At 63.3% G+C, this 57,671-nt stretch carries 49 protein-coding genes and 1 tRNA gene (2 of these 50 cut by a window edge); 23 read left to right on the top strand and 27 right to left on the bottom strand.

Annotation, left to right across the window (positions count from 1 at the left end; genetic code table 11):
• The 3 genes from moaC to OES25_07980 all read left to right on the top strand — a co-directional run.
• A protein-coding gene (gene moaC / locus OES25_07990; protein MDH3627582.1) for a cyclic pyranopterin monophosphate synthase MoaC crosses the window boundary here: on the top strand, positions 1 to 354 show its 3' portion. The gene continues 132 nt to the left of window position 1, outside the view; only the last 354 of its 486 coding nucleotides appear in the window; its start codon lies off the left edge, out of view; its stop codon occupies positions 352 to 354.
• Positions 355 to 363: 9 nt separating this feature from the next.
• The gene (locus OES25_07985; protein MDH3627581.1) at positions 364 to 801 is read left to right on the top strand and encodes a hypothetical protein; all 438 of its coding nucleotides are present in this window, start codon (positions 364 to 366) and stop codon (positions 799 to 801) included.
• A 69-nt stretch (positions 802 to 870) separates the two neighbouring features.
• The gene (locus OES25_07980) at positions 871 to 2,058 is read left to right on the top strand and encodes a PLP-dependent aspartate aminotransferase family protein (GenBank protein ID MDH3627580.1); all 1,188 of its coding nucleotides are present in this window, start codon (positions 871 to 873) and stop codon (positions 2,056 to 2,058) included.
• Here OES25_07980 and OES25_07975 read toward each other — a convergent pair.
• Positions 2,055 to 2,399 carry a divalent-cation tolerance protein CutA gene (locus OES25_07975; GenBank protein MDH3627579.1) on the bottom strand — a complete coding sequence of 115 codons (345 nt, stop codon included), beginning with the start codon at positions 2,397 to 2,399 and terminating at the stop codon, positions 2,055 to 2,057. The genes OES25_07980 and OES25_07975 overlap by 4 nt on opposite strands.
• A 156-nt stretch (positions 2,400 to 2,555) precedes the next feature.
• On the opposite strand from OES25_07975, the gene eno reads away from it, so the two are divergent.
• From eno to OES25_07955, 4 genes are all read left to right on the top strand, one after another.
• A complete protein-coding gene (gene eno / locus OES25_07970; protein ID MDH3627578.1) occupies positions 2,556 to 3,866 on the top strand; it encodes a phosphopyruvate hydratase in 1,311 nt (436 codons plus the stop codon).
• Positions 3,867 to 3,878: 12 nt separating this feature from the next.
• Positions 3,879 to 4,274, top strand: coding sequence for a septum formation initiator family protein (locus tag OES25_07965; GenBank protein ID MDH3627577.1), 396 nt, complete (start codon positions 3,879 to 3,881; stop codon positions 4,272 to 4,274).
• Positions 4,275 to 4,343: 69 nt separating this feature from the next.
• A tRNA-Met gene (locus OES25_07960) sits at positions 4,344 to 4,420 on the top strand.
• An 86-nt stretch (positions 4,421 to 4,506) separates the two neighbouring features.
• Entirely contained in the window at positions 4,507 to 6,663 is a 2,157-nt protein-coding gene (locus OES25_07955) for a S9 family peptidase (protein MDH3627576.1), read from the top strand.
• 3 nt (positions 6,664 to 6,666) lie between these two features.
• On the opposite strand, the gene OES25_07950 is transcribed toward OES25_07955, so the two are convergent.
• Positions 6,667 to 7,830, bottom strand: a complete 1,164-nt coding sequence (locus tag OES25_07950; protein MDH3627575.1) for a TraB/GumN family protein — start codon at positions 7,828 to 7,830, stop codon at positions 6,667 to 6,669.
• A gap of 126 nt (positions 7,831 to 7,956) precedes the next feature.
• Between OES25_07950 and msrB the strand changes: the two genes are divergently transcribed.
• Positions 7,957 to 8,382: a peptide-methionine (R)-S-oxide reductase MsrB gene (gene msrB / locus OES25_07945; GenBank protein MDH3627574.1), complete on the top strand. Its 426-nt coding sequence runs from the start codon at positions 7,957 to 7,959 to the stop codon at positions 8,380 to 8,382.
• Positions 8,383 to 8,606: 224 nt separating this feature from the next.
• On the opposite strand, the gene OES25_07940 is transcribed toward msrB, so the two are convergent.
• The 9 genes from OES25_07940 to OES25_07900 are packed head-to-tail and all read right to left on the bottom strand — an operon-like array spanning position 8,607 to position 17,791.
• A complete protein-coding gene (locus tag OES25_07940; protein ID MDH3627573.1) occupies positions 8,607 to 9,242 on the bottom strand; it encodes a hypothetical protein in 636 nt (211 codons plus the stop codon).
• Positions 9,243 to 9,245: 3 nt separating this feature from the next.
• Positions 9,246 to 10,436 carry an ATP-binding protein gene (locus OES25_07935; protein MDH3627572.1) on the bottom strand — a complete coding sequence of 397 codons (1,191 nt, stop codon included), beginning with the start codon at positions 10,434 to 10,436 and terminating at the stop codon, positions 9,246 to 9,248.
• Entirely contained in the window at positions 10,433 to 11,125 is a 693-nt protein-coding gene (locus OES25_07930) for a response regulator transcription factor (GenBank protein ID MDH3627571.1), read from the bottom strand. The genes OES25_07935 and OES25_07930 overlap by 4 nt, the downstream gene beginning before the upstream one ends.
• A complete protein-coding gene (gene phoU / locus OES25_07925) occupies positions 11,122 to 11,790 on the bottom strand; it encodes a phosphate signaling complex protein PhoU (protein ID MDH3627570.1) in 669 nt (222 codons plus the stop codon). Before phoU ends, OES25_07930 begins: the two co-directional genes overlap by 4 nt.
• Before the next feature lie 21 nt (positions 11,791 to 11,811).
• Positions 11,812 to 12,603 (bottom strand): phosphate ABC transporter ATP-binding protein PstB, encoded by a 792-nt coding sequence (gene pstB / locus OES25_07920; GenBank protein MDH3627569.1) that lies wholly within the window; start codon positions 12,601 to 12,603, stop codon positions 11,812 to 11,814.
• A gap of 20 nt (positions 12,604 to 12,623) precedes the next feature.
• Complete coding sequence (gene pstA / locus OES25_07915) at positions 12,624 to 14,225, bottom strand: phosphate ABC transporter permease PstA (GenBank protein MDH3627568.1); 1,602 nt, start codon at positions 14,223 to 14,225, stop codon at positions 12,624 to 12,626.
• Positions 14,226 to 16,439 carry an ABC transporter permease subunit gene (locus OES25_07910; GenBank protein MDH3627567.1) on the bottom strand — a complete coding sequence of 738 codons (2,214 nt, stop codon included), beginning with the start codon at positions 16,437 to 16,439 and terminating at the stop codon, positions 14,226 to 14,228.
• 23 nt (positions 16,440 to 16,462) lie between these two features.
• The gene (locus OES25_07905) at positions 16,463 to 17,413 is read right to left on the bottom strand and encodes a phosphate ABC transporter substrate-binding protein (protein ID MDH3627566.1); all 951 of its coding nucleotides are present in this window, start codon (positions 17,411 to 17,413) and stop codon (positions 16,463 to 16,465) included.
• A 45-nt stretch (positions 17,414 to 17,458) separates the two neighbouring features.
• The gene (locus tag OES25_07900) at positions 17,459 to 17,791 is read right to left on the bottom strand and encodes a hypothetical protein (protein MDH3627565.1); all 333 of its coding nucleotides are present in this window, start codon (positions 17,789 to 17,791) and stop codon (positions 17,459 to 17,461) included.
• A gap of 116 nt (positions 17,792 to 17,907) precedes the next feature.
• Here OES25_07900 and OES25_07895 point away from each other — a divergent pair, with 116 nt between their 5' ends.
• Both OES25_07895 and OES25_07890 read left to right on the top strand, forming a co-directional pair.
• Entirely contained in the window at positions 17,908 to 20,187 is a 2,280-nt protein-coding gene (locus OES25_07895; protein ID MDH3627564.1) for a thioredoxin domain-containing protein, read from the top strand.
• A 111-nt stretch (positions 20,188 to 20,298) separates the two neighbouring features.
• Entirely contained in the window at positions 20,299 to 20,631 is a 333-nt protein-coding gene (locus OES25_07890; protein ID MDH3627563.1) for an HU family DNA-binding protein, read from the top strand.
• 117 nt (positions 20,632 to 20,748) lie between these two features.
• Here OES25_07890 and OES25_07885 read toward each other — a convergent pair whose 3' ends face one another.
• From OES25_07885 to OES25_07865, 5 genes are read right to left on the bottom strand one after another with little or no spacing between them, the layout of a single operon-like run.
• Positions 20,749 to 21,177 (bottom strand): hypothetical protein, encoded by a 429-nt coding sequence (locus OES25_07885; GenBank protein ID MDH3627562.1) that lies wholly within the window; start codon positions 21,175 to 21,177, stop codon positions 20,749 to 20,751.
• Between the two features lie 11 nt (positions 21,178 to 21,188).
• On the bottom strand, positions 21,189 to 22,169 hold the full coding sequence (locus OES25_07880) for a cysteine synthase family protein (protein MDH3627561.1): 981 nt from the start codon (positions 22,167 to 22,169) through the stop codon (positions 21,189 to 21,191).
• Positions 22,170 to 22,209: 40 nt separating this feature from the next.
• Positions 22,210 to 22,782, bottom strand: a complete 573-nt coding sequence (locus tag OES25_07875; protein ID MDH3627560.1) for a cysteine dioxygenase family protein — start codon at positions 22,780 to 22,782, stop codon at positions 22,210 to 22,212.
• Positions 22,739 to 23,281 carry a hypothetical protein gene (locus OES25_07870; GenBank protein ID MDH3627559.1) on the bottom strand — a complete coding sequence of 181 codons (543 nt, stop codon included), beginning with the start codon at positions 23,279 to 23,281 and terminating at the stop codon, positions 22,739 to 22,741. Before OES25_07870 ends, OES25_07875 begins: the two co-directional genes overlap by 44 nt.
• A gap of 59 nt (positions 23,282 to 23,340) precedes the next feature.
• A complete protein-coding gene (locus tag OES25_07865) occupies positions 23,341 to 24,753 on the bottom strand; it encodes an FAD-dependent oxidoreductase (GenBank protein ID MDH3627558.1) in 1,413 nt (470 codons plus the stop codon).
• A gap of 262 nt (positions 24,754 to 25,015) precedes the next feature.
• Between OES25_07865 and OES25_07860 the strand changes: the two genes are divergently transcribed.
• The 5 genes from OES25_07860 to OES25_07840 all read left to right on the top strand — a co-directional run bounded on the left by OES25_07860 (position 25,016) and on the right by OES25_07840 (position 31,025).
• Positions 25,016 to 25,930 carry an RNA polymerase sigma factor RpoD/SigA gene (locus tag OES25_07860; GenBank protein ID MDH3627557.1) on the top strand — a complete coding sequence of 305 codons (915 nt, stop codon included), beginning with the start codon at positions 25,016 to 25,018 and terminating at the stop codon, positions 25,928 to 25,930.
• Between the two features lie 81 nt (positions 25,931 to 26,011).
• Positions 26,012 to 27,595: a 3,4-dehydroadipyl-CoA semialdehyde dehydrogenase gene (locus OES25_07855; GenBank protein ID MDH3627556.1), complete on the top strand. Its 1,584-nt coding sequence runs from the start codon at positions 26,012 to 26,014 to the stop codon at positions 27,593 to 27,595.
• Positions 27,592 to 28,938, top strand: a complete 1,347-nt coding sequence (locus tag OES25_07850; GenBank protein MDH3627555.1) for an insulinase family protein — start codon at positions 27,592 to 27,594, stop codon at positions 28,936 to 28,938. The genes OES25_07855 and OES25_07850 overlap by 4 nt, the downstream gene beginning before the upstream one ends.
• Positions 28,938 to 30,491, top strand: a complete 1,554-nt coding sequence (locus OES25_07845; GenBank protein ID MDH3627554.1) for an insulinase family protein — start codon at positions 28,938 to 28,940, stop codon at positions 30,489 to 30,491. The genes OES25_07850 and OES25_07845 overlap by 1 nt, the downstream gene beginning before the upstream one ends.
• 84 nt (positions 30,492 to 30,575) lie before the next feature.
• Positions 30,576 to 31,025: a hypothetical protein gene (locus tag OES25_07840; protein MDH3627553.1), complete on the top strand. Its 450-nt coding sequence runs from the start codon at positions 30,576 to 30,578 to the stop codon at positions 31,023 to 31,025.
• Between the two features lies 1 nt (position 31,026).
• Here the strand turns inward: OES25_07840 and OES25_07835 are convergent, their stop codons facing one another.
• From OES25_07835 to metH, 3 genes are read right to left on the bottom strand one after another with little or no spacing between them, the layout of a single operon-like run.
• On the bottom strand, positions 31,027 to 32,391 hold the full coding sequence (locus tag OES25_07835) for an MATE family efflux transporter (GenBank protein ID MDH3627552.1): 1,365 nt from the start codon (positions 32,389 to 32,391) through the stop codon (positions 31,027 to 31,029).
• A gap of 20 nt (positions 32,392 to 32,411) precedes the next feature.
• Positions 32,412 to 33,803, bottom strand: coding sequence for a carboxypeptidase-like regulatory domain-containing protein (locus OES25_07830; protein MDH3627551.1), 1,392 nt, complete (start codon positions 33,801 to 33,803; stop codon positions 32,412 to 32,414).
• A 42-nt stretch (positions 33,804 to 33,845) separates the two neighbouring features.
• Entirely contained in the window at positions 33,846 to 37,505 is a 3,660-nt protein-coding gene (gene metH / locus OES25_07825; protein MDH3627550.1) for a methionine synthase, read from the bottom strand.
• A 129-nt stretch (positions 37,506 to 37,634) separates the two neighbouring features.
• Between metH and OES25_07820 the strand changes: the two genes are divergently transcribed.
• Positions 37,635 to 39,407: an SLC13 family permease gene (locus OES25_07820; GenBank protein MDH3627549.1), complete on the top strand. Its 1,773-nt coding sequence runs from the start codon at positions 37,635 to 37,637 to the stop codon at positions 39,405 to 39,407.
• On the opposite strand, the gene OES25_07815 is transcribed toward OES25_07820, so the two are convergent.
• On the bottom strand, positions 39,404 to 40,627 hold the full coding sequence (locus tag OES25_07815) for an ATP-grasp domain-containing protein (GenBank protein MDH3627548.1): 1,224 nt from the start codon (positions 40,625 to 40,627) through the stop codon (positions 39,404 to 39,406). The genes OES25_07820 and OES25_07815 overlap by 4 nt on opposite strands.
• Before the next feature lie 10 nt (positions 40,628 to 40,637).
• Entirely contained in the window at positions 40,638 to 42,113 is a 1,476-nt protein-coding gene (locus OES25_07810) for a glycogen synthase (GenBank protein MDH3627547.1), read from the bottom strand.
• A 65-nt stretch (positions 42,114 to 42,178) separates the two neighbouring features.
• Here OES25_07810 and OES25_07805 point away from each other — a divergent pair, with 65 nt between their 5' ends.
• A complete protein-coding gene (locus tag OES25_07805) occupies positions 42,179 to 43,399 on the top strand; it encodes an ATP-grasp domain-containing protein (protein ID MDH3627546.1) in 1,221 nt (406 codons plus the stop codon).
• A 4-nt stretch (positions 43,400 to 43,403) separates the two neighbouring features.
• The gene (locus OES25_07800; protein ID MDH3627545.1) at positions 43,404 to 44,621 is read left to right on the top strand and encodes an ATP-grasp domain-containing protein; all 1,218 of its coding nucleotides are present in this window, start codon (positions 43,404 to 43,406) and stop codon (positions 44,619 to 44,621) included.
• A gap of 3 nt (positions 44,622 to 44,624) precedes the next feature.
• On the opposite strand, the gene OES25_07795 is transcribed toward OES25_07800, so the two are convergent.
• The 5 genes from OES25_07795 to pckA all read right to left on the bottom strand — a co-directional run bounded on the left by OES25_07795 (position 44,625) and on the right by pckA (position 50,512).
• Positions 44,625 to 45,896 (bottom strand): arginine deiminase family protein, encoded by a 1,272-nt coding sequence (locus OES25_07795; GenBank protein MDH3627544.1) that lies wholly within the window; start codon positions 45,894 to 45,896, stop codon positions 44,625 to 44,627.
• Between the two features lie 11 nt (positions 45,897 to 45,907).
• Positions 45,908 to 46,450, bottom strand: a complete 543-nt coding sequence (locus tag OES25_07790; GenBank protein ID MDH3627543.1) for a phage holin family protein — start codon at positions 46,448 to 46,450, stop codon at positions 45,908 to 45,910.
• On the bottom strand, positions 46,447 to 48,195 hold the full coding sequence (locus tag OES25_07785) for an OPT/YSL family transporter (GenBank protein MDH3627542.1): 1,749 nt from the start codon (positions 48,193 to 48,195) through the stop codon (positions 46,447 to 46,449). The genes OES25_07790 and OES25_07785 overlap by 4 nt, the downstream gene beginning before the upstream one ends.
• A 62-nt stretch (positions 48,196 to 48,257) precedes the next feature.
• Positions 48,258 to 48,908, bottom strand: a complete 651-nt coding sequence (locus OES25_07780; protein ID MDH3627541.1) for a tRNA 2-methylthio-N6-isopentenyl adenosine(37) hydroxylase MiaE — start codon at positions 48,906 to 48,908, stop codon at positions 48,258 to 48,260.
• A gap of 8 nt (positions 48,909 to 48,916) precedes the next feature.
• Complete coding sequence (gene pckA / locus OES25_07775; protein ID MDH3627540.1) at positions 48,917 to 50,512, bottom strand: phosphoenolpyruvate carboxykinase (ATP); 1,596 nt, start codon at positions 50,510 to 50,512, stop codon at positions 48,917 to 48,919.
• A gap of 108 nt (positions 50,513 to 50,620) precedes the next feature.
• On the opposite strand from pckA, the gene OES25_07770 reads away from it, so the two are divergent.
• From OES25_07770 to OES25_07760, 3 genes are read left to right on the top strand one after another with little or no spacing between them, the layout of a single operon-like run.
• A complete protein-coding gene (locus OES25_07770; GenBank protein MDH3627539.1) occupies positions 50,621 to 51,745 on the top strand; it encodes an HRDC domain-containing protein in 1,125 nt (374 codons plus the stop codon).
• 37 nt (positions 51,746 to 51,782) lie between these two features.
• Positions 51,783 to 52,655 carry a PDZ domain-containing protein gene (locus OES25_07765; GenBank protein ID MDH3627538.1) on the top strand — a complete coding sequence of 291 codons (873 nt, stop codon included), beginning with the start codon at positions 51,783 to 51,785 and terminating at the stop codon, positions 52,653 to 52,655.
• A 17-nt stretch (positions 52,656 to 52,672) separates the two neighbouring features.
• Entirely contained in the window at positions 52,673 to 54,304 is a 1,632-nt protein-coding gene (locus OES25_07760; protein MDH3627537.1) for a hypothetical protein, read from the top strand.
• Here OES25_07760 and OES25_07755 read toward each other — a convergent pair.
• A complete protein-coding gene (locus tag OES25_07755) occupies positions 54,272 to 54,910 on the bottom strand; it encodes an HAD family hydrolase (protein ID MDH3627536.1) in 639 nt (212 codons plus the stop codon). The genes OES25_07760 and OES25_07755 overlap by 33 nt on opposite strands.
• A gap of 410 nt (positions 54,911 to 55,320) precedes the next feature.
• Here OES25_07755 and asd point away from each other — a divergent pair, with 410 nt between their 5' ends.
• Both asd and OES25_07745 read left to right on the top strand, forming a co-directional pair.
• Positions 55,321 to 56,355 carry an aspartate-semialdehyde dehydrogenase gene (gene asd, locus OES25_07750; GenBank protein ID MDH3627535.1) on the top strand — a complete coding sequence of 345 codons (1,035 nt, stop codon included), beginning with the start codon at positions 55,321 to 55,323 and terminating at the stop codon, positions 56,353 to 56,355.
• A 9-nt stretch (positions 56,356 to 56,364) separates the two neighbouring features.
• Positions 56,365 to 57,671 carry the 5' portion of an aspartate kinase gene (locus OES25_07745; GenBank protein MDH3627534.1) on the top strand. The gene runs 88 nt beyond the window's last position, so 1,307 of the gene's 1,395 nt are visible here — the first part of the coding sequence; the start codon lies at positions 56,365 to 56,367; the stop codon falls past the right edge of the window.

Here is a 57,671-nt window from a genome sequence, read left to right as displayed (position 1 = left end):
CTCGAGGAGAATCGGCTGGCCAAGGGGGACGCCCTGGCCGTGGCCCGACTTGCGGGGATCCAGGCGGCCAAGCGAACGTCCGACTGGGTGCCGTTGTGCCACAGCATCCCGCTGAACGAGGTCGTCGTCGACTTCGTTCTGGATGCCGACACCTCTGCCGTGGTCGTGACCGGCCGTGCCAGCGCGGACTGGACGACCGGTGTGGAGATGGAGGCCCTTGTCGCGGTGAGTGCGGCCTGTCTTGCGATCTACGACATGACGAAGGCGGTGGATCGCGGGGTCGAGATCGGCGGCGTGCACCTACTAGAGAAGAGCGGCGGCCGAAGCGGCCACTGGACACGGTCGCCGCTGTAAGGAGTCTCGATGTGTCGCTTCCTTTCGGTTCTGATCGCGACATCGCTGGTTGTGCTTTGCACGGCCGCGGCCGACCCACTCCATCTCACAGGCCCGTTCGATCATCGTGATCCCATCGAGATCCGCGAGACCGATGGCAACGGAATCCGAATCGATCAGCTGCGCTTCCGGCTTCCGGCCACCGTCGGTGGCTCCCATTCCCGGGTCGGTGGCGAGATCGCGGTGGACATCCTTGTCTCCAACACCTCCGACGCCACGACACGGATCGGTCTGGTGGTGGCCCTGTTCGACGGGGAACAGCATCTCCTGGGCGCGGCGACGGGTGGCAGCCGCCTACGGGGGCTGAAGCCGGGGAGGGCCCGCACCTACCGACTGGTCTTCGACGACGTCAATGACCGCGCCTATCAGGCTGCGCAGTTTCGATTGACGCTCGAGTCTCATCGATAGATTTCGGACCCTTGCGGAGGTGCCGGGAGACCGGTATCTCTAGTGGACACCCCCAAGGAGATTGAAGTCATGGCAAGGTCGAAGGGACGCGGCAACAAGAAGAACGACCAGCGACCGTCGACCCAGGTGGTCCACGGCGGACAGGAGCCCGATCCGCTGACCGGCGCGGTCATGCAACCGGTCTACCTGACGTCCACCTATCGGCAGCCCGGATTCAACGAGGGGTGGCCGTTCGACTACGCGCGGACGATCAACCCGACCCGTAGCGCGCTCGAGCGAAACCTGGCCGTCCTCGAGGGCGGTCTCGAGGCCCGCTGCTTCGCGTCGGGCATGTCCGCGATCCACGCCGTCCTGCAACTCCTGGAGTCCGGCGATCATGTCATCGTCTCGCGGAATGTCTACGGCGGAACGTATCGACTGTTCGAGGGGCTGCTGCGGCAGTTCGGTCTGGACTTCACGTGGGTCGATACGCGGGACCTGAAGGCCATCGAGGGTGCGCTGCAGCCCAACACCAAGATGCTGTACGTCGAGACACCCACCAACCCGACCCTGGAGTTGACGGACCTCAGGCGGGCCGCCGCGATCTCGCGCAAGCATCGCCTGCGCTTCGTCGTGGACAACACGTTCATGAGCCCGATGTTGCAGCGGCCGTTGGACCTCGGCGCGGACATCGTGGTCCATTCCACGACCAAGTTTCTCAACGGCCACAGCGACAGCATCGGCGGTGCCGTCATCAGCACCGACAAGAAGGACGCCGAACGGCTGAGCTGGCTGCAGAACAGCATCGGCGCCATCCTCTCACCAATGGACAGCTTCCTGATCCTTCGCGGGATCAAGACCCTCTCGCTGCGGATGGAGCGACACGAGGCCAGCGCACGCAAGATCTCCGCGTGGATGGATGCCGACCCGCGGATCGAGCATGTGGTCTATCCCGGCCTGAAGCATCATCCCCAGCATCGCCTGGCCCGTCGGCAGATGAAGGGCTTCGGCGGCATGATCTCGTTCGACCTGAAGACCCAGGCCCGCGCCAAGAAGTTCCTCGATCGACTGCAACTCTGCGCGTTGGCCGAGAGTCTCGGTGGCGTCGAGTCCCTGGTCTCTCATCCGGCTTCGATGACCCACGGAGCGGTTCCCGCCGCCGATCGCAAGCGGATAGGTGTGACGGACGGGCTCTGCCGGATCTCCGTCGGCGTCGAGGATGTGGACGATCTGCTGGACGATCTGGATCGGGCGCTCGGCTCCAAGCGCCGACGCTAGCTCGCCGGCCCGCTGGAGCACTGCTCCGCAAGCCATGACAGGTAACGAGGCTCGCCGTCGTCGATGTGGACCACCAGAAACTCCGGCAGGTCGTAGGTGTGGTGCTCGGTCAGCAGCCGCTGAACCTCGTCCACGTTGTCCGCGGTCGTCTTGATCAACAGCAGCACCTCGGCCTCTTCCTGAAGTTCACCCTGCCAGTGGTAGTGGGAGCACATTCCCGGGAGCACGTTGACACACGCCGCGACCTTCGCGGTGACGAGGGTCCGCGCGAGATCTCGGGCCTGCGTGGCCGTTCCGGCCGTCGTGAGGATCAATCGGAAGGCGGATGGGTTTGTCGTCACGGTGTCTCCTTCGGGGTCGTCAGTTTAGCAAGAGACGAACGTAGGGCGAACAGTCTCTATCTGACTGAAAACACGGATGTTCCTTGTTGAGGGCCGACGACGTGTGCGTTATCATCGCAGGGGACTTTGTCGACTTAATAGAGCCGGATTCCAGCCATGCAAAGAGAGAGCGGAAGGATCCACGACATTGTCGCCCGGGAGGTCCTGGACTCCCGCGGTAACCCCACCGTAGAGGTCGATGTCGTCCTCGATAGTGGCGTTGTCGGACGCGCGATGGTCCCCTCGGGCGCATCGACGGGTGTCAGAGAAGCCCTCGAACTTCGTGACCGCACGAAGAAACGTTACGGAGGCAAGGGCGTCCAGAAAGCCATCCGTCACATCCACGACACGATCGCGCCGGCCCTCGTCGGTCTCGAGGTTCACCATCAGGTGTTCATCGATTCCACGATGCTCGAGTTGGACGGCACGGAGAACAAGTCGAAGCTGGGTGCCAACGCGACACTCGGCGTGTCGATGGCCGTGGCTCACGCCGCAGCGGATTCTACGGGTACGCCGCTCTATCGCTACCTGGGTGGCTGTCACGCGCGGGACCTTCCGGTTCCGATGATGAACGTGCTGAACGGCGGCGCTCATGCCGACAACAACGTCGATGTGCAGGAGTTCATGGTCGTTCCCGTGGGCGCTTCCACATTCTGCGAGGCGTTGCGTTGCGGTGTGGAGATCTACCACGCGCTCAAGGCGGTGTTGAAGAAGGCCGGTCTCAGCACGGCCGTCGGCGACGAGGGCGGTTTCGCGCCCAACCTGAAGAGTAACGAGCAGGCACTGGAGGTGCTCTGTCAGGCCATTCAGAAGGCCGGCTACAAGACCGGTAAGGATGTCGTGCTGGCGCTGGACGTTGCGGCGTCCGAACTCTACGCACGGGGGCGGTACACGCTGGCCGCCGAGAAGAAGCCGAACAAGAGTCGCGAGGAGCTGGTCAAGATCTACGAGTCGTGGGCCCGACGTTACCCGATCGCCTCCATCGAAGATGGGATGGCGGAGGGGGACTGGAAGGGCTGGAAGCTGCTGACCGACGCGATCGGTGATCACGTTCAGATCGTCGGCGACGACCTCTTCGTCACCAACGAGACCATTCTCGCCGAGGGGATTCGCAAGGGCGTCGCCAACAGCATCCTGATCAAGCTGAATCAGATCGGTACGGTCACGGAGACGTTGAACACGATTCATCGCGCGTTGCGGGCTAGTTATACCTGCGTCGTCTCCCACCGTAGCGGCGAGACCGAGGACAGCACGATCGCCGACCTGGCGGTCGCTCTCAATCTCGGACAGATCAAGACCGGCGCGCCGGCCCGCGGCGAGCGGACCGCCAAGTACAACCAACTCATTCGCATCGAGGAGGAGTTGGGGGACGACGCACGTTATCCGGCGGCCTCGGTGTTCCCGAATTTCAACTGGAAGCGACGTTAGAACCGTGATCGCATGAGTACAAGAGACGACGAACAAAAGAACGCCCCACCGGCGCGATTCAATCGCCGCCTGATTCCGATGGCGCTCGTCGGGCTGTTCCTTGCGGGGTCGTTGTCCGCGATCTTCGGGGACGACGGTTACCTCGAGCTGGGTCGCCTCCGACGTGCCTGTCGAAACGTTCAGGGCGAACTGGATCGGCAGGAGGTGCGGAACGCGACCCTCGCCCGGGATATCCAGAGGCTGCAGAACGAGCCCTCGGCCCGCGAGCGGATCGCCCGCGAACGGCTGGGTTACGGGCGCGACGGCGAGGTCCAGTTTCTGCTACCGCGGGCCGCGCGTAGTGGGACGGATCATGCCCCTACCGCAGCACGCCCGCTGGGTCCGTCAGCACTCCGTGGGAACCCTTGATGGCCGTTGGGGATCTGCTATACTCCCGCTTCCCGTACGCCAGTCGCACGGGAACCAGCAACAACTTGACGCGGGGTGGAGCAGTCCGGTAGCTCGTTGGGCTCATAACCCAAAGGTCGCAGGTTCAAATCCTGCCCCCGCTACCAACCTTTCGTTCGCCCCGTCCGGGGAAGCGACAATCAATTAACAATCTAGAGACGTGACACCTTGGGAAATCCGGGAGGAACGAGCCATGAATAGAGTCCGCCAACCCATCGGTCTTATCTTGACCTTCATCATGTTGGGAGTTTTAGCCGTGTCGTGTGAGCAAAAGGACAAGGGAGTTTCGTGGGGCGCGCCGCCCGAGGGGCTGGAGCCGCCGGTGGCGACGGAGATCGCGAAAGAGCTCGAGATCCACGGGGACGTCCGCCAGGACGAGTACTACTGGATGAACGACCGCGAGGACCCGGAAGTCATCTCCTACCTCGAAGCCGAGAACGCCTACACGGAATCGATGACGGCCCACACCGAGTCGCTCCGCGAGACGCTGTTCGATGAGATCAAGGGTCGCATCAAGCAGGACGACAGCTCCGTGCCGGTCCTCGAGAACGGCTACTTCTCTTATCGTCGCTACGAAGACGGCAAGGACTACCCGATCTACTGTCGTAAGCAGGGCTCTCTGGAAGCGGACGAAGAGATCGTCCTCGACGTGAACGAGTTCGTCGTGGCCCAGGACGACTACCTGGGCGTCAGTGGGGTCCAGGTGACGTCCGACGGAAAGCTGCTGGCTTACGCGATCGATCGCGTGGGGCGGCGAATCTATGACATTCATTTCCGAAACCTCGAGACGGGCGAGGAGTTCAGCGACGTCATCGAGGACGCCAGTTCGAACGTGTCCTGGGCCGAGGATGGCAAGACGCTGTTCTACGGCCGCAAGGACCTGCAGACGCTTCGTTCGTTCCAGATCTACCGTCATACGCTTGGAACACCCGCCGCTGACGATGTTCTGGTCTATCAGGAAGACGATGACACGTTCGGTAGCTACGTCTTCAAGACGAAGTCCAAACGCTACATGATGATCGTGTCGCAGCAGACCCTGTCGTCGGAGTACCGATTCGTCGATGCGACCAACCCGACTGGAGAGTTCTCCGTCTTCCTTCCGCGTGAGCGAAACCACGAGTACGGTATCGATCACTACGGCGACTCGTTCTACATCCGGACCAATCACGGGGCAAAAAACTTCCGCCTGATGAAGACCTCAACCGATGCGACCGCCCTCAAGAACTGGACCGAGGTCCTGCCGCATCGTGATGACGTCCTCCTCGAGGACTTCGAGATCTTCTCCGACTTCCTGGTCGTCGCCGAGAGGCAAGAGGGTTTGGTGCAGTTGCGCATCCGTCCGTGGGACGGCAGCGACGAGCACTACCTGGATTTCGGTCAGGAGGCCTACCTGGCCTACACGACGGGCAACCGCTCCTTCGAGACGTCCACGCTTCGCTACGGCTATACGTCGATGACGGTGCCGAACTCGGTCTACGACTATGACATGGTCAGCCGAGAGAAGACGCTGTTGAAACAGGACGAGGTCCTCGGTGGCTACGACTCCGATGACTACGTGACGCAACGACGCTGGGCGACCGCGCAGGATGGTGTCAAAGTCCCGGTGTCGATCGTCTTCCACAAGGACACCAAGCTCGACGGCAGCTCGGCGCTGCTGCTCTACGGGTACGGCTCGTACGGCAACACGATCGACGCGACGTTCAGTGCCTCGCGACTCAGCCTGTTGGAGCGTGGGTTCATCTACGCGATCGCTCACGTCCGTGGTGGCGAGGAGCTGGGTCGCCAGTGGTACGAGAACGGCAAGCTGTTCCACAAGAAGAACACCTTCACCGACTTCATCGATGTAGCCGAATACCTGAAGACCGAGAAGTATGCGGACCCGGCACACATCTACGCCTACGGCGGTAGCGCCGGTGGACTGCTGATGGGAGCCGTGGTCAACATGCGAGGGGACCTGTTCGACGGTGTCATCGCGGCGGTGCCCTTCGTCGATGTCGTCACGACCATGCTCGACGATTCGATTCCGCTGACCACGAGCGAGTACGACGAGTGGGGGAACCCCAACGACAAGGCGTACTACGACTACATCCTTTCCTACTCGCCGTATGACAACGTCGCCGAGAGTGCCTACCCCCACATGCTCGTGACCACCGGTCTGCACGACTCGCAGGTCCAGTACTGGGAGCCGGCCAAGTGGGTCGCGCGACTCCGTAAACTGAAATCCGACGACAACCGACTGATGATGAAGACCAACATGGAAGCCGGTCACGGTGGCGCGTCGGCCCGCGACGAGCGTTACAAAGAGATCGCGTTCCGTTGGGCGTTCCTGCTGGATCTGGCCAGGAGCTAGGTCTCAGGAACCACCGAAGAGGTTCTGGAAGATATGCCAGCCACCGACGAAGGTGCCGAGGACACTTCCGAACATCGGCAGGATGGTCGCCAGGATGACGCGTAACACGCGGTTCTTCCACCACATGGAGAACCGCGACGCGTCGTCCACGACCGTCTGAAAGTCCTTCACCTGTGGGGGCGAGACCCACGTCTGTACCAGACCCGTCACATAGCCGGCACCGATGGCCGGGTTGAGACTGGTCAGCGGTGCGGCGAGAAACGCCGCGATGATGGTGAACGGGTGGGCCAGCGCCAGAAGAGCCCCTAGCGCCGAAGGAATGCCGTTGGCCAGCACCCAGTAACCCAGGTTCTGGCCCGCGACGCTCGAGCCCTTCGTGACACCGATCGTGATGATCGCCGCGACGATCAGCGTGGGGATGCCCCACGCGATGACGCGACCCCACGGACTGGGAGCGGGGATCTTCGAGATCTCTTCCAGATCGACGTCCGGTTTGTCGTGGAGCGTCTGGACGATCCCTTCCAGATGACCCGCGCCGACGATGGCGACGACGGTCTGTCCCTCGGAGTCCCGGATTCGATCGGCCAGATAGAGGTCGCGCTCGTCGATCAGGACCCGCTTGAGAGTCGGTAGCTGACCCGCCATCTCGGACATCAATTCGTTCAGCATGTCGCGGCTCTTGAGACGCCGCAGATCCTCTTCCGACAACTCCGCGTCCGAAAAGACCGACGCCAGGAGCTCGGCCGAGAGACGGGTGCGTTGCCAGAATCCCATCGAGCGCCAGGCGCGTAGCAACGTAATGCGGACGGGGCGATCGGCCAGGGTGACGGGGATCTCCTGCTCGTCCGCCGCGACGGTCGCCTCGAGCAACTCGGTTCCCGGCGGGACACCCAGCTCGTCGCCGAGCTTCTTTTGAAACGACGCCAGGAGCAGGTTGACCAGTAGCGTCGACATCTGCTTCTGACGGATCAGCTGCTTGAGGTCGAGGCTCTCCCACTTCTTCCGTTTGGAGAGGGCCTGATACCGCTGCTCGTCCAACTCGACACAGACTCGATCCGGCCGCTCGGCATCGATCACCTTGCGAACCAGCTCGGTGGACTCCCGGGAAACATGGGCCGTCCCGACCAGGACGATCCGTCGCCCATCCAGATCGAGGACGCGTACCATTTCATCGGAATATGTGGGCGGTATCTGCTGGTTCTCTTCGATGACGCCAATCCTCCTGCCGCGACGCGACGCGGCAGGTTACCCTAACTTCCCAACCCGGGCCACGGACCTCCCAGGGAGCGACCCATGAGCAACAAGACCCCACCCACCGACGTCGATCTCCGCGGCAAACTGACCGACGACCAGTACCGCATCACCCGCCAGTCCGGAACCGAGCCGGCCTTCAGCGGTTGCTTCTGGGACCACAAGGGCGACGGCCACTACCACTGCGTCTGCTGTGGCGAGCGTCTCTTCGACTCCCGCACCAAGTACGACTCCGGCAGCGGATGGCCAAGCTTCTACGAGTCCGTGACAAACTCTCCCGTCGAGACCCACAGCGACGCCAGCCACGGCATGCTGCGCACCGAGGCCCGTTGCAACCACTGCGACGCCCATCTCGGTCATGTCTTCGACGACGGCCCAGCCCCTACCGGCAAGCGCTTCTGCATCAACTCCGCCTCGCTCGAGTTTCGGGAGCGGGAAGACCCGGACTCGGAAACCGGCACTTCGTAACGGTGTATCGGGGGGACGCCCCCTGGGGGGCTCCGCGTCCTCCTCGCGCAGACGCTCGGACTCCGATGTCGCTCCCCCAGGGGGCGTCCCCCCTCCGCATCGATTACCGGTGTTGGTTTCCGGGCGGCGTTACGCGCTACCGCAACCGTGAGCGTTGACGGGAACAGAACCCCGCAGGAGGCCTCGCGGCCGCCGCGCCAGCCGACGGAGGGGTTCTGTTCCCGTCAACGCGACTCGACAAGCGGTGCCTTGAAGGCGTCGGTGGGATACCAGAAGGGATCGATGATCGAGGCCTGCCAATGGCTGGGGCGAAAGCCGACCGGTTCGGAGTGGAGGCCGACGCTGTGGGTGGATTGCCAACTGGGATCGAGGACGCCGTTGGCCCAGGTGCTGACCCGATCGGCGGGGTCGAAGATGCTGCCTTGCCACCAGCCGGAGGTCGGCGCCCAGGCGGGGTCGATGGGGGGCGTGGGAAAGTCGAGGCCGCGGCGGGGGATCGCGGCCAGGGCCTCCTCGGTGGTGACGAAGTCGATGGGTTCCTGCGAACCCGCCAGTTGTTGCGGGGCGCGGACGGTGAAGCCCCGTGCGTCGGGCTTCGGTGGGTCCTCTTCGGGGATTGGTGGGGCGGGGATTCCGGATAACGACAAACCGATCCGTTGGACGAGGGGGTCCGGGAGGAGGACGACGGTTCCGTCGCTCAGTTTCAGGAGCAGACGGTCGTTGGCGCGGATCAGGTCGACGCCGGCCAGGGTGGAGCCGTCGACGAGCCAGACGGTGATGGGGGCAGGGGCAGTCGGTTCAGGCTCGGCGCCTGTAACGGAGACGAACAGGGCGAGAAGAATGACGCAAGACAGGCGCATGGGTCATTGTCCCGCATCCGGCTTTCGAGTGCCAGCGCGGGGGAAACGTAAGGTAAAAGTCGTGCCTTCGCCGACGACCGATGTGAGCTGGACCTGGCCGTTGTGGAGTCGCATCAGGTGCTTGACGATGGCGAGGCCCAGTCCGGTACCACGCACGGTGCGTGACCGTTCCTTACGGACCTGAAAGAAACGGTGGAAGATCTGTTCCTGCGAGTCGAACGGGATGCCCTCGCCGGTGTCCGTGATCGAGAAGACACCCTCGTCGCCTTCAATGAAACACTGGAGTGTCACACGTCCACCGCCTGGCGTGAACTTGAGTGCGTTGTCCAGGAGATTGGTCAGGATCTGCTCAAGACGTCGGCGGTCGGCGTCGATCGGAACCGGACCGCCGCTCTCGACGCGCACGTCGATCTGGGCATCGCGGGCTACGGTTCCTAGCCGCTCGGCGACCGCCGACGCGACGGTGAAGAGGTCAAGAGACTGGATTTCAAGCGAGACGGCTCCGGTCTCGATGACCGAGAGGTCGGTCAGATCCGAGACGAGGAGCCCCATGTGGGCGCTGTTGCGTGCGGCGATGTCCAGGAACGGCCGTTGCTCCGCCGTCGTTGATTCCATCTCCTCGAGAGACTCGACCGACGCCTGAACCGCCGTGAGCGGTGTGCGCAACTCATGGGAGACGTTGGCGACGAACTCTCTGCGCACGGATTCCAATCGCTCCAGTTGCGAGATGTCGAACAGGAGCAACAGCACCTCTCCCCGGGACAACCGATAGCTCCGTACATCGAAGGCTCCGCCGGTCGGGTAGAGCCGAAGGGCAACATTCTGCGATGCCTCGTCACCGGCGAGCATTCTGTCAACGGCCGTATTCAGCTCGGGGTAGCGGGCGATCTCGGACAGCAGGCAATTGGCGGGATCGAAATCGATGCCGAGGATCTCGCGACAGCGGCGATTGACCAGCCGCACCCGACGATCGGCATCCACCAGGATCACACCCTCGTTCATCCCGCGGATGATGGAGGCGAAGAGGTCGTTGTCACGAAGAAGCTGCTGCTGACGCTCGTCGGAAACTTCCTGCGACAGCTCGAGCGCCGTGACCAAACGCTGTCGCAGTCGTCGATGTCGTGACACGCCGAACCCGTAGGCCAACCCCGCCACGACGAGGAGGGCCAGCGCGAAGGTCCAGCCCGAGATCAATCGTCCATCTCGACAAAGCGATATCCCACACCCACGACAGTATCGATTCCTCCGGCGGCCTCGTCGCCGAGTTTGCGGCGGAGTTGTCGGATGTGAACATCGACCGTTCGTGTCGTTCCGACGTTGTCGTAGCCCCAGACTTTCTCCAGGAGTCGCTCGCGGGTCAAGACACGCCCACGAGTCCTGAGGAGTTCTGCCAGAAGGTCGAACTCCTTGCGGGTCAGCGTGACTTCGTCGCCGCCGGCGTGAACCTCCCGACGGGCGAGATCGAGAACGAGCCCACGCGCGGTCAGTTGCTCCTCGGTGGGTTGGCGTCCGCCGGCACGACGCAGGAGGGCCTGGGACCGGGCGACGACCTCGCGGACCGAGAACGGCTTCGTGATGTAGTCGTCGGCACCGTCATCCAGCCCGCGGATCACATCGCTCTCGGCGGTTCGTGCGGTCAGCATGATGATCGGAGTATCTCGCGTCTGATCGTTGGTACGCAGGGACTTGCAGACATCGATCCCGTCCATGCCTGGCAGGTTCAGGTCCAGAAAGACCAGGTCCGGCGGATCCAACGTCGCTCGTTCCAGTCCCGTCTCGCCATTGGCGACATGCTCGACGCTGAATTCGGCGCTCCTCTCGAGGGCGTGCCGGACAATCAACGCGATGTCCGGATCATCCTCGATCAGGAGGACCCGTGTCATGAGCCGTGCCCGTGCTTGATGACCCGCGCGTCCGCCATGAACACGACCTGTTCGCAGATATTGGTGGCCTGATCGCCGATGCGCTCGAAGTACTTGGCGACGAAGGTCAGCCGCAGCGCTCGCGAGATGGTCCGTGGGTTCTCGATCATGTGGGATAGCAGGATACGAAACGTCTGCTCCATCTGTCGATCGAGGACGTCATCGGTATGGATGATCGCCTGAGCGGCCTCCGAGTCGGATCGAACGAAGGCATCGAGCGCGCCTCGCACCATGTGCTGCGCGTGATGTGCCATTGCCGACAGATCGACGGCCGCCTGGAGCGGTGGTTCACCGTTCAACTCCAGAGCTCTCTCGCTGATGTTGACGGCGTGGTCCGCGATTCGCTCGAGGTCGGGGGCAATCTTCATGGCGGTCGTGACGAATCGCAGGTCCTTGGCCATCGGCTGATTCAGGGCGAGGAGTTCCATCACAAGCCGATCGATCTCCAGTTCGACCGAGTCAATCTCGTTATCACTCTCGATCACCTCCCGCGCCAGGTCGGAGTCTCTCTGCACCAACGCGCGGACGGACTTTCCGATGGCATCCTCGGTGAGTCCGCCGAGGCGAAGCAAGAGCTCGCGAAGCGAATCGAGAAGCTCGTGGAAGTTGCCGTGTGCCGGTTCCATCGTGTCGTCTCCGTCCGTCGGTTAGCCGAAGCGACCGGTGATGTAGTCCTCGGTCTGCTTCTCGAGGGGGTCGATGAACAGTTTGTCCGTGGACTGGTATTCGATCAACTTGCCCATGTACATGAATGCGGTCAGGTCCGATATCCTCGACGCCTGCTGCATGTTGTGCGTGACGATCACCAGCGTGTAGCGCTCCTTCAGCTCGACCATCAGCTGCTCGATCTTGGCGGTGGCGATGGGGTCAAGTGCGGAACAGGGTTCGTCCAGAAGCACGACGTCCGGCTCGATGGCGATGGTCCGTGCGATGCAGAGGCGTTGTTGCTGGCCGCCGGAGAGTCCCAGCGCAGAGTCGTTCAGTCGATCCTTGACCTCGTCCCAGAGGGCCGCGCCGACCAGTGAGTTCTCGACGATCTCGTCCAGACGACTGCGATCGCGGACGCCGTGGATCCGGGCTCCGTAGGCGACATTCTCGTAGATCGTCTTCGGGAACGGATTGGACTTCTGGAACACCATCCCGACCCGTTTGCGGAGCGCGTTGACATCCTGGTTTGCGTCGAAGATCGATTCCTTCTCGAAACGGATATCCCCGTCGACGCGAACACTGTCGACAAGATCGTTCAACCGGTTGAAGCAACGCAGGAGCGTCGACTTACCGCAGCCCGAGGGTCCGATAAACGCCGTGATCTGATTCTCGGGGATCTCGATGGAGACGTCGAACAGCGCCTGATTGTCGCCGTACCACAGCGACAGATCGGAGACCTCGATCAGGGGGTTCTCTATCTCGGGCCGGATGGGAGAGGACTCGCGGATCATCTGGACTGCCTCGCTCATGGTTACACGGCACTCGTTGCATACTTGCGGCGCAGGCGGTTTCGTACCGCGATCGCTCCGAGATTCATGAAGGTTACCACCACAATAAGAAGAAGAGCCGTTGCGAAGACCAGGGGCTTCGCTGCCTCGACATTGGGGCTCTGGAAGCCGACGTCGTAGATATGGAAGCCGAGATGCATGAATTTCCGTTCGAGATGGACGAACGGGTAATTCCCGTCGATCGGTAGGCTCGGCGCCAGCTTCACCATGCCGACGATCATTAGCGGTGCGACCTCGCCGGCAGCTCGCGACATCGCGAGAATCATTCCGGTCAGAATCCCCGGCGCGGATGCGGGCAAGACCACACGCCACGTCGTCTCGAACTTCGTTGCGCCCAGGGCCAGCGACCCTTCGCGGACGATCCGTGGGACGGCGGCCAGTCCCTCCTCCGTCGCGACAATGACGACGGGAACGGTGAGGAGCGCCAGCGTCAGGCTGCCCCAGAGGATGCCGCCGGTACCCCAGGTCGGCGTCGGGAGAACCTCCGAGAAGAACATCCGGTCAATCCCGTCGCCGATGAAGTAGACGAAGAAGCCCAGACCGAAGACTCCGTAGACGATGGACGGGACACCGGCGAGGTTGTTGACCGCCACGCGGACGATGCGTACGAGGAGGCCCTGTTTCGCATACTCCCGCAGGTAGAGCGCGGCGAGCACTCCCAGCGGCGCGACCGCGAAGGACATGATGAAGACCATCATCACGGTGCCGAAAAGGGCAGGGAAGATTCCGCCCTCGGTGTTGGACTCCCGCGGATCGTCGACAACAAACTCGACCACACGCGAGACGTACAGGCCAGCCTTGTCCAGGACCGACTGACGGTTTGCGGGAATCGCCCGGACAATGTCCCCGACGGGTACGCGGTGGTCGATGCCGTCGCCGGTCTTCATGACCAGGTACTCGGCGGCGTACGTGTCACGCAGCGAGAAGAGCTGTTGCGAGAGTTCTTCGAATTCGGCCTCGAGGACACGCTTCTGCTCCCGCAGACCGGGGTCGTCGGAGCGCAGAATCCCGATCCGAAGCCTCTCGATTCGATGGTTGAGCTTACCCATCTCGCGCTTCTCGAGTCGATGGATTGATTTCTTTTCGCCCCGCTTCTGTTTGAGCATCCGCTGCAGCGCGGGCCAGGCCTGGTCGCCATGAACCAACGTCTCGTCCTCACGGTGCAGCGAGTCGATCGTGCCGTAGAAGTTGCCGTACTCCATGCGCTCGAAGACCATGGCCGACTCCGGCCGCGACTTGCTCTCGATGTCCCGTTCGTCGATCCAGCGGAAGTCGCTTCCCGTCACGTCGCGATTACCCGTCTTGATTCGGACGCGATGGGCCTCCGCGTCGACGGTCGGCTTGCGTTCGTGGATCTCGCCGAGGACGACCTCGCTGCCGGCAAGATGCATCTCGACCAGCGGCCGCTGCCAGAAATAGGACAATCCGTTGTAGCCGAGGACCGCCAGCAGCGCGATGACCATCAAGAGGTTCATCGCGAGGGCCGCGCTGCACAGGGAGGTCGCCGCATCGGACAAACGGTCTTGCGCCGACCGTCGTTTCGGTTTGTTTGCTTTGAGTACCATCTAGAGCTGCGCGTAGCGTTTTCGTAGCCGCTGACGAATCAGCTCGGCTCCGGTGTTGGCGACGAAGGTGAAGACGAACAACAGCGCGGCCGCCAGGAACAGCACGCGATAGAGGGTGCCGCTGTGCGGTGCCTCGGGGATTTCGACCGCGATGTTCGCCGACAGCGTCCGGAAGCCATTGAAGGGGCTCCAGTCCATCAGGGGCGTATTGCCGGTGGCCATCAGGACGATCATCGTCTCTCCGATGGCCCGACCGAAGCCGATCATGATCGCCGAGAAGATGCCGGGGCTGGCGGTCGGGAGCACGACCCGCGTGACGGTCTGCCAGCGATTGGCTCCCAGCGCCAACGATCCGGAGACCAGGTTCTGCGGGACGTTGCTGAACGCGTCCTCGGCGATCGAGAAGATGATGGGGATCACCGCGAAGCCCATCGCCAGGCCGACGACGATCGCGTTTCGTTGGTCATACCGTAGCCCGGTGGTATCGAACAGCCATTGGCGGACATCGCCGGCGAAGACCTGTGCCTCGAAGACGCCGTTCAGTCGAAACGCGACGAACATCGCTATTGCGATGACGAACAGTTGAAGCAGAGCCTCGAAACCGTCGGGAAACCGATGCCGGTAGCCATTCGGCAGGCTGCGCCAGCCGACGCCGGCGAGGAGAACGAACGCGGGCACGATGACGAGCATCGCCACCAGAGCCGGGAGAACCATCTCGAGTCGGGGCGCGAGCCACAGGCCCGCCAGAAATCCAAGAACCACACTCGGCAGGGCCGCCATCAGTTCCACGGTCGGCTTGACGGTCCTCCTCAGGCGGGGATGCATGAATTGCGAGGTGTACATGGCGCCAAGGACGGCCAGCGGGATCGCAAGGATCAGGGAGTAGAACGTTCCCTTGAACGTTCCGACGATCAACGGTGTCAGGCTAAGCTTCGGTTCGAAGACGTCGGTGCCGCCGGTGGACTGCCAGACCCGCTCGGGTTGGTCGTACCCCTCGTACCAGACGCGACCGAAGAGTGCGTTCCAGCCGATCTCAGGATGGGGATTGTCGATGTCGAGGAGTGCCAACTCATCGGCACCCGCCACGATCGCGCCGTTGGCCTTCGGCGCGTAGTACAACACCGAGCTGGCCCCGACCGGGGAGTTGCCACTCCACAGCAATCGATTCGACGTCGAGTAGTAGAGGGCCATGCCGCCGGAGGCGTCCACCGACAACACACCCTTGTCCCGCGGTGACGGGCTCAGGCCGACAATAGGGGCCTTCTGTTGGGTAGAACCACGGATCCGCCCCAGCCGGTCGCCACCGCCCTCCGAAGGAACGGGAAACCAGACACCGAGGCGCCCGGTGACGTCCCCGGTGATCAGCGACTGATCGCCGATGAGAAACGTCATGGCGGTGATCGGCGCCTCGTTCTCGGCGGTTCGTGGCTCCTGGGGCTCACCGTCGTCGATGACCCACCAGATCACAGCTCCGCTCTCGGTTCCGGCGAAGATGTTCGTGTGCTGTCGATCCAGCAGAAGAGAGGAGACATCGCCGGGTGCCTCCCGCCAGGTCCGCTCCCAGACGGTCGTCTCCTCGCCGGACATGAAGTCCTCTTCGATCGACTGCCGGGCGAAGAGCAACCGACCGTCTTCGGTGATGGCGGCACCGGCGATGGCGCCGTCGTCGTCGAAGGCCAGGCTGAATTGTTGAAGGGGGATTCGAGCCGTCTCCTCATCGAAGAAATCGAAGGGGACGGCCCGGGAAAGATCGGGCGTGATGACGCGGGTCGCTTCGTCGAACTCGATCGTCCAGTCCATCGTCAACGCGAACAGGTCGCCGCCGGCGGTTTCGATGGCGACCCGCGGCTCACCGGGGATCTGCTGGATCCGTTTCCAGGGCCCCAGGGTGGGGTCGATACCGGAGTCCAGGCGATGGGTCACGTCGCCGGTCGCAAGCGAGCGAACGACGATCTGCCCGTCGGCCGCGAAGGTCGCGGCGTGCGTGCGATGCTCGTCCACGACAACCGCGCCCGGCTCTTCGCCATCCAGGGGAAAGCGTGCCGTGAGCGCTACGTCGGCAGAGCCGAAGAGCGGGAGGATCTCTATGAAGATGAAAAACAGGATCCCGAGGATTCCGGCGATCGTGGCCATTCCGCCCCCCGAGACAAGCCCACGGGCGATGCGATCGCTCAGGAGTCGTCGACGGGGGGTACGAAAGGATTCCGGTTTCATGGGTTCTCGAGTTCGTCGCTGAGCTACTTGAGCTGCCCGAGTTCTGAATCGGCGATCTTTGCCGAGATCGGAAGGTAGCCATCCTTGACGACGATCTGCTGGCCCTCAGCCGACAGCACGAACGTGAGGAACTCGCGGATCATGGGATCCAGGGGCTTGTTGGGCGCCTTGTTGACGTAAAGGTAGAGGTAGCGCGAGAGGGCGTAGTTGCCTGAGAGAACCGTGTCCGGATCCGTGCCGTAGTAGGGCTCGCCCTTCTTCTTTGCCAATGCCAGCGTCTTGACTCCCGAGGTCTTGTAGCCGATGCCGCTGTAGCCGATGCCGTAGAGGTCTTCCGTGACACCCTGAACCACCGAGGCCGAGCCCGGCTGTTCCTTGACCGTGTCCTGGAAGTCCCCCTTACAGAGGGCGACCTTCTTGAAGTAGCCGTAGGTTCCGGAGGCCGAGTTGCGGCCGTAGAGGCTGATCGGCCGTCGGCTCCAGTCGTTGGCCGCCAGTCCGGTCGCGCCCCACGAGTCGATGCCGGTATCCTCGCCGCACTTGCGGTTCTTGGAGAAGATCGCGTCGACCTCTGCCATCGTTAGCTGCTCCAGCGGGTTGTCCTTGTGGACGTAGACCGCCAGGGCGTCGATCGCCACACGAATCCTGGTCGGCGCGTAGCCGAAGCTCTCCTCGAATTCGTCGATCTCGGTCTTCTTCATGCCACGGCTCATCGGTCCGACCTGGGCGGTGCCCTTGATCAGTGCGGGAGGAGCCGTCGAGGAGCCCTTGCCCTCGATCTGGATGCGGATGTTGGGGTACGCCTTGCTGAAGCCCTCCGCCCAGAGGGTCATCAGGTTGTTCAGCGTGTCGGAGCCGATGGAGCTGAGACTGCCGGAGACGCCGGTTGTTCGCTCGTAGGCCGCGATCCCTTCATCGACCGTGACGGTCTGAGCCGTCACCGGCACGATCGCGAACAGCAATAGCGCGAGCATCATTCGTTGGATCATCTTTGACCTCCTCTTTCGTTGAACTGAGATCTAGAACGCCACCTGAAGTTGGACGCGGAACTCGTTGGTGTCCTGGGTCGGGTCGGCGTCGTACTCGAGTTGGCGGTAGTCCGCCTGAATCTTGTGGTTGTGCTTGGCCAGGTAGTAGCTGTAGGCGATGCCGGTTTCGGTCTCGTCCATCGACGCGCCGCTGATGTCGGGGCTGATCGTCGCGAGCCGGACGGCGATCTCGGACTTCTTGTTGGGGAACAGGTAGCCGCCCTCGCCCCAGCCGCCCACGTGGTCGTCGGCGAGAACCATGGTGCTCGGAGACAGGGTGAGGATCAGCGCGGCGATCGCGATGAGTGTCCAATGCCGTTTCATCGTATTCTCCTTGGTGGCAGGTCATGAGGTGGCCTGCTCCTTGCCATCAGAGCGCCCCGGGATTAGCGACAGGTAAGCTCCGTGTTAACTCGACGTAAAATCTGAAGAGAGAACCCATGAACTGGATAAAGACGGGGATCCCCCTGCTACTCGCCATCTCCTGCGGACCGGCCGCCGCCCACCCCGGTGCCGATCCGTACGACGCCGCCACCGCCACCGCCATCGCCAAGGCGATGAAGGCTGCAGGCAAGGACTATCGGCCCCGGACACGTCACCTGAAGGACGACGGAACCGCGACGTTCACCAATCGGCTGATCCTCGAGGCCAGCCCCTACCTCCGTCAGCACGCCCACAACCCGGTGGATTGGTATCCGTGGGGTGACGAGGCGCTGGAGCGTGCTCGCGAGTTGGGTCGACCGATCCTGCTCAGCATCGGCTACTCGACCTGCCACTGGTGTCACGTGATGGAAGAGGAGTCCTTCGAGGACCTGGAGATCGCCGAGTTTCTGAATCGCAACTACGTGGCGATCAAGGTCGATCGCGAAGAGCGTCCCGACCTGGACGCCATTTACATGACCGCGGTGCAGGCCCTCACCGGACGCGGCGGCTGGCCGATGACCACCTGGCTGACCCCTGCAGGCGAGCCGTTCTACGGGGGGACCTACTTCCCGGCGCGGGACGGCGATCGTGGGGCACCCACCGGCTTCCTGACACTTCTGCAACGGCTCCATACCGTCTATCAGGAACGTCCGGACGAGATCGCCGGTCAGGCCAAGACCCTGGTGGCTCGCATACGCAATTCGATGCAAGTGCCGAAAGGGGAAGCGCTCCCGGCGGCGGATCTACCCCGCCAGACGGCGCTCCGCTACAAGAACCTGTTCGACGAAACCTGGGGTGGGCTGAAGCGGGCCCCCAAGTTCCCCAGCAGCTTTCCGCTACGACTCCTGATGCGGATCGGTCGTAGCCCGGACGACCGACGTCTGACGGAGATGGCGATGGTCACGTTGGATGCCATGGCGCAAGGGGGGATCCACGACCAGGTCGGGGGCGGGTTCCATCGTTACTCGGTCGATGGGCAGTGGCTGGTTCCCCATTTCGAGAAGATGCTCTATGACAACGCGCTCCTGGCGGTGGCCTATCTCGAGGCCTACCAGATCGACGGCGAACCCCGTCGCGCGGAGGTCGTCCGTCGCACGCTGGATTATGTCCTTCGCGAGATGAGCACCCCGGCAGGCAGCTTCTATTCCGCAACCGACGCCGATAGCGTGGGCCCCGACGGGCATTCCGAGGAGGGCTACTTCTTTACCTGGACACCCGCCGAACTCGCCGCCGTGCTCGGCGAGGAACGGGCCTCGTGGGTCGGCCGTTTCTACGGGATCACGACAGCCGGCAACTTCGAGGGGCGATCGATTCCGACCCGCCGACTGGATCTCGCGGAGTTAGCGAAGGAGTTGAAGCGACCCTTCGATGAGTTGCGTGACGCCCTCGATCAGGCCCGGAACAAGCTCTACCGGGCTCGATCCAACCGCGCCGCTCCGTTACGGGATGAGAAGATCCTCGTCGCGTGGAATGGCCTGATGATCTCCGCGATGGCTCGCGGCGGCTTCGTCCTGAATGAACCGCGATACGTCGACGCCGCTCGCAGGGCCGCCACGGACCTCCTGGCGCACAACCAGCGTGAGGGTCGGCTGCTTCGCAGCCGTCTGGGTGAGGTGGCCTCGACCGCCGGCTACCTGGAGGACTACGCATTCCTCATCGCGGGACTCCTGGACCTGTATCAGGTGACCGGAGAGGCACGCTGGTTCGAGGAGGCGGTTCGACTGCAATCGGTTCAGGAGGCCCACTTCGCCGACCCGGCCGGCGGCTATTTCCGCATCGCGGATGATCACGAGACGCTGCTGGTGCGAGAAAAGCCGGCGCGGGACGGTGCCGAGCCGGGGGGCAACTCGGTGGCCCTGATGAACCTCCTGCGGCTTCACGCCTGGACCAGTGAGGATCGCTATCGGCAGCAGGCGGATCGTCTACTGGTGGGGTTCTCGTCGATCCTCGCCGGCGGCGGGAACGGCCTGACCGAAATGCTCCTGGCGCTGGGCTATCGGCACGCGGATGCACGGGAGATCGTGCTCTCTTTTCCACCGGATGGAGGGGATCCTGAGCCTTTTCTTCAGGTATTGAGAGGATCCTATCTGCCCGACGCCGTGTTCGTGATGCATCGATCGCGGTCCGGGAAGAACGCAAAGTCGGTGACTCCGATCGCCGAAGGCAAGGTCGCCCGGGACGGAAAAGTGACCGCGTACATCTGCCGTCAGGGGTCGTGTGAGCGACCGACCAACGACCCCGCGAGGTTCGCCGAGCAGCTCAAACGCGTGCCGGACGCCGTCTCTAAAACCCCATAAAAAATAGGGTCTGAGGCCACTCTACAGTTGAACGACTCGGCAAAAGCCGATACACTCGTGATGTGTTCGGGGTCTCCGAACAATATTTCACTCCAAGGAGGTTGACAAACAATGGCCAAGGCCAAAGCTGCACCGAAGAAATCAATGACCAAGAGCGAGCTGCTCAACGCGATCTCCACCGAAACCGATCTCACCCGCCGTGAGATCACCTCGGTGCTGGACGCCCTCGGGACTCAGATCTCGAAGAGCCTCGGCCGTCGTGGCGTCGGCATGTTCACCATTCCCGGTCTGATCAAGATCGAGAAGAAGAAGGTCCCTGCCCGTAAGGCTCGCAAGAACGTGCCGAACCCGTTCAAGCCCGGCGAGATGATGGACGTCGCTGCCAAGCCGGCCAGCACGAAAGTCAAGCTCCGTGCCCTCAAGAGCCTGAAGGATATGGTCTAAGGCGTTTCGCTCACGCGAGACATTCACGTACGGCACGTACGGAGTGTACAAAATGAAAAGGGCCCGTCAGGCGAAAGCCTGGCGGGCCCTTTTGTCTTTATGAGCGGCTGTCGATCGCTAGCTGATCAGACCCATCTTCCACGCGCCATCGATCAGAACGACGGTGACCGTATGTCGGGCGGTGCTGTCATCGCCGTAGACGACGTCGAACAGGATGAGAGTCGAACCTTCGGAGGGACCGTCTTCGGAGGTGACGATCTTGATCTGGGCGACGGAGCCGCTGCGAGTCTCGCCGTCCGCCCACTCCCGGAACGCGCGGTCGTCGCTGGAGGACGGATCGGCGATCGCCGCCAGAGATTCCGGCGAGTAGAGAGTCTTGGCAGCGTCGTAGTCCTTGGCGTTGAGGGCGTCGTAGAAGTCCGAGACGACACGCTCCGCAGAGCCTTCCGCACCGGCCGGTCCGCCACTCGGACCGCCGCAGCCCAGGACCGTCAGCGCCAGGACGAGTGAGAGGCTGAAGACGATCCGGTCATTCCGTAGCCGCATGATTCGCTCCTCTATGCCGGTGCCAGCAGATCCTGCTCGCTCATCCAGGCATCGTTAATCTTGGACAGGTATCGCTCGCCCGAATCGGGGAACAACGTCACCACGACATGATCGTTCGAGAGGTCTCGGGCGACCTGGCGGGCCGCGACGACCGCTGCACCGCCGGACGAGCCGGTGAAGATCGCCTCCTTGCGACTGAGTTCAAGAACCGCCTGATAGGCCTTCCGATCGCTGACCGTGATGACGTCGTCGATGGAATCCCACCAGACCGTATCCGGCATGAAGTCCTCACCGATGCCATCGATCAGGTACTGGTGGATCTGGTCGGCCGGCGGAAGCTTGCGATGCTTGTGGTAGTACGCGTAGATGCTGCCCACCGTATCGACGCCCACGACCTGTACGTCCGGGTTCTGTTCCTTGAGATAGCGAGCCACGCCACTGATCGTGCCGCCGGTGCCGATGCCTGCGACCCAGTGAGTGATCTTGCCCTCGGTCTGCCGCCAGATCTCGGGACCCGTCGAGTCGTAATGCGCCTCCGGGTTGGCCTGGTTGTGGTACTGGTAGGGCAGGTAGGCGCCCTGTTCGTCTCGGATCCGCTCCGCGACCTTGTAGTAGGAACGCGAATCGTCGGCGGACACCTGGGTCGGGCAAGTGATGACCTCGACGCCAAACGCCTTCAGCAGGGCGATCTTCTCGACCGAGATCTTGTCGGGCGCCGTACAGATCAACGTGTAACCGCGTAGCGCCGCCGCCATCGCCAGTCCGAGGCCGGTATTGCCCGATGTGGGTTCGACGATCGTCCCGCCGGGCTTCAGGAGACCCTCCCGTTCGCCGTGGTCGATCAACGCGCTGCCGATCCGATCCTTGACGCTGGATCCCGGGTTGAACGATTCCACCTTACCGAGGAGGAGGCCGCCCTCCGGAGAATAACGCGTTAATTCGATGAGCGGTGTGTTGCCCATCGTCTCGAGGATGTTCTTGTAGGTATCCATCACCGTCCACTCTAGTGCCGAATTGTTGCTATCGAGGGAATCAGTTTTCGTAGTTGAGGCGTCTGTGCTGCTGGACCCACCAGTCCGAGTCTTGCGGGACGTAGAGACAGCAGCAATCCATCTCGCCGCCGTAGACATGGAGAGTCACCGATCGCGTGTCCGGGAGTGGGTTGCCCAGCGTGTGGTACTCGAAGGGAGGGATGAGGCAGCCCGCGTCGCCCACCCCCGTGCGAACCTCGCCGCGACGGTCGAATCGATAGCGACCGTTGTTGACCTCCTGAAGCTCGTACTGACAGACGTCGATGTTTCCCTCGACGACACACTCGACACACCAGATACCGGAATGATCGTGGAGCTGCGTCTTCTGCCCGGGTCCCCAGGCCATCACGACGACGGTGTAACCCAACTCCGGGTTGCTATGCAGGAGGCGACGGGAATAACAGGAGATCCCCGGTCGGCAGATGGCGTCCGGAAGCTCCAGCTGACCGCCCCCGATCATCGTCTCGAGGTCCTGCTTGATCTTGCGGGTGATGGATGGGATATCGGCAAGCCGGACGGCGTCGTCCAGGCTACGAATCAGCGTCTGCAGGTTCCCACGGTTGGACTCGATCATCGGACTCGGACCCTCGAGGACGCCGGGGCTCCGGCGGTTCCGAGGCAATGTACCGAAAAACAGGGGGCGTCCGCGAGTGCTTTTTGTGAGCGGCCCCGACGACGGGGTTTGGCCCCGATCGGAAGCGGAATTCCGAGAGGTCGGCGCTGGCCTCCAGATGGACGACCCCGATCCGGTCGACGAGCAGGAGCGACGACTCGGTCTCCACCACGTGGATCTGGAATTCGACGACCCGAACCTCGAGATGCGATCTCAGACGCCCCACGCTGAAGCGTTGTCGATTGAAGCGGACTCCGGGGCCCGCCACGATCTCTCCGCGGACTCCGCGGAGCGTGATTCCGGAGTCGTTCCTGATCCAGACCGCGACGGTGGCCTCATCCTGGGGTTGGAGGGTCGTGGCGCCGGTCCGGGTGTGGTGACGGACCAACTCGAAGCCCGACAGCAGGTGTCGGTCCAGCTCCTCCTCGAGGACGCCGAAGATTCTGGCAGTGAAGGCCATCGCGGATCCTCCTTCTCCGGGAAGGTACGGACGCTTCGGCCGGGAGCCACCTAATCCCCCTAGTCGCTCTCGAGAAACTCCCGAATCTCCGTGTCCGAGACGAATTTCACCCGGGGACGACCGCCGGCCTCGCCTCGTCGGAGCTCCTCGGCGTCGAGCCGACGCCAGTCCCGGTAGGAGGTCGGCCGCACGTCTCTGGACGAGAGGTGTCCGAGGAGTGCGTCGTCCTGCTCCCCGGCTGGAGAATGCAGCGTGTCGGCATCGAGATCGGCCAGCATGGCCTGGACCGTCTCGACGGCGTCCGGCTTGTTGGTACCGATGACCCCCGACGGACCCCGCTTGATCCAGCCCGCAACGTAGAGGCCGGGGCAGACCGGACCGTCGACCTGCTCCACCACGCGCCCCTTGACGTTGGGGATGATGCCCCAGTCATCCCGGAAGGGGACGCCCGTAAGGGGGATGCCGCGGTAGCCGACAGAGCGGAACACGAGTCCGGTCTCCAGATGGCTCGTACGGTCCGTCGGTCGAGCGGACAGGCGTCCGCTCTTGAGGAGCAACGTGTTGTGAACCAGATCCACGCCGTTGACCCGCCCCTCGCCGTCGCCCGTCAAACGGGTGGGGGAGACGAGGAATCGAAGGGCGAGACTGCGCTCCCCGGCCGACGGGCTGTTTCCTACGAACGACTCGAGGATCACGAGTTTGCGGGCGAGGGTCTTGTCTGGACCCTCGGGTCCCAGGCTCTCGAGGGTGGCCGAGTCCAGAGCCATCTCGTCCTCACGGGTCGAGGTGCATACGCCGGCCAGCTGTCCGAGCTCCTTGGCCTCGGGATTGGTGAAGGCGGCCTGGGCCGGACCACGACGACCCAGCAGAACGACCTCGCGGATGCGGCTCTCGCGCAGAGCCGCCAGGGCGTGGTCGGCGATGTCCGTGCGGGCCAGCTCATCGGGATCCCGCAGGAGGATCCGGGCCACATCGACGGCGACGTTGCCGACGCCGACCACCACCGCTCGTTCGCAGGAAAGATCGAAGCGGTGCGCGTGATAGTCGGGATGTCCGTTGAACCAGGCGACGAACTCGGTCGCCGGGTGCGATCCCGTAAGGTCCTCGCCCTCGACTCCCAGACGACGGTCGGTCTCTGCGCCGCAGCAGAAGACAATCTGGTGGTATGCGGCCTTCAGGTCGTCGAGCCCGACATCCTCTCCGAAGTGGATGCCGCCGAGGAATCGGAAGTCCTCGTGAGCGGCGATCTTCTCGTAGGCCGCGGTGACCGCCTTGATCTTCTGATGATCCGGCGCGACACCATGACGGACCAGGCCGAACGGTGTGTGAAGACGCTCGATCATGTCGACCCGGACCCGTAGCCCCGGCCGGTCTTTCTGTTTCTGGAGCGCCTGCGCCGTGAAGAACCCGGCGGGACCCGAGCCGATGATCGCGACGCGGAGGGGCCGCTCGCTGGTTCCGACGACTGGCATTTCACGCTCCATGGGGTGAAGAACATCCGCTAGCGGACCGCATTATAGCCAGCCGTCCACGAGTTTGTTTCACGAATATCCAGACGGCCGGACCGGTCAAGAGCGAATACCAAGACAACCCGAATCCATCGCAAAACCCTTACGGAAATCACCATTGTCGCGGGCCCTGTCGCTTTCTACCTTTTGCAATGACCAATCATTCTGACCCCACCTCCTCGTGGGCCGAGGTAAGTGCTTTGATGAGTCAACGGAGTCACCCCCGATGAGCGGCGCGCCACGCGGAAAGCGTCAGCGGGCAGGCCAGCGATCCATCCTGTCGCACTACTTCTCGGAGATCCGGGACTTCCCCCTCCTGACCAAGGAGGAGGAGAAGAGTCTCGCCCGCGATATCCAGAACGGGAACAGCGCGGCGATCAACGACCTCGTTGAATCCAACCTGAGCTTCGTGGCGAAGGTCGCCAGCGAATACCGCTCGCTGGGGATTCCCTTCGAGGATCTTCTCAACGAGGGCAATATCGGGCTGATCGAGGCGGCGCATCGCTTTGATGCCAGCAAGGACACGAAGTTCATCAGCTATGCCATCTGGTGGATTCGAAAATCGATCCTGAAGGCTCTCTCCGAGCAATCCCACGTCGTCCGGCTTCCCTACTCCCAGTTGAAGAAGGTCAAGGAGATCCGCCGGGCGGAACAGCATCTCAGCCGCGAGCTGGATCGCAAGCCGACCCGCGAGGAGATCTCGAAATATCTCGACAGGAGTGTGGCCAAGATCGACAAGGTTCTTCAGCACAGCGTGCACGAGGTCAGTCTGGACGAGCCGGTGAACGATGAGAACGCCAACGCGTTGGCGGACTGTATCGAGGACAAGACCCATGTCTCGACGGAGCAGCGTCTATTGGATCGGGAGTTGACCCACGGCATCGGTGACGCCATGGAGTCCCTCAACGAGCAGCAACAGACGGTGATCGGCTACCGATTCGGCCTGAACGGGGCGCCCCCCTTGACGCTCCAGGAGACCGGCGATCAGATGTCGCTGAGTCGTGAGCGGGTTCGGCAGATCGAGTGCCAGGCGAAGGAGCGCATGAAGAAGGCGTTCCGGAGGATGAATCGAGTCCGCGTACCCTCCCGGATGGAGGCAGCGCCGGTCCACGTGGCCAACAACAGCGAGACAAACCACTGATTTGATCGAGATCGCGAATCTGGTCTAATAGAGGTTTCCCCCGAACATCCGGCCCGCTGGGCCCCGGGAGTGAGACCCACAATGAAGCGTCTACGTAGCTACGTGGAAGGGCGTTGGCACGAGGCCGATCAGGGCTTCGTCACGCTCTACGATCCGTCAACCGAGGAGGCGATCGCGGAGGTGTCGAGCGTCGGCATCGACTTCGCGGCCGTGGCCCGACATGCCCGCGAGCGCGGTCGGAGGGCGTTGGCCGAGTGGTCGATTTCACGCCGCGCCGAGTGCCTGACCGCCATGTCGTCCGCCCTGCACGAGCATCGTGAGGAGCTAATCGACCTCTCGTTGAAGAACAGCGGGGCGACCCGCAAAGACGCAAAATTCGACCTCGATGGGGCGACGTTTACGCTCGCGCACTACGGCCGACTGGGCGCCGGTCTGGACAACGCGCTTTGCTTTATCGACGGAGACCCGATCCAGCTGGGTCGTTCCGCCCGTTTCTCCGGGCAACACGTCTGGGTCCCGCTGCAGGGTGTGGCCGTTCTGATCAACGCGTTCAATTTCCCGGCGTGGGGGTTCGCGGAGAAGACGGCCTGCGCGCTGCTGGCCGGAATGCCGGTGATCGTGAAGCCCGCGACGAGCACGGCGATGATCACCGAGCGATGTGTCGAAATCCTGGTCGAGGCCGACATCCTTCCGGAGGGCGTGTTCTCGTTCGTCTGTGGCTCGACGGGCGACCTGCTCAGTCAACTCGGCCCGCAGGACGTGATGTCGTTTACCGGCTCCGCCGACACGGCCCTCAAGTTGAAAGGCGGGGAGAACCTGCTCGCCAACAACACCCGTACCAACATCGAGGCGGACAGCCTCAACGCTGCGGTGCTGGCGCCGAGCGTCGATAGGGGCAGCGAAACCTGGGGACTGTTCCTGCGGGATGTCGCCCGTGAGATCACCCAGAAGAGTGGTCAGAAGTGCACCGCGGTTCGTCGCATCTTCGTGCCGACGGAGAATGTCGAGGCGGTTCAGAGCGGGCTGATCGAGATCCTCCAGGAGACCGTGACCGGTGACCCACGCGCCGAGGGGGTGACGATGGGGCCGCTCTGCACGAAGAGCCAACTGGAGGACACGGTTCGCGGGGTCGAAGAGCTGACGGCGGAGGCCACGGTGGTTCATGGAACCGGGGCGCGAGTCGAGGGCAAGGGCGCAGACGCCGGAACCGGTTACTTCTTTGCGCCGACGCTCCTCCTGAGCAAGGACCCATCCACGGCCCGGCGACTTCACCAGCGAGAGGTCTTCGGCCCGGTCTCGACCCTGATGCCCTACGACGGCGACGCCGAAACGGCGGCCGATCTTGTCGGGCGATCGGGTGGAACGCTGGTGACGTCCGTGTACGGCAACGAAATCTCCTGGCTGCAGACGTTCATCCACGGTGCGGGCGCCACGACCGGTCGGATCTACATCGGCTCCGAGAAGGTGGCGGGGATGCTCCCCGGCTCGGGGGTCGTCATGCCACAGGTCCAACACGGCGGACCCGGTCGGGCCGGCGGTGGCTCGGAACTGGGTGGCGAACGAGGACTTCAATTCTATTTGCAGCGGGTCGCGCTGGCGGGGGATCGAGCGTTGATCGAGAAGGTTTCGGGCCAACGTAAGGCCAAGGCGGGGGAGACATCGTGAGGCGTCGATCGATTGGAATCGTCTGTATGTGGATGGCCGTGATGCTGATCGCGAACGTCGGTCTGGCGGAGTCGGACGCGAAGATCTTCCCGTACACCGTGCATCAGGAGACTCTGGAGAATGGCCTGAAGGCCATCGTCATCCCGATGAAGTCCGGCGGACTGACCAGCTACTGGAGCGTGGTCCGCACGGGCTCTCGCGACGAGTACGAACCCGGCCACAGCGGATTCGCCCACTTCTTCGAGCACATGATGTTTCGTGGCACCGAGGCCTATCCCGCGGATCGTTACAACGAGATCATCACGCGGATGGGTGCCGATGCCAACGCGTTCACCACCGATGACCTCACGGCCTACCACATGAGTGTCGGTGCCCAGGATCTCGAGCAGGTCGTCAAGATCGAGTCCGATCGTTTCAAGAATCTCTCTTACGCCGAGGAGGTCTTCAAGACCGAGGCGGGGGCGGTCTACGGTGAATATCGGAAGAACAAGATGTCCCCGTTCTTCGCGCTCTACGAGCAGGTCTACGCCGAGGCATTCGAGCAGCACACCTACGGACACACGACCATGGGGTACGAACGCGATATCGCAGCGATGCCGACGATGTTCGATTACTCGCGCTCGTTCTTCAATCGCTACTACCGCCCGGAGAACGTCGTCCTGCTGATCGTCGGAGACGTGGACCCCGCAGCGACGTTGAATCTGGTGACGGAACACTACGCGGACTGGGAACCGGGTTACGTGATGCCGACGATCGTCGCCGAGCCGGAACAGACGGAAGAACGGAAGGTCTCCGTCGACTACGAGGGCCGCAGTCTGCCCATCGTGTGGCTGGCGTACAAGGCCCCGGCATTCGATCCGACGGACGTCGACTGGGTTGCGGCCTACCTCCTGGGCGAGCTTGCGTTCGGCGAGACCAGCGATATCCACAAGAAGCTCGTCCTCGACGAGCAGCGAGTCCAGTTCGTCGCGGGGAGTCTGAGCATCAATCGGGACCCCACCGTCTTCGACATCTACTCACGGGTCAAGGACCCGGAGGATATCGACGCCGTGATCGGAGAGCTGGATAGCGCGGTCGAATATTTTAGAGAGCATCCACCGGCGGAAGATCGGCTTAACGCGCTGAAGTCCCGCATGAAATATGACTTCCTGATGGACCTGGATACGCCGGATGCGGTCGCCTCGACCCTGGCCAGGTTCGTCGCCATCACGGGCGGCGTCGAGTGCATCGACACGCTCTACGGCACCATGGAGAGTGTCAAACCCGAGGACGTTCAGCGAGCGGCCCGTGGGGTGCTCGTGAAATCGGCTCGCACGGTCGGCGTGCTGCAGGGGGCGAATTGATGAGCGGCAACACTCGATCCCGCTGCCTTGGTGGCCTGTTGATTCTCGCGGCGATGATGATCGTCGGTTGCTCGACGTCCGGCGACGAGGCGTCGATCGTGACGTGGCCCGTTGATTCGGATCCCACCGTCGCGTTGAAGGTATGGATCAAGGTCGGTTCGATGGACGATCCCGTAGGTAAGGAAGGCCTGGCCTACCTCACCGGCGAGATGATCGCCGATGCCTCCACCACCGATCTTCGTTACGAGGAGATCCTGGAGAAGCTCTATCCGATGGCGGCCGGTTACGGGGTGCGTGTGGACCGCCAGATGACCGTTCTGAGCGGGCGGGTCCATCGTGACAACCTGGACGCCTACAACGACCTGTTCAGCGCGGCACTCCTCAAGCCGGCCTTCGCGCAGGACGACTTCGATCGGATCAAGGACGACACGCTGAACTATCTTCAGAACAGCCTGCGCTATCAGGAAGACGAAGAGCTGGGGAAGGCTGCGTTGCAGTGGCTGGCCTTTGGCGGTGACGGGTATGCCCATCCGATCGCGGGGACCGTCCAGGGTGTCGAGTCGATCACCCTCGATGACGTCAAGGCGTTCTACGGTCAGTACTACGTCCGGCAGAATGTCATGCCTGCGATCGGTGGCGGCTACGACGACACGCTGAAGAGCGGTTTCAAGGCGCGTGTGGCGGGCCTGGCCGATGGCGCGGCGAACGACAGCGTCGCCTCGCCGATGCGTCACCCGGAACGAACCGAGGTGCTGCTGGTGGACAAGCCCGGTGCCGACGCCTCGATCTCGTTCGGTTTTCCCATCGAGGTGCGTCGTGGCGAGCGAGAGTTCTACGCCCTGTGGCTGGCGAACTCGTGGCTTGGCGAACATCGCAACTCTTCGAGCCATCTGTACAAGGTCATCCGCGAGACCCGTGGCATGAACTACGGCGACTATTCCTACATCGAGGCGTATCCCGGCGGTGGCCGACGGTCGGTTCCACCCACCCATGTGGGTCGCGATCGGCAGATGTTCGAGGTCTGGATTAGGACGCTGCCCGACGCTCAGGCCCACTTCGCGATTCGTGCGGCGATGCGTGAGCTGTCGCTTCTGGTCGAGAACGGTCTGACGGAAGAGCAGTTCGAACTGACGCGAGAGTTCCTCTCTAAGTACATCCTGCATTTTGCGCCAACGACCCAGGGCCAGCTTGCCTACCGACTGGACGACCAGTTCTATGGCATCGACGGCGAGGGTCATCTCGCGAGATTTCGGGAGGTCCTGGACACGCTGACCCGCGAGGAGGTCAACGCAGCGATCCGTAAGCATCTGGGCTCCAGCGGGGTTTACATCGCCATGGTGACGGGGGACGCCGTCGGAATGGCCGAGGCCCTGATCTCCGACGGGCCCAGCCCGATGACCTACGGTTCGACGAAACCCGATGACGTGCTCGCCGAGGATCGCGAAATCTCTTCATTTTCGTTGAAAATTGAAAAAGACGACGTTCGCATCGTCGCCGTCGACGCCATCTTCGCCGCGCGACAGTCCTCCTCAGCACCGGAAGTGCGACCGTGAGGTGGCCGGATTCGTCGTTCGCACGTACTCTCTTTGCGATGGTCGCGGGAGCGAAGAACCGAATCAGTTGGCACGGGGGAGACGATGCGTAGCAGTTTGAGACTCGCAGTTGGGATTGTCGTCGCGACGATGGTGTTGGGTGGCCTCGTCGCCGCACAGGGTGCCGGCAAGCTGGTCCGCCTGACGGGAATCATCGTCGATGATCAGTGTCGTAAGGCAAACGAGCGCGACGATGAGCGACCGTGCGACATGGAGACCATCGCAGACGACGCGCGCCTGGTGTTTCTCGACAGCAAGGGTGAAGTACACCTGATCGAGGATCAGGAAGAAGCCCTTGCCCATGTCGGTCGCGAGATCACGGTCTTCGGACTCCAGCGTGCCGACTCCCAATTATGGCTGCTGGATGTCACTCGCTACATCGATCCCGTCGGCGATGCGTTGGCCAAGAAGAGCCAGGCACAGGCGGATCGTGCGGAGACCACCACACGCTTGAAGCCGGTCGCCCGCCCCGTCCCGGAACCCGAAGAGAAGTGAGCTAGACGCCCGAGTCAGGGGCGCGACCGCAGTTTCGAAGTTCGTAATCGGTCCACACCGTAAAGACGATCGACGAGAGGGTCGCGGCCAGCAGCAGCCCCACGACGATTCCGTAGATCGCCGGATATCCCTGACCCTCCGCGACCCGGATCCCCGCCCACACGCAGGGCGCCGTCAGAATCAGATAACGAAACGAGGCGACCACGAGACCGGGACGACCGCGCCCCATCGCCTCGAAGACCGGACGGCAGAGTAGGAACAGCGAGCCCGCGAGACACGAGAGCGGGGTCGTTCGGATCGCAAACTCCGCATACTGGCGGGTAACGAGGCTCTCGGAGAGCTGGTCGGCGATCCAGGGCGCCAGCCACCAGGTGACGGGCGTGACCAGCGCAATCGCGTAGATCGTCGTCGCGACGATCGACTGTCCCAGACCCCGTCGCACCCCACTCACATCCCCCGACCCGAATCGATTAGCCGCAAACGGAAGCATGGCCACGGCGATGGCGATGACCGGCTGAAGGGCGAACAGCAGGATCCGATAGAAGATCGAGTAGGCCGCGATCGCGGCGGTTGCGTTGCGTGTTCGAGCCAGGAACCAGTTGACCAGGCCGGTCTCCAACGCCATCAACACGAAGGTCAACGACGACGGAATCGCCAGGACCAGGATCGAGCGGATGGGGTGCGGGTCCAGCTCGTCGGAATCGAACGCTTCGGCCCGCCGGCGTCTCTCATGGGTCCGGGCACGCATCAGCGCGTAGGCCAGACCCGCCAGACGGGCCACGACCGTCGAGAGTGCGATCCCGAACAGACCCCAGTGCAGCACGAACAGGAAGAACGTATTGAGCGAGACGTTGACGATGTTGGTCAGGATGCCGGCCCACATCGTCGATCGTGTGTCGTGGTAGGCCTTGACCAATGAGTCGGGAATAATCGACCAGTAGGTCGTGAACGCAGAACCGGCGACCATCACGGTCCCGTAGATCTGAAAACCGCGGGCGGTCTCGGGCTCTAGCCCGAGCTTGGGCGCGACGAGCCAGATCAGTCCGCCGACGATCGTGAGAAGCGGCCCGACGATCCAGACCAGGATCCACGACGCCCGCAGGTACTGGTCGATCTTGGCGCCGGCACGGGCCCCCATGGCCCGGGACAGCGGCGACGTCAGCCCCGTGGAGAGACCGACCCAGATCGCAATCATCAAAAACTCGAAGGGGACCACCAGTCCGATCGAGGCCACGGCCGCATCGCCCAGCAGCGCGGCATACACCGTGTCAATGAACGTGACCGCCGCACGCATCCAGAACGAGACGATCAGCGGTCCCGCGAGACGCAGGACGGACGGTGAGCGATCAGTAGGTGTAGAAGTCACGTGGCGATCTTGAGTGAAGACTAGAGCAGGCGGAGAAGATCAAAATCAACACGCACGGGCTCGCCGCCCGGCACAATCTCGATCATCTGAAAACCAGGCCGTGTCACCGGGACGGCATCGCCGCCGGCGTTGATCTGCACACGATAACGTCCGGGCTCGAGGCCATCGGTCGCAAAGCGGCCTTCGGAGCTGGGGGCGACTCGGGAATGCTCGCGGAGGAGATTGTTGGGGCCGTAGAACGTCACCGACAGCTCTGCGCCGCTGGTGGTACCGCGGACGGTGCCGTGCACCTGCCCGATGAACTCCACGACGGGCTCCACGACCGGTTCTACCACCGGTTTCTCCACCGGCTTGGCGATCGGTTCTGCGACGGGTTCTTTAACCGGCTCGACTTCCGGCTTAACAACCACCGCGACGATCGGCTCCGCAACCGGCTTCATAACCGGCTCCACCGCCGGTTTCTCCACCGGCTTGGCGATCGGTTCTGCGACGGGTTCTTTCACCGGCTCGACTTCCGGCTCGACCACCACCGCGATGATCGGCTCCGTCACCGGTGGCACGGGCTTGGGAAGGGCGGCCAACTCGACCGCGATCGGTTCCGAGACGTGGCCATCGGAGACGATGAAGTCGGCGGACCCGGCTGTGCGGATTGACAGCGGTTCGAAACCGATCTCCAGAATCGTTTGCCCGCTCAGTCCACGCAGCCGATCGCCATCACCGGATGTGGCCAGGCGATCGATGCCATCGACGAAGGCGATCGACTCCCGGATCGGCATCGAAAAGCGATCGGGGCGATCGGAGAGGTCGAAGACCCGAAGACCGTCCGATTGGGCCACCAGAAGTCTGCGTTGGCCCAGGGGTGCGAGGGCGCGGTTCTCGCCGACGATGGGGTAGAGGGGACCGCTCTGGAGTCCGGGCCAACGGAAGGTCCGCACCTCGTCGTCGGCGGCCACGTAGAGCGTGCCCGAGGTCTGATCGAAGGCCAGGTCTCGCGATGATGCAGGGAGGTCGAAGAGACGACGAGCTCGCTTCTCGCCGCGATCGTAACGCCAGAGTTCAGTCTCCGCGGGTCCCTTCTTGCGACTGCGGGATGCGACGATCAGGACCGTTTCCGCGGTGGGGCTCATCAGGTCGCGGACGAGGCCGACGACCTCGAACGCGGCGGCGGCCTCCGTTGTGCCGACGAACCAGTTAACCCGGCTCGATTTGCCACCGTCGGTCGAGGGCAGGGCCACGACGACCCCGTAGCCGTCGGCAGTGAGCGTGACCGACTGGTAGGACTCCAACCCGTCGAGTCGTGCGAGAACGTCGGACCCATCACCACCGACGACCTCGACCACCGGCGCCGCCATGACGGACAGGCCGACGATGAGAACCGTTGCCAGAGCAAGAGCGGGTCGACAGACGTTCATCATGGCCTCCGAGTCGCCTCGACGATACCACGGCGAACGTTGTCAGGGATCGTACCCGAGGCTGGGTGACAGCCAGCGTTCGGCCTCGGCGACCGATATCCCTTTCCGTTTTGCGTAGGAGACGATCTGATCGCGCCCCACGGGGCCGACGGAGAAGTAGCGCGAACGCGGATGGGAATATAGGAAGCCACTGACCGAAGCTGCGGGCCACATGGCAAAACTCTCGGTCAGCTGAATGTCGGTCACGCCTTCGACGTCCAGCAACTTCCAGAGTGTTGCCTTATCGGTGTGATCGGGGCAGGCGGGGTAACCCGGCGCGGGTCGTATGCCGCGGTACTTCTCGGCGATCAACTCTTCCGGTGTCAGTTGTTCGTCCTCGCCAAAGCCCCAGGCGCGACGGGCCACCGCATGGAGCCATTCCGCGGCCGCCTCCGCAAGACGATCCGCCAGCGCCTTGTCCATGATCGAGGCGAAGTCGTCGTGGTCGTCCTCGTGCCGCTTCGTCAGACGCTCCAGCCCGTGGCCTGCGGTGACGGCGAAGGCGCCGAGCCAGTCGGTGAGGGCGCTATCGGCCGGTGCGACGAAGTCGGCGAGTGCCAGAGTCGGTCGGTCGTTCCCCAGATCTCGTTGCTGACGGAGTGTCGGGATCCGAGCCGTCTCGTTGCCGCCGTGTCGGTCGAAGAGGACGATGTCGTCGCCCTCGCTGGCTGCGGGAAAGAACCCGTACACGCCCCGTGCCTGGAGTTGCTCCGTCTTGACGATCTCCTCGAGACGCTCCGTGGCCTGGCGATGAAGATCCCTGGCCGTCTCGCCATAGCGCGGGTCCTTCAGGATGCGTGGGAACGCTCCGCGTAGCTCCCAGACATGGAAGAACGGCGTCCAGTCGATGAGTGGGACCAACTCGCCGAGCGCGATGCTTGCCACGACCTGCTTCTCGTGGGTCTGTGGCTGCGGTGGTTGATAGGCGTCCCAATCCTGCCGCTCGCATCGTTCGACGGCGGTCGGGTGATCGAGCAGTGCCTGCCGGTTGCCGTCGGCGAATCGCTCCCGTGCGGTCGCCTGTGTCGCCTCGATGTCACCGACGAATTGGGCTCGACGCTCCGAGAGGAGATGGCCCACGACATCGACGGCCTTGGAGGCATCGGGAACGTGGATCGTGCCGGGTGCATAGGCCGGCGCGATCTTGACCGCCGTGTGTTTGGAGCTGGTCGTTGCGCCGCCGATGAGCAGCGGCGTCTCAAACCCTTCGCGGGTCATCTGCGACGCGACGCGAACCATCTGATCGAGGGACGGTGTGATCAGGCCGCTGAGTCCGATGATGTCGGCCTTCACCGAGCGGGCCTCCTCCAGGATACGCTCGGCGGGGACCATCACGCCCAGATCGACGATGCGGTAGTTGTTGCAGCCAAGGACCACACCGACGATGTTCTTGCCGATGTCGTGTACGTCGCCCTTGACGGTGGCCAGCAGGATGGTGCCGCGATGCTGCTGGTCGCCCACGCGTTGCTGGTCCATCAGGGGTTCGAGGATGTTGACGGCCCGTTTCATGACCCTCGCACTCTTGACGACCTGGGGCAGGAACATCTTCCCCGCGCCGAAGAGCGTGCCGACGATGTTCATCCCGTCCATCAGAGGACCCTCGATGATCGACAGCGGCGTCGGGTACTGCTCTAGACACTCCGCGATATCCGTATCGACATGTTCATCGATGCCGTGGATCAGGGCGTGGGAGATACGCTCGGCGAGCGGCAACGCGCGCCACTGTTCGGCCAGTTGTGGGTCTTTCTTGACGCCGCGGAACGAGTCGGCGGTCTCGACCAGTCGCTCGGTGGCGTCCGCTCGACGCGCGAGGAGGACATCCTCGACGCGTTCCAGGAGTTCGTCGGGAACGTCGTCGTAGACGGTGAGTTGTCCTGCGTTGACGATCCCCATGTCCAGGCCGGCGTTGATGGCGTGGTAGAGGAACGCGCTGTGCATCGCTTCGCGAACCGCATCGTTCCCGCGAAAAGAGAAGGAGATGTTGCTGATGCCACCGCTGCAGCGGGCGAGCGGGAAGCGACGCTTGAGTTCGGCGATGGCTTCGATGTACTCGAGCGCGTAGCGGTCGTGTTCCTCGATCCCGGTGGCGACCGTCAGGATGTTGGGGTCGAAGATGATGTCCGTCGCCGGGAAACCGACCTCCTCGGTCAGGATGCGATACGAGCGGGTGAGGATCTCGACCTTACGATCGCGGTCGACCGCCTGACCCTCCTCGTCGAAGGCCATCACGACGACGGCCGCGCCGAATCGACGAACGAGTCGGGCCTGTTGGCGGAAGGCGTCTTCACCCTCCTTCAGGCTGATGGAGTTGACGACCGCTTTGCCCTGGACGCATTTCAACCCGGCTTCCAGGACGCGGAAGTCGGAGCTGTCGATCATGATCGGAATCCTGGCGATCTCGGGTTCCGTTGCGATCAGGTTGAGGAACGTCGTCATGGCGGCCGGGGAGTCCAGGAGTCCCTCGTCCATGTTGACGTCGAGGATGTTGGCGCCGCCGAGAACCTGCTGGCGGGCGACACTGAGCGCTGCGCCGAAATCGTCGTCGCCGATCAGACGCGCGAACCGCCGGGAGCCGGTCACGTTGGTCCGCTCCCCGATCATGGTGAAGTTTGAATCGGGCCGCAGCTCGAGTGGCTCGAGACCACTGAGGCGGGTTCGCTCCACAGGCGCGGGTGGCACGCGCGGGGCGAGACATGCGACCGCCTCGCCGATGGCCCGGATATGCTCGGGCGTGGTCCCGCAGCAGCCACCGACGAGGTTGACCAGCCCATCGCGAGCGAACTCCGCAACGACGGCGGCCATCTCTTGCGGCGTCTCGTCGTAGCCACCCAGTTCGTTGGGGAGTCCCGCGTTTGGATAACAACTCAGCAAGGTCGGCGCGACCCGGGACAGCTCCTCGAGATGGGGACGCATCTCCTCCGGCCCCAGCGCACAATTGATCCCGACGGCCAGCATGTCGACGTGACTGATCGAGATCCAGGCGGCCTCGACCGTCTGGCCTGAGAGCGTCCGTCCGCTTCGATCCGTCACGGTGAGCGACGCGATGACCGGAAGCGTGCAGTCGTTCTCGTCGAAGTAGCGTTGGATCGCGAACAGCGCCGCCTTGAGGTTCAGGGTGTCGAAGGTGGTCTCCGGCAGCAGGATGTCGACGCCGCCTTCGACCAGACCCGTGACCTGTTCATGGTAGGCGTCGACAAGACCGTCGAAGTCGATGTTGCGAAGCGCCGGATTCGAGACATCCGGTGAGAGACTGGCCGTCCGGTTCGTAGGGCCGATGGCTCCGGCCACCCAACGGGGGCGTTCGGGAGTCGTGTAGGCCTCCGCGGCGGTCTTGGCGATCTGGGCGGCGGCGCGGTTGATGGCGACGACGTGGGACTCGAGACCGTAATCGGCCAGCGAAATCGACTGGGCGTTGAACGTGTTGGTCGAGATGATATCGGCGCCGGCCTCGAGGAAGTCGCGGTGGATCTTCTCGATCGTCGCAGGAAGCGTCAGGCAGAGCAGATCGTTGCAGCCGATGAGCTCCATCGAGTGATCGGCAAACTCGTCACCCCGAAAGTCGTCCTCCCCGAGGTCGCAGGACTGAATCATCGTCCCCATGGCCCCGTCGTAGACGAGAATGCGCTTGTTGAGTGCGGCTCGCAATTCTGCCAGTGTGGGCATGGCCGATTTTCCTGGAGAGCGGGCCGACATGGCGCACGCGACTGTGGGCATTAGGTTACCATCGGCAACTGCCGGCGGTCGCCGATATGACAGAGATCGTCATTCTGTAGATCGCCGGGGAGAGTCGGATTGAGCTTCGAGATCGCATACACGTTGGCGGTGATCGGTGTCGTCGGTGTCCTACTCCTCTGGGGTCGGATCTCGCCGGAGCTGATATCGCTACTTGGGCTGGTCGCCGTCGTGCTCGGCGGTGTCATCACGCCGCAGCAGGCGATGGACCAGTTTGCGCATCCTGCGGTGGTCACCGTCGCCGGGATGTTCGTCCTCAGTCACGGGTTGGTGCGGACGGGGGTCGTCGATATCCTCGGCGCTCGACTTGCCGCCTGGCCGGCCACGGGGGCGACGTCCGTCCTGTGGGTGGTCCTGCCGGCGGTCCTGGTCCTCTCCGCATTCCTCAACAACACGCCCGTCGTGGCGTTGTTCGTGCCGCTGCTCGTTCGTTTCGCGCAGCAGGTCGGCGTCGCGCCCTCGCGCCTGCTGATGCCGCTCAGCTTCGCGGCCATGCTCGGTGGCGGCTGCACGCTCATCGGCACCTCCACCAATCTGGTCGTCAGCGGCATCCTGGAGGATGCCGGGCTGGGCGCCATGGGGATGTTCGAGATCGGCCGGGCCGGGGTCCCGCTGGCGTTGGTGGGGATGGCGTACCTGTTCTGGGTCGCCCCTAGGCTGTTGCCGACGCGTCCCACGATGAGCGCCGAGATCTCCTACCCACAACGTGAGTATGCATCCGAGGTCGTGATCCGCGAGGGCTCGCCTCTGGTGGGCAGTACGCTCGACAGCTCGGCAGTAGGCTCCGCCGATCAGGTCTCGGTCCTCGAGGTCATACGTGACGGCGAGATGCTCCTCGACCCGCTGGATCAGCTGATCATGCAGGTCGGCGATCGTCTGGTACTGACGGCTCCGCCGGCAGAGCTACGGACGGTCCACGAACTGAACGGCGTCGAGTACCAACGCCCCGGTCTTGGCGTCGAGCTGGTGGCACCCCACGCCGCTCAGATGGTCGAGGGCATGATCGCACCGGGTTCCGCGTTGATCGGCAAGTCGGTGGGCGAGTTGGGTCTACGTCATCGCTACGGCATGACCGTGATCGCGGTTCATCGTCACGCAACCAACATCGTCGGTCGTCTGCGTCACGTGCGTCTTGGGTTCGGTGACTTGCTCCTGATGTTCGGCACGAAGGAGTCCCACGACCGCATCGTGCAGAGTGGCGAGTTCATCGTGCTGGACGACGTACCCCACGACCCGCCCAGGAAGAATCGGATGCCCATCGCCGTGGCAACGCTTCTTGGCGTTGTGATTGTCGCCGGGCTCGGGCTTGCGCCGATGATGCTGACCGTGTTGATCGGCTGCGTCGTCGTGGTGCTGACGGGCTGTATCGATACCAACGACGCCTATCGAGCCATCGAGTGGGAGATCATCTTCCTGATCGTCGGCATGTTGGCGTTGGGGGCGGCCTTGACCGCGTCCGGGGGTGCGATCTGGCTCACCGAGACGCTTCTGGGTCCGCTGGCGTCCTACGGTCCCCGAGCCGTGCTCGCGGGGGTCTACCTGATGACCGCCGTTGCGAGCGCATTCCTTTCCAACAGCGCGGCGGCCGCGCTGCTGGCGCCGATCGCAATCCAGGCGTCCGTCGATCTTGGCGTGGACCCGCGGCCGATGGTTCTGGCGGTCGCGGTCGGCGCGTCGGCGGCATTCTCGACGCCCATCGGCTACCAGACCAACCTGCTGGTCTACGGTCCGGGTGGCTACCGGTTTACGGATTTCGTGCGGGTCGGGCTGCCGCTCAACATCCTGTTGGCGATCGTGTCGATCTGGTTGCTTCCGGCGATCTGGAGCTTCTAATCCGACGCACGGATTCGGACCCGTTCTCCGACCTCATTCAGCATCGCGTGAAGCGTGTCGTAGTCGGGATGCCGCATCCGGATCCAGGCGTTCGCCATGTAGCCGGCTTCGACCGGCTGCGTGGGCGTGCCCGGAGCCGGGAAGTGGCTCGCGAAGATATGACGGCCGAACGTGTTCTCGATCCAATCACGTCCCTCGTAGCCCATGATCGTGCCGTCGCGATCCGGTCTCAGGGCGATGGTGCCTGCGGAGTATTGACGTGAGGGTCGCTCTCTCGACGGTTGACCGGTCACGGCACGCGCCCATTCGGCGTAGAGGTCGAAGTCGTTGGCCGCGCAGTAGATGTCCCACGCGCAGACACCGGCCGGTCGGCAACCGATCTCGGAGAACTTCAGACCCTTCGCGCTGTAGAACCACTCCATGTGGGTCGCGGATGTCGTCAGTCCCAGAACGTCGATCACCTTGCGACCCATCTCACGGGCCATCTCGTAGCCGTCGGCGTCCAGTCGATTGGTGGCGATGAACTGTGGCGAGATCCAGCGAGAACGCATCGCTTCGAGGACGTTAGGGTAATAGTGGGTCGCAAACTCGTGAACGATCTGGCCCTCGTGACATAGCGTGTCGTAGAACCCCTCGTGCCCCTCGATGAATTCCTCGATAGCCGTGTCCTGGCCTCGATCGAGACCGCACTCGACGATGACCCGATCGAGTTCCTCCCGGTCGGAGGCCTTATAGGTACCGGAGGCGCCGGCCGCGGCGCGCGGTTTCAGGATGACGGGATAGCCCACCCGCTCGGCAAACTCGATGGCGGCCTCTGCGGACTGGACCCCGTCGGACTGCGCACACGCGACGCCGGCCTCGCGCAGCGCCTCCTTCATGGCGGGCTTGTCGCGACAGAGAAACGCGGTTCGAACCGACGTGCCGGGAATACCGCACGCCTCGCGGACCTCCGCCGTCGGCATGATGTGGGCCTCGACGGTCGCCTCGAGACGATCGACCCAGCCCTTCTTCTGGCAGGTCCGGACCGCATCCAGGAGCGATTCCTGATGGACAACGCTAGGTACCTGAATGTAGTCCGTCAGCCAACTCTTCATCTCGTCGTCAAGGTATTCCGCGGGCCGTTCGCCGATACCCGTCACGCGGGCGCCGACTTTGTGCAGACCGCGAACGAACTCGCGTTGGTTACTTGGAAAGGCCGGCTCGACAAAAACTACGTGCATGACCGTCCTCCTATTGTTGGGGTGATTGTTCGCGTAGCCAGTGATAGAGATCGGCGTGGGCGGCTGCCGACGTCTTCCAGGTGAAATCCCTGGCCATCCCGTTCTTGATCAGACGCTTCCAGGTCTTCGGCTTGGCGTACAGATCAAGTGCCGCACGCATCGCCCAGTCGAGTCCCTGCGGCGTCGCATGGTCGAACAGGATCCCGGTCCCCGTGCCGTCCTTGGGGTCAAACGGTTCGACGGAATCGGCAAGTCCACCGGTGCGACGGACGACAGGAACGGTGCCATAGATCTGGCTGAACATCTGATTGAGCCCGCAAGGTTCGTACAGAGACGGCATGAGAAACATGTCGGCCCCCGCCTCGATGAGGTGGGCCAGTTCTTCGCTGTAGCCGCGATAGAAGACGACACGGGTCGGGTAGCGTTGCTGGAGCCATTCGAAGAAAGACTCGTAGCGCTCCTCGCCACTTCCAAGCACGACCAGACGACAGTCGCTGTTGGCGAGGATGTCCGGAAGGACCGACAGGCACAGATCGAACCCCTTCTGTGCGGTCAAACGACTGACCATTCCAATCAGGGGTGGCCTTGACGCATCGTCGAGGCCGAGTTCCGCCAGCAGGTGCTGTTTGTTCTTCTTCTTGCCTTCGAGTCGTGTCGAGGAATAGCGGTGGGGAATGTGGGGGTCGTTCTCGGGATGCCACTGGTCCGTGTCGACGCCATTCAGGATCCCGATGAGCCGCCCGCTTCGCGCAGAAAGAATGTTCTCGAAACCCTGGCCCTGTTCGGCCGTCTGAATCTCGCGGGCGTAGGTCGGGCTGACGGTCGTCAGGGCATCGGCATACATCAATCCGGTGCGCAGGAAGTTGACCACACCGCGACCGTGGTCGGCGGCATCGAAGAGATGGGTCCATCCGCCGAGACCCAGTTCGTCGATCCAGCGTGCCGGGAACCAGCCCTGATAGCCGAGGTTATGCAGCGTCAATACGCTCCGCGTTTCGGCAAAGAGCTGGTCCCACTCGTAGGTCGTTCGAAGGAGTAGGGGTAGCAGAGCCGTGTGCCAGTCGTTGGCGTGGACGATATCCGGGGACCACTCGAGTCGCTGGAACGACGAGAGGACGGCCGAGCTGAAGCCGGCGAAGCGGAGCGCCTCTTCCTCGTCCGCCCCGTAGATCTGCTCACGCTCGAACAACTCGGGGCAGTCAACCAGGTAGTAGTCCAGGTCGCTTCCGTCCAGTCGGGTCGTCCACAGCGAATAGCTGAGATTCCTCCAGCCTATCGGGAGAGGCACGTTCTGGGCCTGGGGCACCGGGGTCAGATTGAAGGCGGTGCGATCGAGGGTTCCGTACAGGGGGACGAACGGTCGAACGTCGTGACCGTCCCGAAACAGCTGACGGGGGAGCGCCGCAGCAACGTCCCCAAGTCCGCCGGTCTTGGCGAACGGCACGCACTCGGATGCGGCATAGCCGATTTTCAATGATTGCGGCATGGAGTCTTTGGGCCCGTTTGCACTAGAATCCTCATGCTAACACAGGCAAAACGAGGCACTCTGGCATGCGATCGGCGATCATCGTGGCGCCCTTTCTGGCGCCGACCACTCTGCGTTTCGTCCGTGCCGCCGCGGCGCTGGCAGATGCACGGGTCGGTTTGATCACGCAGGAACCTCAGACGCGGATTCCGGGGGATCTACGGCGGTCCCTGGCCGCCTGTCGACAGGTCGAAGACGCGCTGGAGGTGCCGCACCTGATTCAGGCGATTCAGGCGATCGGTGAAGAGATCGGTCCGCCGGAGCGTCTGTTCGGTGTGCTGGAGCAGCTTCAGGAGCCCCTGGCGGAGGTTCGCCAACAGTTGGGCATTCCCGGACTCTCGGTCGAGGCCAGTCACAACTACCGCGACAAGGCCCTCATGAAAGAGGTCTTCAGGAAGAACGGTGTCCCGTGTGCGGCGGCGAGTCTGGTGACAACGGTGGAACAGGCCGTACAAGAGGCGGAGATCATTGGTTACCCGCTTGTCGTGAAGCCACCATCGGGTGCAGGCGCAAAAAGCACGTTTCGCGTCGACAACGTGCGCGAGCTTCGCGAGGGTCTGGTCGAGGTGCGTCCGTCGAAGGCCCAACCGCTTCTGCTCGAAGAGTTCGTCGTTGGGCGCGAGCACTCGTTCGATGCCGTCTGTATCGGAGATCGTCCCGTCTGGCATTCGTTGACGCACTACACACCCGGGCCGTTGGAAGTCCTCGAGAATCCGTGGATTCAGTGGACCGTGCTGCTCCCGAGGGAAGTGGATCATCCGCGCTACGATGACGTCCGCAAGGTGGGGGCCGATGCCATCCGTGCGCTTGGCATGCACACCGGCCTCTATCACATGGAATGGTTCCGTCGTCCCGACGGGAGCCTCGCGGTTTCGGAGATCGCGGCAAGGCCACCGGGTGCACAGTTCACGACGTTGATCTCGTATGCCCACGATATGGACTTCTACGAGGCCTGGGCGCGGCTGATGATCTTCGATCGGTTCGATCCTCCACAACGCGCCTACGCCGCCGGGATCGTCTTCCTGCGTGGGCAGGGGCGTGGACGGGTCCGGGCCATTCGTGGTCTTGAAGAGGCACAGCGGGAGTTGGGGTCCCTGGTCGTCGAGGTCGAGCTTCCGCAGCAGGGGCAGCTCCCTGCCAGTAGTTACGAGGGTGAGGGTTTTGTCGTGTTGCGTCATCCGCGGACCGAGGTGGTTCAGGAGGCTCTCGCGCGGCTCGTGCGCTCCGTCCGAGTGGAGTTAGGGTGAACCCATGAACGTTCTTCTCATCTCTCCTGGTTTCCCCGACGAGATGCCGTTGTTCACGGCGGGGCTTGCTGCATCCGGTGCCCGCGTCATCGGGATCGGGGACCAACCCCAGGGGGCGCTGCCGATGCGCGCCCGTCACGCGATTTCGCACTACCTACAGGTCCCGACACTCTGGGATGAGGAGGGGATGGTGCAGGCCGCACAGCAACTCGACCATCGCTTCGGGATTGAACGCGTGGAATGCCTGTGGGAGCCGGGGATTCTGGTGGCAGCCCGGATCCGCGATGCGCTGCAGCTACCGGGCATGTCCTACGTGCAGTGCGAACGATTTCGCGACAAGGAGAAGATGAAGCAGCGGCTTGACGAGTGCGGCATCCGCACGCCACGCCACGCCGCCGTGCGGGACGCCGACGGGATTCGCGCGGCTGCCGAGCGGATCGGCTATCCGTTGATCATCAAACCGGTTGCAGGTGCCGGCTCCGCGGATACCCATCGTGTGGATGACGCCGCAACCCTCGAGCGGATCATCCCGCAGGTCCGGCACGTCGACGAGTGCAGTGTCGAGGAATTCATCGAAGGCGAGGAGTACACCTTCGATACGATCTGCGCGAAGGGAGAGATGCTCTATCACAACATCTCGTGGTATCGACCGCGTCCGCTGATTGGAAGAACGCTTGAGTGGATGAGTCCACAGACGCTCAGCCTTCGAGACGTCAATGCTCCGAATCTGGGATTCGGCGAGATCATGGGGCGCGCGGTATTGAAGGCCCTGGAGTTCGAGTCGGGGTTTACCCACATGGAGTGGTTCCGCACCGCTTCCGGTGAGGCGGTCTTCGGTGAGATCGCGGCGCGCCCCCCGGGGGCGCACTCCGTGGATCTGATGAACTACGCCTGCGACATCGACACCTTCACCGGGTGGGCCGAGGCCGTGACACAGGGACGATTGAGTCAGACCATCAAGCGACGTTACAACAGTGCGATCATTTTCAAGCGCGCGCAGGGCCAGGGATCGATCAAGAGTATTCAGGGGCTCGAGCGACTCGTGGCCCGTTTTCGTCCCAACATCGTCTGTGTCGACCTGCTCCCGATCGGGTCTCCACGGCGGAACTGGAAACAGACCCTGCTATCCGATGGTCATGTGATCCTGCGTCATCCGGATCTGACGGCGACCATGGAGATGGCCGATCGCGTCGGGACCGATGTGGTGATGAAAGCCGGCTAGCGCTCAGAGATCGTCGCGAACCAGCGGATGAACCAGGCAGTGAGGTCCGCCACGCGCGCGTGAAATTTCGTGACTGCGGATCAGGATGCAGACTCGCTCGCCGCTGTCGAGATCGACTTCCTCCCGTCCCAGGAGTAGGTCTTCCGCCTCGACAAGCCGGAACCCGCGTCTTTCCAACTCGGACGCGGTCACCAGGTTTCGGTCGAAGAGCGTGATGACGCCGGGGGCAAGCGCGAACGCGTTGGCGCCGTCGGTCCATTGCTCGCGTTGTTGTGCCACGTAGTCTTCGGCGCCACAGGTGATCGGCTGCAGGTCGATGCCGTAGCCCTTGAGTGTCGTCAGAAGGTCGGCGGATGGCGTCGGTGTCAGTTCCTGTGACCGCAGGTCGATCGTCGAGACACGGGCCTCCTCGGCACCGCCGGGGCGAATGACCGGCGCGAAAGCCAGGCAGGCATCCTTGTCGATGGGAGTGAAGACGGTGTCGAGGTGCATGTAGGCGCGTCGTGATGGTAGACGGACGAGGACCATCCATCGTGGGCCATCCTCGAGTCGGGCCAGTGCACGGGCCAATTGATTCACGCCGACTCGATTTGTGCGGACGGAGATCCCGACCGCAACGACCTCTTTTGACAGAACCAGGACGTCGCCGCCCTCCAGGTGCGGGTGATGCTCGCCGCCGTAGCCGGCGTGGGGGACGTTCTGGCGGGCGATGGGGTCGAGGATGACCGGTGTGTCGCAGAGCGACGGGTGGTGTCGGAAGATCGCCCGCGCCAGGATCGCCTCGCGACGCCGGGCCGGTGTCGCCATCGACGAGAACACGACCCCATCGCCAAGGACGATCTGCGGGTCACGCTGGAAGCACCAGTTGGGTAGCGGGGGAATCGTAAACAGCTCGTCGGCGTCGACCCCGTGCCCGAAAAATTCGTTCTGGAGGCCCCCGACGAGGACCTGCAGCAGCGACTCGCGATCGCGTGCCCGCAGGCGCTCCCCGTAGCCCTCGGGTAGATCCTCCAGGAGCACCTCGATCAACGCCTGGCGAGCCGGTTCGTTTTCCAGGGTCTCGTGCAGCAGGTCGTTGACGTCGAGGACCTCGATCCCGAAGAGCTGTAGTACGCGGCGAAATCGGGCATGCTCGTCACGGGCACGATCCCCGTAGAGGATGTCGTCGAACAGGAGTTCTTCCATCATGGCCGGAACCATGTTGTCGACTTCGATTCCTGGTTCGTGCACGAGTACCCGTCGAACCCGTCCGATTTCCGATGTCACACGAACCACGGTCTGGATCCTCAGTAGTTGGGAGTCAGGGACGCGAGCTTGGCTGCCGCGCCCTCGAACTGCTCGCGGGCGTGGCCAAGATAGGTCTGGGCCTCATCGATGTAGCCATCGACGGATGCCGACCAGACGCGGTTGAGGTATCGCTCACCGGCAGCGAAATGATTCATCACGTCGGCGTAGGCGTCGAGACCACAGGAAGGGATGATGCTCTTGCGCGCGTCGACGAACTTGCCGAGATCGGTCGGTAGACGCTGATCGATCCGACCGTGGAGGTCGTAGACGTCGATGTCCTGTTTGGTGTTGTCGATCTCGCGAACGTCCGCGACGATCGCGTCGATGCTTTCGCGAAGTTGTCGCAGATCCGATTCGACGGTATCCGCATTCCGCGTGGCGCGATGCTCTGCGGACCTGGCGAGTACGACGCCCAGGACGGCCATCGCGAAAGCGACGAGGTAACGCGGCCAGTAGACGCTGTTCTCCGGCGTCTCGACGGCGACGTAGGCACCCATCAAGAACCCAACACCGATCAGAAGTAGTCCGAGTGCCTTCATCATGCACCTCCCGCAAGCATGCCACCGATGATCGTGACGACCGCGGCGCCCACGCCGACGAGCGCCTCTCCCACGATGAGGCCAGCTGCGATCGGTATTCCGACCTGCTCACCGAAAGACTTACCCTTGATCGCGTCGCCGCCGACACGCAGAATCGTACCGATCGTGTACGCGAGCACGATATTGAACGGCAGATAGAACCCGAGTCCTACGAGGATGCCGAGTCCGCCGATGCCGCTTGCGCTGAGAGCCGCGCCGAGGCCCGCGCCGGCAAGGTACTTGTTGGTGGGCACCTCGCCGCCGGTAATTCCGTCGACCATGCTGGCCAGGGCCTGGCCCTGCGGTGCGGGAAACTCGTCGCCGCCGAGGGGGGACTGATTGTGCAACACGAAGATCAACACCATGATCACGATCGGCCCCAGCCACGTGCCGAGGAATTGTGCGATCTGTTGCTTTCGTGGGATGGCCCCGACCAGGTAGCCGGTCTTCAGGTCGAGCATCAGGTCGGTAGCCTGGGACATCGCAACACACATGGCGGCGCCGACGATGATCGAGGAGACGACCGTCGCTCGGTCGCTCATGCCGCTCGCGATGAACAGCAGGATCGTGATTCCGATCAGCGTCATGCCAGACAGCGGCGACCAGTTCGTCCGGCCGATGCACTCCGACAGGATGACTCCCGCCATCCAGATCCAGCCCGTGCCCAGCGAGGCCATCAGGAGGCTGCGTCCGAGGGTCATCTCGGGGACGGAGAGATTCGCGATCACGAACAGGACGACGAAGGCGCCGGCGATTCCAACGTAGAGCATTCGGATCGGCAGCTCGTCCCGAGAGACGGCGCTGCCCGTCTTGGACGATTGTTGCATGCTGCGGATGGCCGAGACGACCAACGGGAACGCCAACGCGACACCGGTCAGTGCGCCGCCAATCAGCATGCCGATACCCAGCGGGCGAAAGAGTTGCAGCCGCAGCCAACTTGCGATCGGCATCCCCGAGGCGGCAATCTCGGGATTATCGAGGAGACCGTTCATCGACATGATCGGTGCCAACAGCCAGTAGCAGACGAAGCCACCGATGATGAAGTAGACACCGCCACGACCCGACAGGTAGCCGACACCGATCGTCATCAACGACACATACCAGGTTGCGTTGAGGAACTCCGGGAGGCCGAGGTATTCTCCGAGCGGCAGGTCGTGATACCCGATCCACTGGTAGACGATGGCGTGGACGATGGCGCTGACGGCGGCTCCGGCCAGCAGGAGGTAGGCCTTCCGCATGCCCGCGCCCGGTGACTTCAGGATCGTGGCGACAGCGATTCCGCCCGGGAACGGATGACGCTCGAAATCGATCATCTGCTTGCGGAGAGGAATGATGAACGCGATGCCCATCACGGCGCCGGTGATGCAGCCGACCACCAGCAGCGGTGCGTTGAAATCCTGGTAGTTCAGGATGAATAGCGCGGGCACCGAGAACATCATCCCGGCCGACGCGGCGTTGACACTGCTTGCCAGCGACTGGTTGATGTTGTTCTCGACGATGCTCGTCCGACGCATGACGCCGCGAAGTACGCCGAAGCCCAGGATGGCGGCCAATTCCGATCCCTCGATCGAGAAACCCAGCTTGAGGCTGGCGTAGCCGATGCTGACGGCGATCAGCGTCCCGAGGATGTAGCCGACGAAAATCGCCGGCAGGGTCAGTTCGGGGTACGGACCCCGGCGAATCGGTTTTCCACTCTTCGATAGCTCCACGATCGATCTCCTGCCTCGATCTGACCCTTACGGCGGGCCGACCCAAGGGGGTTTATACACGATCAGCCGTGAACCTGTGGCGCGATACCTCGGGGACGCATCTGCTCGGCCTCGAATTCCAGCCAACCCTTCCAGCGAGCCTCCAGCTCGTCGACCGGGCAGTCCCGGGCGGCGAGGCCGTGGAACATCCGCCAGTGTCGCTTCTCGGCGGGACCGAGGTCCAGCAGGAGTTCGGCGATCTCGTCGTCCTTCCCTATCAGTCGATGGAGCAGCGTCGTGAATCGCTCACAGCTCCGAGCCTCGATCAGGGCCCCGACGAGCAGCCGGTCGATCTTGGCCCAGCGATCCCCCCGGGTGATGCGCCCATGGAGTGCCGTGGCGTAGCTACTCGTCCGACGCCGACGGGGATGGAGGCCCCGTCGATGGAGAATCGCTGCGACCCGTCTTAGGTGTGCGATCTCCTCCGCCGCGAGGGAGGTCATCCGGTCGACAAGTTCCTCGTCGTCCGCGTACAACCCGACCAGATGCAGAGCCGTGAGGGCGGCCTGCTGCTCACAGAACGCATGGTCGGAGAGGAACTCTGCGATGTTCGATTGGGCGCATTCGGCCCACGACGATGGCGTGCGATGGAGCAGCGGGAGGTCGTTGATCTCGTCCAGAAGACGATCGGGGTCCTTGCGGGCCTCTTCGAGTTGCCGGCTCTGTCGTGCCACGACTAGGCTCAGGTGCTGGGAGCGGCAGCGCGGATCTCTGCAGCGACCTCGTCACCGTAGCGCTCGAAATTCTCGCGGAACATGTTTGCCAGCTTCTTCGCCTGAGCGTCGTAGCGATCGGCATCGCTCCAGCTGTCACGCGGCCAGAGGGTCTCTGTGGGAACACCTTCCACGGCCACCGGCACGGAGAGTCCGAAGTTGGGGTCCACCCGGCGATCGATGGATGCCAGCGACCCGTTGAGGATCGCTCGAATCATCGCCCTCGTGTGCGGGATCTTGATCCGATACCCTTCCCCGTAAGGTCCCGCCGTCCATCCGGTATTGACGAGCCAGACGTCCGGGCCGTGCTGACGGATCTTCTCACCCAGCATCAGGGCGTAGCGATTCGGGTGGAGTGGCAAGAACGGCTCTCCAAAACAGGCGCTGAAGGTCGCCGTGGGCTCCTTGATACCACGCTCCGTGCCCGCAACCTTCGCGGTGTAGCCGCTGAGGAAGTAGTACATGGCCTGCTCGGCGGTCAGCTTGGAGACCGGCGGAAGGACACCGAAGGCGTCGGCGGTGAGGAAGACGATATTGCGGGGATGTCCCGCACGGCTCCCGGGAACGACGTTCGGCAGATGGCTGATGGGATACGCACTCCGCGTGTTCTCGGTCTTCGAATCGTCATCGAGATCGAGGATCCGCGTCGCGTCGTCCATGACGACGTTCTCCAGAACGGTTCCGAATCGTTCGGTCGTCGAGTAGATCTCGGGCTCGTCCTCGCGGCGCAGCCGGATGACCTTCGCGTAGCAACCGCCCTCGAAGTTGAAAATCCCGTCGTCGGCCCAGCCATGCTCATCGTCGCCGATCAATGGTCGCTCGGGGTCCGCCGAGAGTGTCGTCTTGCCGGTCCCCGACAGACCGAAGAACAGCGCGGTGTCGCCGTCGGCACCGACGTTGGCCGAGCAGTGCATGGATAGAACGCCGTCTTTGGGGAGCAGGTAATTCAGGACGGTGAAGATCGATTTCTTGATCTCGCCGGCGTACTTGGTCCCCGCGATCAAGACCTGCCGGCGACCCATGTGAACGAGGACGACGACTTCCGACCGCGTGCCATCCGCCTTGGGATCGACGACCATGGTCGGCGCGTGGACGATCGTGAACTCCGGTCGGTGGTTGGCCAGCAGTGTTGCGTCCGTGATGCGTAGGAACATGTTCCTCGCAAAGAGCGCACACCAGGGTGATTCGCTGACGAGCCGAATCGGCAGACGGTGCTCGGGGTGGGCGCCGGCGTTCAGATCCTCAACGAACAGCTCGCGGTCCCCAAGATGCGAACACGCACGCTTATAGAGGAGATCGAACGTCTTCTCGGAGATCTCGGCGTTGACGGCTCCCCAGGCGATGTCCGCCTCGGAGCCCGCCTCGCGGACAAAGAACTTGTCCTTGGGGGATCGACCCGTGTACGGGGTCGTATCGACCACCATTGGCCCGTTCGCTGCAATTCGGCCGGTACCCAGCCGGACCGTGGCCTCGTAGAGCGGGGCCGCCGTGAGATTCCAGAACAGGTCTTGCTTCGGTTCGATTCCGAGTTCGTTCAGTGCTCGACGTTGGCTTGCGGCGTCCATGAGATCCGTCCTCGACTGTGTAGTGAATCGCGATCTTTGACGGAAGTCAGGATAGCGCGTGAGCCGAATATTGGAAAGTCGAGGGCGGTGGATGCTAGCCTCCCGGCGATGACTCCACCAATTCACTGGATTCGCGACGACAAACGTCTCCTGGAACGTGTCGAATCCATACGCGGTGGATCGCTGGCGGTCGATACGGAGTCGGACTCGCTACACCACTATCCGGAGCGCGTGTGTCTGGTCCAGCTAACCCATCTCGGGCGTGACGAACTGATCGATCCGTTGGCCGGTGTGGACCTCTCGATTCTCGCCCCGCTGCTTTCCGATGCGAGTCTGCCCAAGCTGTTTCACGGCGCCGACTACGACCTCCGTCTGCTGCATCGTGAATTCGGGCTGGAGGTGTCCGGACTTTTCGACACGATGGTCGCGTCTCGCCTGACCGGTGAGCGCTCGTTCGGTTTGGCGGCCTTACTTTCGAAACATTTCGACGTGGAGTTGGACAAGCGCTATCAGCGCGCCGATTGGTCGCGCCGCCCCCTCACGCCGGAGATGGAGCAATACGCCGCGATGGACACGCGCTTCCTGGAGGACCTCGTGGACCTCCTGGCAACGGAGTTGAAGCGGCTGGGCCGCATGGAGTGGGCGACAGAGGAGTTTCGTCGTCTGGAGGGAGTTCGTTTCCGTGAACGTAATGACGAGGAGCCGTTCAGGCGCGTGAAGGGTCATGGCAAATTGTCGGCCCAGACCCAGGCGGTCCTCAACCGACTCTGCCAATTTCGTGAGCAGGTCGCGCGACACAAGGCGCGTCCTCCGTTTCGTATCGTGTCGGATGCGGTCCTGCTGACGTTGGCTGCTCGCGGGCCGGACGACCTTCGCAATTTCACCACGGTGCAGGGTCTGCCACGCTCGTATCGAAGCGGTGCGGGCGCCGAGCGGCTGTTGCGCGTGCTTGAGGAAGCCTGGTCGCTACCGGAGACCGACTGGCCGAGTCGGGTTGGCGAGGGACGCAAACCACGCCGCAGCGCATCGTTCGAAGCCCGCATCAAGGACTGGAAGACTCGACGGGATGTCATCGCGGACGAGCTGCATCTGGAGTCCTCGATCGTCGCGTCTCGGGGGATCCTCGAGGGACTCCTGGAGCGGGTCGAAGCGGGGGAGGATCCGTCGGCCCATCCGGATCTCCGGCGTTGGCAATGGAATCTGTTGTCCGGCTTCCCCGGGCTTTCGGCCTGACCCGTCTTTCTTCTCCACTCGGTCGTACAATCGGGATATGGGACAACGCATAACAGGCCCCGCCCTGCTGCTCACGATTCTGTTGGCGCTGGCGCCGGTCTGGGCCCAGCCCGCGCCGGAGCCGGCCCACGAGAGCCGCCGTGCCTGGCTCGGCTGTTGGACTCGTGACGGAGACGACGGCAGTCTGGCCGTGGTGGCACTCTATCCGTCCGGCCCCGCCGAACGTGCCGGACTGCGGGTCGGGGATCTTCTTCTGTCGATGAATGATAGGAAGATCAACGATCAGGCGACACTGGCGACCTGGCTTGCAGAGCTCGAACCGGGGGAGGTCACCCGTTTCGCGGTTCTGCGCGACGGCGTAGAGTTGCCGATCGAGATCCCGCTTGGAGAGCTGGCCGATGCGGTGGTTCGGGTATCTCCCGTCGTCGCCCCGGACCCGGCCGTCGTCGTTTCCGACGAAGACTCTCCGTTTCCCGTACAATGGGGTTTCCGCGGACAGCGTTGGATCGGGCTCGAGCTTGTGGATCTGACCGCGGAGTTACGGAAGCACTACGGGGCCGATTCGGAGTCGGGGATCCTGGTGACGCGGGTCGAACCCCATGGAGTTGGTAGCGAGATGGGATTGGCGGTTGGCGATGTGGTCATTGCCGCCGAGGGTGAACCGATCCGCAGCGTTTCCGAATTTGACAGGCGGCTGACTTGGTACACGTCGCGAGTAGTCACGCTGAAGGTCATCCGCGACGAGCGGACGCTCACGCTTGTGGAGGAAGAGGGGACACGACGCCGGATCGTCATCGAGCGTCGCCGACGCGATCGAGAGGCCCACATCCGCAAGGAGATTCTACGCCTCCAGAAACGAATCGACTCGCTCGAGCATCAACTCGAACGACTCGACAGCGGCGATCCCTGATCGTCTTCGCGGGGCTGATGCTCCTGGGAGGCCTCGCCTCAAGCGTCGCCGCAGACGAGTTTCCGGAATACCTCGACCTTTCGTCCGAACGCCTGGAGACCATCGAGGGTTTAGAGCTGGCCGCCGACAGCGGCCCGCTCCAGAGGCTGGATGCGGCGCTCGCGTCGGGTCCTCCCTACCGCTTCGAGGCTGGCCCGCTCGTCGTCTACACCGACCCTCGCTGGTTTACGTCCCTCCCGCCGACGGGTATGGGCTCTCCGTTGATCGAGCTACGTCGATGGCCGGGGGACTCTGCGCTTACGCTGTATCCCGTCGCCGGTCCGATTTCCAATCCCGAGCGAGGCTGTCGTGCGTTGCCGGGCGCGACGCTGACCTACCAGTCCGGTGACACGGATGGTTCGGTCTGGAAGGGGACGTTGACGACCGAGATGGGAGAGCGGCCCATCTGGTGGATCGAACGAAGAATCGAAGACTCGACGGGGGTCCTGGGTGCGGCCCTGCTTCCCGGCGATGCCGGGCTCGGCGCGGCGGGGATCGCGGGCCGCGCTCAGGAGATGCTCCATCTCTTGACCAAGGTCGAGGTGCGTCGCGCCTGGTCGAACTACCCACCGTATCCGCGTGAGACGGAATTATTGTTGCCGACGGTCGGTGACCCGCCGGGTGACAAGAGCGAGCTGACCGAGCCCTGGCAGGTGGTGCGTGGTACGGGGTTTACCGTTGGGCTCCCGCCGGGGTTCCGCGCCTTGAGGATCGAGGGGAAGGTCCGTGCGCCCGATCCCATCGAGGGGCAGGCGCTCTGGTTTCGAGGTGTTGTCTCGGACAGCCTTGGTGAGACCCTGCGGGTCGGTGACGGCTGGCGCGTCGGTTACGTTTCGCGACTCGATGGGGCGGGCTCGTCGGTCAGCGATTGGTTGCGTTCACCGCCGTTGGCCCTGGCCGATCGGGCCTCCGCACTGAAACGGGCGCAGGCGTTCGAGCTGTTGGCCACGCGGAGTCAGGCGACGACCGGACATGCGGCGCGTTTCGAAGAGGCGGGTTGGTCGGGGCAATGGTTCATCTTCCGGATGGTGTTCGAGGATCATCGCTTCGAAATCGGCATGCCGGTCATCGAGGGCAGTCGCTCACCGTCGCTGTACTGGATCCCGCTCACATGGCGAGACATCGGGCGGGCGCCTGCACCCCCGCCGGTCGACCCGGCGGAGCGATTCGGGATCCGTTTCGATCGTTTCCGGCCCCTAGAGCGAAACCATCAGCCCTGGTCGGACGGTACGTTGGACGCGCCGGGGATCACGATGGAGATACCTCGCGGCTGGTTTCCCGCGGCATCCCTGCGTTCCGCCGACGGCTATCCCGTGCGGCTGATCGACCAGGAGGGAAACTCACTTGGCCGGTTGGTCCGTGTCGATCCCGCGGAGGTTGCGGCTCTGAGGGCGGACGAACTTCGTGGGTGGACGCCCGTGTCGTCACGGGGGTCCGGACAGCGAGCGACGGCTCATCGTGGCGCCGATGGCGCGTTGCTGGTCGTCAGCAAGGCCGGCCACGGGTTTCTCCTGGAGGCCGACGGCGAGCGGGCGGAACTGCGGCCGATGTGGGAGCGCCTGGTGGGATCGGTCCGTTTACGTCGTGAGCGACGTCCCGTCGAGGAGTAGATCCGCGAGCTCCCGTAAGACGCTTACGGTCGTCTCTCCGCTCATTCGCAGGTCGGCCTCGGAGCACGATCCGGTTGCAACGAGGGCGACCGTAACCCCGGCCTGGGCCGCCGTCTCGATGTCGAGGAGCATGTCTCCGACGTAGATCGCATCGGACGTTTGCACGGCCATCTCGGTGATCGCACGCTCAAGCATCGCCGGGTGCGGCTTCGTCGTGCCGACGACATCCGGTCCCAGAATCGCACAGAAGAACTTGTCGATACCGAGTTGCTCGCAGATCGGTCGACCGAACCGTGCCGGCTTGTTGCTGGCGACGGACATGCGGATCCCTCGGTCGGAGAGCCTCGCCAGGGCATCGTGGACTCCCGGTAGTAGGGTCGTCCCGGCGGCGTATGCGGTGGCGTAACGGTCGCGGAACGCCCGGACACCCTCCTCGACAAGGTCGGGCCCGACCAGGTCCGCCATCAGCACCTCCAGGCCGCGTCCCACGTGGCTCTTGATATCCCCATGGTCCATGGCGGGAAGGTCGAAGACACGTCGCGCGTGATTGACGCTCTCGGTGATCGCCTCGAATGAATCCACCAGGGTCCCATCGAGGTCAAACACAATTCCCCGGACTCGGGACACGGTGAGGGACGGAGGACGCACGAAACGTATCGATCAGTCGTTGAGGACCGGGAGCCGGTAATCCCGTGGCCGGATCGTCGCACGGTGACGTCGGTGGTTGAAACGACCCTGGTCGCAGTTTCGACAACCGGGCGCCGTGTCGAAATGGGTGCGGATCGCGCAGTCAAAAGAGGCATACCAGACCCCGAAACGCAGACAGAAGAAATCGTCCTCGCGTTCGCGATATCCGCCTTCCGTAGGCATGCATCTTGGTGATGCGTGTCCCGTCGCCGCCATACGTCTCACTCCTGGTCGACCCGAGCGACTATATACCACGACGCAGCGAGCGAGACCGGTGGTATCGTGGAGTTTCCAGGGTAGTCGCATCATCTTTTGGGAGCAGACGATCGATGGATCGCTTTCGTGTGGGCGTACTCGGCGCGACGGGCCTGGTGGGTCAGCGACTCATCTCGCTGCTCGCCGATCACCCCTGGTTCGTGGTCGAGACCCTGGCGGCCTCCCCGCGTTCCGAGGGCCGAACGTACGCCGAGGCTGTCACCTGGGAACTGCGGGATCCACCCTCCCCGACGATCGCCGCGATGCCTCTTCGGAGCGCGACGACGCGGTCCTTTGAGCACTGCGAGCTGGTCTTCTCCGTGCTTCCGTCTTCAACCGCCGCGACGATCGAACCGGACCTGGTTGCGGACGGCGTCGTCCTCGTCAGCAACGCTTCAACGTTACGGATGGACCCGTCGACGCCGCTCCTGATGCCCGAGGTCAACCCGGAACAGTTGGCGCTCGTCGAGGCCCGCGCCCGAGCCGGCGAGGGATTCGCGGTTACCAATCCGAACTGCTGCGTCACGGGTCTCGTGCTCGGTCTTGTCGCCGTCTGGCGGAAGTGGGGGATCGAGGACGTTCAGGTGACCACGCTCCAGGCGATCAGCGGCGCGGGTCGAGCGGCCGCAGCGGCGATGCCGATCGAAGACAACATTCTCCCGTCCATTGCGGGCGAAGAGGCAAAGTTGGAGTCGGAGCCGGCGAAGATTCTCGGCGGACCGTTGACGGTCTCCGCACAGTGCAACCGCGTACCGGTCGTCGACGGGCATCTGATGACCGTCGCCGTCCGAACCACGCGGGAGTGTCACCCCGCTGAGGTGGTCGAGGGCATGCGTCAGTTTCGCGTGAGCGATCGCGTTGCCACCCTGCCGTCGGCGCTGGAGCATCCAATCTGCGTCCGCGACGAGGACGATCGTCCGCAACCACGGCTGGATCGAGATCACGCCGGTGGGATGGGCGTCGTTGTGGGTCGCGTCCGGTCGTGTCCGATCATGGGGCTGAAGTGGACGATCCTCTGTCACAACACGTTGAGGGGTGCAGCCGGTGGGGCCTTGCTGAATGCGGAATTGCTGGTGCGGCAAGAACTCATCGCCCGCCGAAGCTCATGAGGGTCTGACATGACGGTCCGAGTTCTGAAATTCGGCGGGACCTCGGTGGCGGATGCGTCACGAATCGGCGATGTTGCGAAGATCGTCGAGTCGACGCGTAGCGAACGGTCCGCGCCGGTCGTGGTGGTGTCCGCGTTGGCGGGGGTGACCGATCTTCTGGATCAGGCGCTGGTCTCCGTACATCGAGAGGATCGCGAAGGCCTGGAGTCCGTCCTCGCCGACATCGAGCGACGTCACCGCTGGGTCGTGTCCCACGGCGTTCAGGACTCCTCACGCCGCCATCATCTGAATCTGATCGTGGATGCGGCGTTCGAGTCGATCCGGGGGACCCTGCGTTCGATCCGACAGCTCGGTGAGTTGACGCCCAAGGCGCGCGACGGTGTTCTGGCGGCCGGTGAGTCGTTATCGGGCCCCATCGTCTGCGCCGTGTTGCAGGATCGCTCTGTCCAGGCGGAGTGGATCGACCCCCGCGACTGGTTGGCAACGGACGAGACGTTCGGCCGAGCCGTCGTCGATATGGAGGCGACCCGAGGAAGGGCGATGGATCGGTTCCACCAGGTCGTGGAGGCCGGCGGCGTTCCGCTCACCGGTGGGTTCGTCGGCGCATCCGCGGGGGGTGAAACCACAACCCTTGGTCGTGGAGGGTCCGACACGTCAGCTGCCATCCTCGCGGCGTGCCTGGGCGCTGAACGTCTCCAGATCTGGACTGACGTCGACGGACTGATGAGCGCCGATCCTCGGCATGTGGTCGACGCGCGCACCCTCCCGGTCGTGGACTACGACGAGGCCTCCGGACTTGCCCACTACGGGGCACGCGTTCTTCACCCCTCCTGCCTTGCGCCGGTTGCCTCCCTCGAGATCCCGGTCGAGGTCCGCAATACACTTAACCCCGACAGGTCGGGGACCCGAATCGTCTCTCGAGAGAAGGGATTGGGTGAGGAGGCGGCCGGCGACGGAATCGTCGGCGTGGCCAGTCGAGAGCGGATCACGATCCTGCGTGTCAAACGCGTCGACGCACGTGCAGACGGACCGTTCGTGTCGTCGGTCATGGACATCTGTCGCGGTCGCAAGGTCTCCACCGAGATGATGGTTGCGAGTGCGGGTGAGGTTCATCTCGTCCTACCCGAAGGCGCGCAGACGGCCGAGGCGTTGACGCCGTTACGCGAGCTGGGCGATGTGCAGGTCGATGACACGTGTTCCCTCGTGGCCGTGATAGGTTCCGCGCTGGCCAGGGACGCCGTGTGTCGAGCCAAGGTGATGGCCGCCATCGCCCGTTGGGAGCCGCGTCTCGTCGTGCTGGGCGCGGCGGAGAGTAG

Source organism: Acidobacteriota bacterium, assembly GCA_029861955.1.
In the GTDB taxonomy this organism is placed as follows: domain Bacteria; phylum Acidobacteriota; class Polarisedimenticolia; order Polarisedimenticolales; family Polarisedimenticolaceae; genus JAOTYK01.
Note: the sequence above shows the minus strand (reverse complement) of the source record. Positions and strands in the feature narration are given on the sequence as shown.

Coding starts and splice junctions, on each gene's coding strand:
- OES25_07985 (MDH3627581.1), top strand. CDS start 364: ATGTGTCGCTTCCTTTCGGTTCTGATCGCGACATCGCTGGTTGTGCTT.
- OES25_07980 (MDH3627580.1), top strand. CDS start 871: ATGGCAAGGTCGAAGGGACGCGGCAACAAGAAGAACGACCAGCGACCG.
- eno (MDH3627578.1), top strand. CDS start 2,556: ATGCAAAGAGAGAGCGGAAGGATCCACGACATTGTCGCCCGGGAGGTC.
- OES25_07965 (MDH3627577.1), top strand. CDS start 3,879: ATGAGTACAAGAGACGACGAACAAAAGAACGCCCCACCGGCGCGATTC.
- OES25_07955 (MDH3627576.1), top strand. CDS start 4,507: ATGAATAGAGTCCGCCAACCCATCGGTCTTATCTTGACCTTCATCATG.
- OES25_07950 (MDH3627575.1), bottom strand. CDS start 7,830: ATGGTACGCGTCCTCGATCTGGATGGGCGACGGATCGTCCTGGTCGGG.
- msrB (MDH3627574.1), top strand. CDS start 7,957: ATGAGCAACAAGACCCCACCCACCGACGTCGATCTCCGCGGCAAACTG.
- OES25_07940 (MDH3627573.1), bottom strand. CDS start 9,242: ATGCGCCTGTCTTGCGTCATTCTTCTCGCCCTGTTCGTCTCCGTTACA.
- OES25_07930 (MDH3627571.1), bottom strand. CDS start 11,125: ATGACACGGGTCCTCCTGATCGAGGATGATCCGGACATCGCGTTGATT.
- phoU (MDH3627570.1), bottom strand. CDS start 11,790: ATGGAACCGGCACACGGCAACTTCCACGAGCTTCTCGATTCGCTTCGC.
- pstB (MDH3627569.1), bottom strand. CDS start 12,603: ATGATCCGCGAGTCCTCTCCCATCCGGCCCGAGATAGAGAACCCCCTG.
- pstA (MDH3627568.1), bottom strand. CDS start 14,225: ATGGTACTCAAAGCAAACAAACCGAAACGACGGTCGGCGCAAGACCGT.
- OES25_07910 (MDH3627567.1), bottom strand. CDS start 16,439: ATGAAACCGGAATCCTTTCGTACCCCCCGTCGACGACTCCTGAGCGAT.
- OES25_07905 (MDH3627566.1), bottom strand. CDS start 17,413: ATGCTCGCGCTATTGCTGTTCGCGATCGTGCCGGTGACGGCTCAGACC.
- OES25_07900 (MDH3627565.1), bottom strand. CDS start 17,791: ATGAAACGGCATTGGACACTCATCGCGATCGCCGCGCTGATCCTCACC.
- OES25_07895 (MDH3627564.1), top strand. CDS start 17,908: ATGAACTGGATAAAGACGGGGATCCCCCTGCTACTCGCCATCTCCTGC.
- OES25_07890 (MDH3627563.1), top strand. CDS start 20,299: ATGGCCAAGGCCAAAGCTGCACCGAAGAAATCAATGACCAAGAGCGAG.
- OES25_07885 (MDH3627562.1), bottom strand. CDS start 21,177: ATGCGGCTACGGAATGACCGGATCGTCTTCAGCCTCTCACTCGTCCTG.
- OES25_07880 (MDH3627561.1), bottom strand. CDS start 22,169: ATGGATACCTACAAGAACATCCTCGAGACGATGGGCAACACACCGCTC.
- OES25_07875 (MDH3627560.1), bottom strand. CDS start 22,782: ATGATCGAGTCCAACCGTGGGAACCTGCAGACGCTGATTCGTAGCCTG.
- OES25_07870 (MDH3627559.1), bottom strand. CDS start 23,281: ATGGCCTTCACTGCCAGAATCTTCGGCGTCCTCGAGGAGGAGCTGGAC.
- OES25_07865 (MDH3627558.1), bottom strand. CDS start 24,753: ATGCCAGTCGTCGGAACCAGCGAGCGGCCCCTCCGCGTCGCGATCATC.
- OES25_07860 (MDH3627557.1), top strand. CDS start 25,016: ATGAGCGGCGCGCCACGCGGAAAGCGTCAGCGGGCAGGCCAGCGATCC.
- OES25_07855 (MDH3627556.1), top strand. CDS start 26,012: ATGAAGCGTCTACGTAGCTACGTGGAAGGGCGTTGGCACGAGGCCGAT.
- OES25_07845 (MDH3627554.1), top strand. CDS start 28,938: ATGAGCGGCAACACTCGATCCCGCTGCCTTGGTGGCCTGTTGATTCTC.
- OES25_07840 (MDH3627553.1), top strand. CDS start 30,576: ATGCGTAGCAGTTTGAGACTCGCAGTTGGGATTGTCGTCGCGACGATG.
- OES25_07830 (MDH3627551.1), bottom strand. CDS start 33,803: ATGAACGTCTGTCGACCCGCTCTTGCTCTGGCAACGGTTCTCATCGTC.
- metH (MDH3627550.1), bottom strand. CDS start 37,505: ATGCCCACACTGGCAGAATTGCGAGCCGCACTCAACAAGCGCATTCTC.
- OES25_07815 (MDH3627548.1), bottom strand. CDS start 40,627: ATGCACGTAGTTTTTGTCGAGCCGGCCTTTCCAAGTAACCAACGCGAG.
- OES25_07810 (MDH3627547.1), bottom strand. CDS start 42,113: ATGCCGCAATCATTGAAAATCGGCTATGCCGCATCCGAGTGCGTGCCG.
- OES25_07805 (MDH3627546.1), top strand. CDS start 42,179: ATGCGATCGGCGATCATCGTGGCGCCCTTTCTGGCGCCGACCACTCTG.
- OES25_07800 (MDH3627545.1), top strand. CDS start 43,404: ATGAACGTTCTTCTCATCTCTCCTGGTTTCCCCGACGAGATGCCGTTG.
- OES25_07790 (MDH3627543.1), bottom strand. CDS start 46,450: ATGATGAAGGCACTCGGACTACTTCTGATCGGTGTTGGGTTCTTGATG.
- pckA (MDH3627540.1), bottom strand. CDS start 50,512: ATGGACGCCGCAAGCCAACGTCGAGCACTGAACGAACTCGGAATCGAA.
- OES25_07770 (MDH3627539.1), top strand. CDS start 50,621: ATGACTCCACCAATTCACTGGATTCGCGACGACAAACGTCTCCTGGAA.
- OES25_07765 (MDH3627538.1), top strand. CDS start 51,783: ATGGGACAACGCATAACAGGCCCCGCCCTGCTGCTCACGATTCTGTTG.
- OES25_07760 (MDH3627537.1), top strand. CDS start 52,673: ATGCTCCTGGGAGGCCTCGCCTCAAGCGTCGCCGCAGACGAGTTTCCG.
- asd (MDH3627535.1), top strand. CDS start 55,321: ATGGATCGCTTTCGTGTGGGCGTACTCGGCGCGACGGGCCTGGTGGGT.